This window comes from Agrobacterium sp. ST15.13.015 (assembly GCF_027871645.1).
Lineage (GTDB): Bacteria > Pseudomonadota > Alphaproteobacteria > Rhizobiales > Rhizobiaceae > Agrobacterium > Agrobacterium leguminum.
This window is the reverse complement of sequence record NZ_JAQAHF010000013.1, coordinates 1-57,671: the sequence shown is the minus strand read 5'-3', so window position 1 is coordinate 57,671 and position 57,671 is coordinate 1. Positions and strand designations below refer to the sequence as shown.

General features: G+C 53.1%; 42 protein-coding genes and 4 pseudogenes (1 of these 46 running past the window's edge). 35 read left to right on the top strand and 11 right to left on the bottom strand.

Annotation, left to right across the window (positions count from 1 at the left end):
* From PIB16_RS19750 to PIB16_RS19740, 3 genes are all read left to right on the top strand, one after another.
* A protein-coding gene (locus PIB16_RS19750; RefSeq protein WP_012476023.1) for a YiiX/YebB-like N1pC/P60 family cysteine hydrolase crosses the window boundary here: on the top strand, nucleotides 1–315 show its final stretch. Its footprint begins 954 nt before the window's first position; the window shows 315 of its 1,269 coding nt (coding positions 955–1,269); the start codon falls outside the window, past its left edge; it ends in the stop codon at nucleotides 313–315.
* A gap of 56 nt (nucleotides 316–371) precedes the next feature.
* A complete protein-coding gene (locus PIB16_RS19745) occupies nucleotides 372–671 on the top strand; it encodes a hypothetical protein (protein ID WP_077768112.1) in 300 nt (99 codons plus the stop codon).
* 522 nt (nucleotides 672–1,193) lie between these two features.
* On the top strand, nucleotides 1,194–2,135 hold the full coding sequence (locus tag PIB16_RS19740; RefSeq protein ID WP_077768177.1) for a hypothetical protein: 942 nt from the start codon (nucleotides 1,194–1,196) through the stop codon (nucleotides 2,133–2,135).
* Nucleotides 2,136–2,342: 207 nt separating this feature from the next.
* On the opposite strand, the gene PIB16_RS19735 is transcribed toward PIB16_RS19740, so the two are convergent.
* The 3 genes from PIB16_RS19735 to PIB16_RS19725 form a co-directional block, all read right to left on the bottom strand.
* Entirely contained in the window at nucleotides 2,343–3,152 is an 810-nt protein-coding gene (locus PIB16_RS19735; RefSeq protein ID WP_010900336.1) for a hypothetical protein, read from the bottom strand.
* Between the two features lie 619 nt (nucleotides 3,153–3,771).
* Entirely contained in the window at nucleotides 3,772–4,014 is a 243-nt protein-coding gene (locus PIB16_RS19730) for a hypothetical protein (protein ID WP_142843418.1), read from the bottom strand.
* A 230-nt stretch (nucleotides 4,015–4,244) separates the two neighbouring features.
* Nucleotides 4,245–6,143, bottom strand: a complete 1,899-nt coding sequence (locus PIB16_RS19725; protein ID WP_012476026.1) for a potassium transporter Kup — start codon at nucleotides 6,141–6,143, stop codon at nucleotides 4,245–4,247.
* 468 nt (nucleotides 6,144–6,611) lie between these two features.
* Between PIB16_RS19725 and PIB16_RS19720 the strand changes: the two are divergent.
* From PIB16_RS19720 to PIB16_RS19710, 3 genes and pseudogenes are all read left to right on the top strand, one after another.
* A pseudogene (locus tag PIB16_RS19720) lies at nucleotides 6,612–7,812 on the top strand (pyridoxal phosphate-dependent aminotransferase).
* A gap of 25 nt (nucleotides 7,813–7,837) precedes the next feature.
* Entirely contained in the window at nucleotides 7,838–9,094 is a 1,257-nt protein-coding gene (locus PIB16_RS19715) for a cytochrome P450 (protein ID WP_234886495.1), read from the top strand.
* A gap of 203 nt (nucleotides 9,095–9,297) precedes the next feature.
* The gene (locus PIB16_RS19710) at nucleotides 9,298–11,853 is read left to right on the top strand and encodes a two-component system VirA-like sensor kinase (protein ID WP_010900341.1); all 2,556 of its coding nucleotides are present in this window, start codon (nucleotides 9,298–9,300) and stop codon (nucleotides 11,851–11,853) included.
* Nucleotides 11,854–11,925: 72 nt separating this feature from the next.
* Here PIB16_RS19710 and PIB16_RS19705 read toward each other — a convergent pair whose 3' ends face one another.
* Nucleotides 11,926–12,168, bottom strand: a complete 243-nt coding sequence (locus tag PIB16_RS19705) for a hypothetical protein (protein ID WP_077768110.1) — start codon at nucleotides 12,166–12,168, stop codon at nucleotides 11,926–11,928.
* Nucleotides 12,169–12,624: 456 nt separating this feature from the next.
* Here PIB16_RS19705 and PIB16_RS19700 point away from each other — a divergent pair, with 456 nt between their 5' ends.
* From PIB16_RS19700 to PIB16_RS19645, 12 genes are all read left to right on the top strand, one after another.
* Nucleotides 12,625–13,347 carry a type IV secretion system lytic transglycosylase VirB1 gene (locus PIB16_RS19700; protein WP_010900342.1) on the top strand — a complete coding sequence of 241 codons (723 nt, stop codon included), beginning with the start codon at nucleotides 12,625–12,627 and terminating at the stop codon, nucleotides 13,345–13,347.
* A complete protein-coding gene (gene virB2 / locus PIB16_RS19695) occupies nucleotides 13,347–13,712 on the top strand; it encodes a pilin major subunit VirB2 (protein ID WP_010900343.1) in 366 nt (121 codons plus the stop codon). Before PIB16_RS19700 ends, virB2 begins: the two co-directional genes overlap by 1 nt.
* Complete coding sequence (locus PIB16_RS19690; RefSeq protein WP_010900344.1) at nucleotides 13,709–14,035, top strand: type IV secretion system protein VirB3; 327 nt, start codon at nucleotides 13,709–13,711, stop codon at nucleotides 14,033–14,035. The genes virB2 and PIB16_RS19690 overlap by 4 nt, the downstream gene beginning before the upstream one ends.
* Nucleotides 14,035–16,404: a VirB4 family type IV secretion/conjugal transfer ATPase gene (locus PIB16_RS19685; RefSeq protein ID WP_077768109.1), complete on the top strand. Its 2,370-nt coding sequence runs from the start codon at nucleotides 14,035–14,037 to the stop codon at nucleotides 16,402–16,404. The genes PIB16_RS19690 and PIB16_RS19685 overlap by 1 nt, the downstream gene beginning before the upstream one ends.
* A 16-nt stretch (nucleotides 16,405–16,420) precedes the next feature.
* Nucleotides 16,421–17,089 carry a pilin minor subunit VirB5 gene (virB5, locus tag PIB16_RS19680; protein ID WP_012476031.1) on the top strand — a complete coding sequence of 223 codons (669 nt, stop codon included), beginning with the start codon at nucleotides 16,421–16,423 and terminating at the stop codon, nucleotides 17,087–17,089.
* Nucleotides 17,090–17,155: 66 nt separating this feature from the next.
* Entirely contained in the window at nucleotides 17,156–18,043 is an 888-nt protein-coding gene (locus PIB16_RS19675; RefSeq protein ID WP_010900347.1) for a type IV secretion system protein, read from the top strand.
* Nucleotides 18,044–18,070: 27 nt separating this feature from the next.
* Nucleotides 18,071–18,238: a type IV secretion system lipoprotein VirB7 gene (locus PIB16_RS19670; RefSeq protein ID WP_010900348.1), complete on the top strand. Its 168-nt coding sequence runs from the start codon at nucleotides 18,071–18,073 to the stop codon at nucleotides 18,236–18,238.
* On the top strand, nucleotides 18,225–18,938 hold the full coding sequence (locus PIB16_RS19665) for a type IV secretion system protein VirB8 (protein ID WP_012476032.1): 714 nt from the start codon (nucleotides 18,225–18,227) through the stop codon (nucleotides 18,936–18,938). The genes PIB16_RS19670 and PIB16_RS19665 overlap by 14 nt, the downstream gene beginning before the upstream one ends.
* Entirely contained in the window at nucleotides 18,935–19,813 is an 879-nt protein-coding gene (virB9, locus tag PIB16_RS19660) for a P-type conjugative transfer protein VirB9 (protein ID WP_012476033.1), read from the top strand. Before PIB16_RS19665 ends, virB9 begins: the two co-directional genes overlap by 4 nt.
* Entirely contained in the window at nucleotides 19,813–20,943 is a 1,131-nt protein-coding gene (gene virB10 / locus PIB16_RS19655) for a type IV secretion system protein VirB10 (RefSeq protein ID WP_012476034.1), read from the top strand. The genes virB9 and virB10 overlap by 1 nt, the downstream gene beginning before the upstream one ends.
* 33 nt (nucleotides 20,944–20,976) lie before the next feature.
* Complete coding sequence (gene virB11, locus PIB16_RS19650; protein WP_012476035.1) at nucleotides 20,977–22,011, top strand: P-type DNA transfer ATPase VirB11; 1,035 nt, start codon at nucleotides 20,977–20,979, stop codon at nucleotides 22,009–22,011.
* Between the two features lie 235 nt (nucleotides 22,012–22,246).
* Nucleotides 22,247–22,972 (top strand): response regulator, encoded by a 726-nt coding sequence (locus PIB16_RS19645; RefSeq protein ID WP_012476036.1) that lies wholly within the window; start codon nucleotides 22,247–22,249, stop codon nucleotides 22,970–22,972.
* 106 nt (nucleotides 22,973–23,078) lie between these two features.
* Here PIB16_RS19645 and PIB16_RS19640 read toward each other — a convergent pair.
* The 3 genes and pseudogenes from PIB16_RS19640 to PIB16_RS19630 all read right to left on the bottom strand — a co-directional run bounded on the left by PIB16_RS19640 (nucleotide 23,079) and on the right by PIB16_RS19630 (nucleotide 25,243).
* Nucleotides 23,079–23,776 (bottom strand): annotated as a pseudogene (locus PIB16_RS19640) (IS5 family transposase).
* A 163-nt stretch (nucleotides 23,777–23,939) separates the two neighbouring features.
* The gene (locus tag PIB16_RS19635) at nucleotides 23,940–24,545 is read right to left on the bottom strand and encodes a conjugal transfer protein VirC2 (RefSeq protein WP_010900354.1); all 606 of its coding nucleotides are present in this window, start codon (nucleotides 24,543–24,545) and stop codon (nucleotides 23,940–23,942) included.
* A 2-nt stretch (nucleotides 24,546–24,547) separates the two neighbouring features.
* Nucleotides 24,548–25,243 (bottom strand): conjugal transfer ATPase VirC1, encoded by a 696-nt coding sequence (locus PIB16_RS19630; protein ID WP_012476039.1) that lies wholly within the window; start codon nucleotides 25,241–25,243, stop codon nucleotides 24,548–24,550.
* Between the two features lie 254 nt (nucleotides 25,244–25,497).
* Between PIB16_RS19630 and virD1 the strand changes: the two genes are divergently transcribed.
* From virD1 to PIB16_RS19590, 8 genes are all read left to right on the top strand, one after another.
* The gene (virD1, locus tag PIB16_RS19625) at nucleotides 25,498–25,944 is read left to right on the top strand and encodes a T-DNA border endonuclease subunit VirD1 (protein ID WP_012476040.1); all 447 of its coding nucleotides are present in this window, start codon (nucleotides 25,498–25,500) and stop codon (nucleotides 25,942–25,944) included.
* 25 nt (nucleotides 25,945–25,969) lie between these two features.
* Complete coding sequence (locus PIB16_RS19620) at nucleotides 25,970–27,316, top strand: T-DNA border endonuclease VirD2 (protein ID WP_012476041.1); 1,347 nt, start codon at nucleotides 25,970–25,972, stop codon at nucleotides 27,314–27,316.
* Nucleotides 27,317–27,674: 358 nt separating this feature from the next.
* Entirely contained in the window at nucleotides 27,675–30,170 is a 2,496-nt protein-coding gene (locus PIB16_RS19615) for a virA/G regulated protein (RefSeq protein WP_173992072.1), read from the top strand.
* Nucleotides 30,171–30,229: 59 nt separating this feature from the next.
* Nucleotides 30,230–32,212 carry a type IV secretion system ATPase VirD4 gene (gene virD4 / locus PIB16_RS19610; RefSeq protein WP_012476043.1) on the top strand — a complete coding sequence of 661 codons (1,983 nt, stop codon included), beginning with the start codon at nucleotides 30,230–30,232 and terminating at the stop codon, nucleotides 32,210–32,212.
* A 245-nt stretch (nucleotides 32,213–32,457) separates the two neighbouring features.
* On the top strand, nucleotides 32,458–34,827 hold the full coding sequence (locus PIB16_RS19605) for a virA/G regulated protein (protein ID WP_236771576.1): 2,370 nt from the start codon (nucleotides 32,458–32,460) through the stop codon (nucleotides 34,825–34,827).
* 231 nt (nucleotides 34,828–35,058) lie between these two features.
* Nucleotides 35,059–36,009, top strand: a complete 951-nt coding sequence (locus PIB16_RS19600) for a hypothetical protein (RefSeq protein ID WP_077768107.1) — start codon at nucleotides 35,059–35,061, stop codon at nucleotides 36,007–36,009.
* A gap of 103 nt (nucleotides 36,010–36,112) precedes the next feature.
* Entirely contained in the window at nucleotides 36,113–37,468 is a 1,356-nt protein-coding gene (locus tag PIB16_RS19595) for a hypothetical protein (RefSeq protein WP_012476046.1), read from the top strand.
* 102 nt (nucleotides 37,469–37,570) lie between these two features.
* Complete coding sequence (locus PIB16_RS19590) at nucleotides 37,571–38,026, top strand: cupin domain-containing protein (RefSeq protein ID WP_012476047.1); 456 nt, start codon at nucleotides 37,571–37,573, stop codon at nucleotides 38,024–38,026.
* Between the two features lie 79 nt (nucleotides 38,027–38,105).
* On the opposite strand, the pseudogene PIB16_RS19585 reads toward PIB16_RS19590, so the two are convergent.
* Nucleotides 38,106–38,246, bottom strand: a pseudogene (locus PIB16_RS19585) (transposase domain-containing protein); the annotation flags it as partial.
* 124 nt (nucleotides 38,247–38,370) lie between these two features.
* On the opposite strand from PIB16_RS19585, the gene PIB16_RS19580 reads away from it, so the two are divergent.
* Genes PIB16_RS19580 through PIB16_RS19570 form a run of 3 tightly spaced genes read left to right on the top strand, consistent with a single transcriptional unit; the run spans nucleotide 38,371 to nucleotide 41,530 of the window.
* Nucleotides 38,371–39,612, top strand: a complete 1,242-nt coding sequence (locus PIB16_RS19580) for a site-specific integrase (protein WP_012476048.1) — start codon at nucleotides 38,371–38,373, stop codon at nucleotides 39,610–39,612.
* Nucleotides 39,609–40,532, top strand: a complete 924-nt coding sequence (locus PIB16_RS19575; protein WP_077768106.1) for a tyrosine-type recombinase/integrase — start codon at nucleotides 39,609–39,611, stop codon at nucleotides 40,530–40,532. The genes PIB16_RS19580 and PIB16_RS19575 overlap by 4 nt, the downstream gene beginning before the upstream one ends.
* Entirely contained in the window at nucleotides 40,529–41,530 is a 1,002-nt protein-coding gene (locus PIB16_RS19570; RefSeq protein ID WP_077768105.1) for a tyrosine-type recombinase/integrase, read from the top strand. The genes PIB16_RS19575 and PIB16_RS19570 overlap by 4 nt, the downstream gene beginning before the upstream one ends.
* A gap of 140 nt (nucleotides 41,531–41,670) precedes the next feature.
* On the opposite strand, the pseudogene PIB16_RS19565 reads toward PIB16_RS19570, so the two are convergent.
* Nucleotides 41,671–42,207: pseudogene (locus tag PIB16_RS19565) on the bottom strand (IS66 family transposase); the annotation flags it as partial.
* A gap of 144 nt (nucleotides 42,208–42,351) precedes the next feature.
* On the opposite strand from PIB16_RS19565, the gene PIB16_RS19560 reads away from it, so the two are divergent.
* A complete protein-coding gene (locus PIB16_RS19560; protein ID WP_077768104.1) occupies nucleotides 42,352–43,533 on the top strand; it encodes a tyrosine-type recombinase/integrase in 1,182 nt (393 codons plus the stop codon).
* A gap of 1,328 nt (nucleotides 43,534–44,861) precedes the next feature.
* Here the strand turns inward: PIB16_RS19560 and PIB16_RS19555 are convergent.
* Nucleotides 44,862–45,686 (bottom strand): hypothetical protein, encoded by an 825-nt coding sequence (locus PIB16_RS19555; protein ID WP_010900201.1) that lies wholly within the window; start codon nucleotides 45,684–45,686, stop codon nucleotides 44,862–44,864.
* A gap of 263 nt (nucleotides 45,687–45,949) precedes the next feature.
* Here PIB16_RS19555 and PIB16_RS19550 point away from each other — a divergent pair, with 263 nt between their 5' ends.
* Complete coding sequence (locus PIB16_RS19550; protein ID WP_077768103.1) at nucleotides 45,950–47,308, top strand: hypothetical protein; 1,359 nt, start codon at nucleotides 45,950–45,952, stop codon at nucleotides 47,306–47,308.
* 356 nt (nucleotides 47,309–47,664) lie between these two features.
* Nucleotides 47,665–49,953 (top strand): FAD-dependent oxidoreductase, encoded by a 2,289-nt coding sequence (locus PIB16_RS19545; protein ID WP_161991480.1) that lies wholly within the window; start codon nucleotides 47,665–47,667, stop codon nucleotides 49,951–49,953.
* 1,531 nt (nucleotides 49,954–51,484) lie between these two features.
* Here PIB16_RS19545 and PIB16_RS19540 read toward each other — a convergent pair.
* Nucleotides 51,485–52,273, bottom strand: a complete 789-nt coding sequence (locus PIB16_RS19540) for a RolB family protein (protein WP_236771578.1) — start codon at nucleotides 52,271–52,273, stop codon at nucleotides 51,485–51,487.
* Nucleotides 52,274–53,587: 1,314 nt separating this feature from the next.
* Here PIB16_RS19540 and PIB16_RS19535 point away from each other — a divergent pair.
* The 3 genes from PIB16_RS19535 to PIB16_RS19525 all read left to right on the top strand — a co-directional run bounded on the left by PIB16_RS19535 (nucleotide 53,588) and on the right by PIB16_RS19525 (nucleotide 57,197).
* A complete protein-coding gene (locus PIB16_RS19535; protein WP_161596388.1) occupies nucleotides 53,588–53,992 on the top strand; it encodes a RolB family protein in 405 nt (134 codons plus the stop codon).
* A gap of 695 nt (nucleotides 53,993–54,687) precedes the next feature.
* A complete protein-coding gene (locus tag PIB16_RS19530; RefSeq protein ID WP_077768172.1) occupies nucleotides 54,688–55,284 on the top strand; it encodes a RolB family protein in 597 nt (198 codons plus the stop codon).
* 1,346 nt (nucleotides 55,285–56,630) lie between these two features.
* Nucleotides 56,631–57,197 carry a RolB family protein gene (locus tag PIB16_RS19525; RefSeq protein ID WP_077768171.1) on the top strand — a complete coding sequence of 189 codons (567 nt, stop codon included), beginning with the start codon at nucleotides 56,631–56,633 and terminating at the stop codon, nucleotides 57,195–57,197.
* Nucleotides 57,198–57,671 lie beyond the last annotated feature (474 nt).

The following is a 57,671-nucleotide window of genomic DNA, read 5'->3' as shown; positions in this document are numbered from 1 at the left end:
GTCGCGTGTGCGTGGCTGTTGAAGCACTATCCTGACGACCTGAAGAAACAGTTGGAGCAGATCGAGCCGCACAGCGCCTATTGGTATTCGGTCGTTGATCGCGTCGAACCGAAGCTGGCCGCGTTGTCGCGCATGGTCGTCACGGCGGAAGGAAGTTCGGAAGTCTGCTCGTCATGCGGCGACCGGCCAGCCATGTCCTACCGTCTTGCGAATGGCGCTCAGACGATGCCGGGCGTACCCTCCCTGCGCCTGTGCAGCGACTGCATCGAGATACGGCGCGGTATGGGCAACATCCTGATGCCGTTCCTGCATTGACTTGGAAAGAGAATGGGACCGCAAACGAAGGCTGTGATAAAAGAGGATGCGCTGCTTTGGGTGAGTTAGGCCGTTCAGGAAACAGTGTTCTGGACCCAGCGCAACTGCGTCGGATCGAAGCCGTGCATCGCGGCTACTTATTCCAGCACCTCTATGCAGTTCAATGTTTGTTGTCAGCCGCAACCATCGCTGCGCGGGAGATCGCTGTCGAAAGCGACGAAGATGTAGAAATCCAACTCGATGGCATCCGTATCTATGTGCAGGTGAAACATCGGAAAGATGCCCTTGCGTGGGATGATATCGAGGGCGCGATGTCACGTTTTGCGGACCTTGCCGCTGATTCGACGTTAGCCTAAGACCTATCGACCGGCTATAGCCGAAGAAAAATAGCGGGATATATGCGCCGACTCGCCGGCTGTGTTGATGAAGGCTAGCTCGCGCGATCGTGGCCGTACATGCGGAGCCTTTTAACTAGCATCGTTGAGAAGGTGGCGCGTTTGTGATCCTTAATCCCGCCTGCCGTGTTCATGAGCAGATCCGTCAACAGCGCATTCGTTTTTCTGCAATGCACTTGAAGAAGCCGATTGCCGTGATATGGCGCCGTGTCCAGTAAGATTGCCAATCTCTGCGCCGGCGGGAGGGGCCTATTCCCTCGACCATCAGCGACATTTAGATCGCGACAAGTAGCGTCACCTCGCAAAGTTGGAGAAAAAGAGGGTGGCTGTATTTGATCCGCTGGGCTGGCAGGGGCGCTAGCGTTGGCGCTCGTTCATGCAGCCAACCTGCATTTCAAGTGTTGCAAAAGTAATAGATTAGCAGTGGAGACGCCCTTTTCATCTGAGTAAGGTTAGCGTGATTGAAGAAAAATGGAGCTTCTCATGCCGTCCAGCAGCCAACGAACACCTCCCCGAGAATCTGAGTCTGCTCGGGTGAAGAGTGATCCTGCGTCACCAAACCGAAACCTACCTTCCGATGTACTTGCAAAAGTTGCTACCTACGTTCCAACCCAGGATGTGGTCGAAACCGCACGAGATCTCGGAAATCTAGAGCGAACTGGCTCCGCAGGTCGCGAAGCTTTACGTCGAGGCCCTATCGGAATTTATCACGCTCGCGTGAAAAGGATTGGTACATCGGCAAAAGCAGTCTTCGATACAATCATCCCTGGGGAGCAATTGCCTGATTGGCAGGTGAACCGGCCATCTGAAACGGCAAGAACGCGGGCGGTAGGACCACTTCTGAAGTTTCAATCTGAGGCTGGAAAAGCACGATTCACAACCAACATCCTGAACCTCCCTCAGCCTGATCAGTGCGACGCAATTCTGAGCGTGATAAAGCATCTGGACGATCTTGGGGAAGTCAATAAGACGCGCTTAATCGAACGTTCGATCGAAATCTTGCAGCTTGATCCCCCTCTTACTTGGAACCAGGGTCAGAAATGCCCCGCCGCAGACGTATTGGTCCAGGGCGAGAAGCACTTAAACGACGACCAAAAAACTCGGGTACAACACGAGAGGAACAATCGCCCGGAGCTGCTGCGCCTGTTCCGCCGGGCTGTCGCAGACTTTGAGATTGAAAAAAACATGGCGGCGCATCCCCGCAGGTATCAAGACGCGAAAGAACCGGAGGTGAAACCTATCGACGAGGTGATTGACATAATCGAAAGATATAGTCGATCGGTCGTGACGAGAGGGCCAAATGCTATCGGCCTTCTGACGGCACACGAGAGTTTCGTCAAGAACGTCGGTGATGCCTACACCCGTACGCGCGCCGAATTCGATTCATCCTCCCGCGATCGGGACAGATCGGCATTGTCACGGTAACTCTCGGCAGCCGTTCCGTGTTGGCGTGAGTGGAGGGATTACAAGGTGACTTGTCCCCGCTGTGCTCCAGGTTTCATTCGTGTTTGGTGCAGTCAATCGGCATCGGCCTCGTTGCAAGCTGTGCTGGTCCGAGGAATGAGGATTGATTGGCACCCGGAACGGCTTTTCCAAGGGGAAAACGCCAGCCGCAATCCGCAGTAGGGGCTTTCATCGTGAGATTGACATAGGACAAGGCTCGACCGGAGATGTAGAACAGGAGCGCGTGGGCGTGCTGCCCGACGCTCGGGTCGTGCGTCCCAATAGCCAGCCTTGGATTGCTATCGGAGCCGGAAAATCCAACACTTTGTTTGTGTACTTTTCTACCACAGCACTGAATGGTGTGCCGTCCTGCAGCTTCAACACGGCACGATGTTCGAGAAGAAACGGTGGCAGGACCAGTGGTCCTCTCCGGTTCGCAGTTAATTCATTTCCCATGTCCCAGCCTTCTGGTAGAGGAGACCAAAGCAGATTGGAAGATAGGTTGGTGCGGGTGAAGTTAAGAGACTGAACGGCCCTGCCGAACGCTATATCACTGGTGCTCAACGCGTTATTCATTTCCATTGTCAGTCTCGCCGGAACATACCAGTTGTCGGCTTCTGATAGTACGCGATTTCCGCAAACCAGGCGAACGCGGCGATAAGCGATAGGCTCCTCTGATCCCACGGCAAGAAGTTCTCGGATACTGCTATCGGCGGGCGTGTCTTGTACGCGCACGCGCTGGGCAACGATCTTGGAGTCTTCCGGGGCGAGTTTGTGCGCGGCACACCAGCGATCGAGCGTCAAGGTGGCGCTAGGATTTCCCAGGAGATTTGCATTCAAGGTCTGGAGAACTGCGAGCGCCTCGATCCGAGCGGTTGGTGTGTCCGGCCATGGAGAGGCGGTGGAAGATTCTTGTGCCAAGGTATTCGCGGCCAGCACGAGCGCTATAGTCGATGCGATTGCTGTTACCTGCACAGACTTTAAGCAAAAATTCGACATACTGAATTACTCCCTGGATGTGCGTGGGCGAGTTGAATGTTGATCTTGGGGAGGACTGGAAGCATCGCTGTTCGCGGAGTGGCCAGCGGGGCAGTTTGTTCCGGCTTTCGTGTCTGCTCATGCATCTTCCGCCGGCCGCCCAATCGTTCTGATTGTCCACCGTTGAGTTCAGCTCGTTTGGTGTACTGGAACTTCTAGCGTTCCTTCGAGGTTGGTTAAATGTCAATCGTGTTACAAATGTAAAGCATTGCCTTCGGACGCGTTGCCGTTGGATGTCATACCGAAAAAACTACGTTGGCTTCTCATTACTTCAGGAAATTCGAGTGCACTTTGTTTCGGATTAAGACGTAGATGTATGTACCAAACGGCTTTCCCCCGGTCAGTCGCCCACTCCCACCGCATTGACATGGCAATTTCTGCAGTCGGTTATTGTATCACGACAAGCCATACCGCTTTGAGGCGCCAAGGCGTCGTTGGAAGTCGTCATCTCTCGACATTGGCAATGGGGTGCGGGTAGCTTTGGAACATTTGATCTGAATCCGCGTCAGGCGCGGCGCATTCGTAAACGAGAACCGATTCAAGCGTCGCCGCCTTGAACTCCTTCGGCGAGTGGCCGCCATCAGTTCTCATCATCGTCTTTTGCTTTCGAAGTGAAAGCTTCATATTGCTGTAGTGGATAAAAAAATTCACATCCGTAGGCAAAGTCCAAGAGCAACTGTTGAAAAAATGATCTTTGTAGCGCAACGGTTGGTCCCTCGATCTCTGAAGCGGTTGGCAATCTTGTCGATTGCGTGCCGTCGACACCAGCCGGCTCCAGATCCGAGCGGCTGTTTGCAGTACCTGGTTTTTCGTTCAGGCTCATGGTTCAGTCTCCTTGTACAGCTTTCACCCCCTATGCAATCTGAATGTGCTAAAATGATTTGCCGTGGGAGAAGGTCAGTTTCAGCTGTAATCCAACGGGGCTGGATGAATGCGGCTCGCTCTGCATTAGAGGCAGATATTGGTCCGAACCTGCTCGCAAAGTCGGGACAATCCCTTGTTTGCCAAACACTGTCGAGAGTGGTCCTCGCCGGTCGCCGTCAGGGGCCGCGTCTAAACGATAATCTGCGATCCCAGTTCAACAACCCGGTTGGCAGGAAGGTGAAAATAGTCTGATGGGAGTGAGGCCGCATTCGCAAGGAGGATGTAGAACCGGTCCTGCCAGTAGGGCATGCCTGAATTGGCGTCCGGCACCAGCTTGCGCCGGCCGAGATAGAATGAGGTCGACATGATGTCGAACTTCAGTCCGGCCTTGCGCAGCGTCGCGAGCGCCTGTGAGACGTTCTGCGATTCCATGAAGCCGAACAGCAGTTCGACGCGCGAGAAACGCTCGGAAATCTGCTCGACCTTGTAACGGTCCTGACTCGGCACACGCGGCTTGTTGACCGTGCGGATCGTCAGGATGACGTTGCGGTCGTGCAGCACGTGATTGTGCTTGAGATTGTGCAGCAGGGCGGCGGGTGCGGATTCCGGATCGCTGGTCAGGAAGATCGCCGTGCCGGGAACCTGGGCCGGCGAATGTTCGCTCTTGCGCTCGATCGAGCTGACGAAGGAGGCGAGCGGAATATCGGTGTGGCGGGTCTTTTCCATCAGGATCGCAGTGCCGCGGCGCCAGGTCCACATGATGACGGTAAAGGCCGTGGCGATCAGGATCGGGATATAGCCGCCGTCGTGGATCTTCAAAAGATTGGCGCCGAGGAAGATCAATTCGAGTATGACCAGCGGCGCCAGCGCGATCACCGCAACCGGCAGCGACCAGTTCCAACGGGCGCGAACGAATTCGAAGGCCATGATCGAGGTGACGACCATGGCGCCGGTGACGGAGATGCCATAGGCGGTCGCCAGCGCGTCCGAGGTTTTGAAACTCAGGACCAGGAAGATGACGCCGATGAACAGCACGGCATTGACCGAGGGCACGAAAATCTGCCCGGTATTGGTTTCCGAGGTGAAGAGGATTTCCCTGCGCGGCAGGAAGCCAAGGTTGATGCCCTGGCGCACCATCGAGAAAGCGCCTGTTATAACAGCCTGGCTGGCGATGATCGTCGCCGCGGTCGCCAGGATGACAACCGGCAGCAGCGCCCATTGCGGATACATCAGGTAGAAGGGATCCGACATCGTCTCCGGCTTGCCGAGCACGAGTGCGCCCTGCCCGAGATAGTTCAGCGTCAGCGACGGGAAGACCAGCAGGAACCAGGCCCACTGGATCGGGCGACGGCCGAAATGGCCGAGATCGGCATAAAGCGCCTCCGCACCCGTCACCGTCAGGAAGACGGCGCCGAGCACGACGACGCCGTAGAAGCCCTCATGCAGCAGGAAGCTGACGGCATAGTAAGGATTGAAGGCGGCAAGAATGCCGAAATCGTCCGAGATATGCGAAATGCCGGCGGCGGCCATGACGAGGAACCAGACGGCGGTGATCGGGCCGAAGAATTTGGCGACGGCGCCGGTGCCGCGCGATTGCACGACGAAGAGCAGCGCCAGGATCACCACCGAGATCGGCACGATATATTCCGAGAGCCTGGGCGTGACGAGCTTCAGGCCTTCGACCGCCGACAGCACCGACAGCGCCGGCGTGATCATCGCGTCGCCGAGGAAAAGCGCAGCCCCCAAGAGGCCGAGCAGCATCAGGATGGCGGTATGGCCGTTGGCGGTCTTCATCAAAAGAGCAAGCAGCGACAGCGTGCCGCCCTCGCCTTCGTTGTCGGCGCGCAGCAGGAAGAGCACATATTTGATGGTGACGATGATCGTCAGCGCCCAGATCATCAGCGAGATCAGGCTGATGACCTCGAAACGGGTGAGCCCGTCATGGGCCACCGGCTTCAACGCCTCGCGAAAGGCGTAGAGCGGGCTGGTCCCGATATCGCCGTAAACGACGCCGATGGAACCCAGCGTCAGATAGAACAGCTTTTTCGGCGTCATCTGGGATTCGGTCGGATGGCTTTCTGCGGACATGATTTCAACAGGCTCTTCGGAGCCCCAGCCTCCTTTTCCCGCATCGTTTAAAACGCAACAAAGGCTTTCGCAACGGCGTTGGAAAATTGACCGGTCGAAGAATTCTTTGATGATGCAGGCGTTTCTTTGAGGCCTTATCTCATGATCTCAACAGAGCTGAAACGTCGGATCGAGCTTCATCTGTAACGCTCACAAAGTTGCAAATCCGTTCGGCAAACTGATGCGCTGATCGAGGACCACTCGGGCTCTTAAAGCGACGAGTTTCGCAGGGGCGGCTTTCAGAATTGCCGATCGCAGACGCGGCGGCATACCAAGCCGCTTTGAACGACTTCAAATCGCGCGCTTCGCTGAGGACGTCAAATTTGATTTCATTTGTAACAGGGGACCACGCGTCGATTGAAATCCGAAGCGCGTTCAACATAAAAACATCGGGAAGACTTCCTTTTGAAACGTTTGGGTCAGCCTGTCATGTTCGTGCGTTCCGATGCTCTCTCCCGTATAAAGCCTTCTGCCACTATCGTTGTCTCGCAGAAGTTTCGCGAGCTTAAAGCTGAGGGCAGGGACGTGGTCCGCCTCAATATAGGAGAGCCGGATTTCGATACGCCCGACAATATCAAGACGGCCGCCATCGACGCGATCAACCGCGGCGAAACGAAGTACACGCCGGTGTCCGGTATCCCCGAGCTGCGCAAGGCGATCGCCTCCAAGTTCAAGCGCGAAAACGGTCTGGAATATTCCTGGGAGCAGACGATCGTTGGCACCGGCGGCAAGCAGATCCTGTTCAACGCCTTCATGGCGACGCTGAACCCGGGCGATGAAGTCGTCATCCCGGCGCCTTACTGGGTGTCTTATCCCGAGATGGTGGCGCTTTGCGGCGGCACGCCGGTTTTCGTTTCGGCCACCCAGGAGCATGACTTCAAGCTTCAGCCGGCGGATCTCGAAAAGGCGATCACGCCGAAGACCAAGTGGTTCATCTTCAACTCGCCGTCCAACCCGACGGGTGCGGCCTATACGCATGCGGAGCTGAAGGCGCTGACCAACGTGCTGATGCAGCATCCCCATGTCTGGGTGCTGACCGACGACATGTACGAGCACCTGACCTATAGCGACTTCAAGTTCGTCACGCCCGTTGAAGTCGAGCCCAGCCTCTACGACCGGACGCTGACGATGAACGGCGTCTCCAAGGCCTATGCAATGACCGGCTGGCGTCGGCTATGCCGCCGGCCCGCTCCAGCTCATCAAGGCCATGGACATGATCCAGGGGCAGCAGACCTCGGGTGCGACGTCGATCGCCCAGTGGGCGGCTGTCGAAGCGCTGAACGGCACCCAGGACTTCATCCCGGCGAACAAGAAGATCTTCGAAGGCCGCCGCGACCTCGTCGTCTCCATGCTGAACCAGGCCAAGGGCATCGTCTGCCCGGTGCCGGAAGGCGCCTTCTACGTCTATCCGTCCTGCGCCGGCCTGATCGGCAAGACGGCGCCGTCGGGCAAGGTCATCGAGACGGACGAGGATTTCGTTTCCGAGCTTCTGGAATCGGAAGGCGTTGACGTCGTTCACGGCTCGGCCTTCGGCCTCGGCGCGAACTTCCGCATCTCCTATGCGACGTCGGAAGCGCTTATCGAGGAAGCCTGCCGCCGCATTCAGCAGTTTTGCTCGAATTGCTCGTAAGAGCGTATCCTCCAGAGGTTATTTTATGAATGGTAGAGTTTCTCAAAAAGTGTCGGAAGAGTCCGGGCCAATGATATCGGCGTCGATCGACCCAGACAACGTTAGTATCGCGGACTTAGATCGGTTCGGCCACGCTATTTTTAAAGAATGGCGGCCGAAGCGGCCCTTCCTCCGCAGGCAGGACGGCGTATACCTCGTACTTAGGGCGGACGATGTATTGGGCTTAAGTAGTGACCCTCGGACCCGTCAGATAGAGACGGAACTGATGCTCAATCGGGGGGTCAACGAAGGAGCGGTCTTCGACTTCGTTCGCTACAGCATGCTTTTTTCAAACAAGGAAACCCACAGCAGGCGTCGCTCTCCTTTTACTCGGACTTTCGCATTCCGGATGATTGAAAATCTACGTCCGCAAATAAGGCAATTGACGGAGATCCTTTTTCGAGATTTGAAGGAGCTTGGTTCCTTCAATTTCGTGGGGGAATATGCTTCAAAGCTCCCAGCCGTTACGATAGCCAGCCTGTTAGGCCTCCCGCCAAGCGACATTCCCTATTTTACTCAACTCGTCTATCGCGTTGCTCGCTGCCTGAGCCCTTCATGGCGGGATGCCGACTTTCCGGACATCGAAAAATCAGCGGTCGAGTTTAAGAACTACGTGCAAGCGGTAATTGACGATCGCCGAACGGATCCGCGTGATGACTTCCTCTCATCCTACATAAACGCAACGCGAGAAGCGGAGGATCTCTCGCCCGTCGAAGGCCTAACCCAGCTGATGCTTATCATCTTGGCTGGAACTGACACGACCAAAACCGGCCTCACTGCACTGACCGGACAGCTTTTGCAACATCGACAGGCATGGGACGCACTGTTGAACGATGGTACTCTCGTGGCCGCCGCCGTCGAGGAGGGACTGCGCTTTGAGCCTCCAGTCGGATCCTATCCCCGTTCAACACTGGCAGATATTGATCTTGACGGGTTCATACTACCCAAAAATAGTCTTCTCGCACTTTGCACCATGTCCGCGCTAAGAGACGAGAAACACTATGTCCACCCTCAACTTTTCGATATTCATCGCAAGCAGATGCGCTGGCATATGGTATTTGGCACCGGTGAACATCGATGCCTTGGGGAAGCGTTGGCTCGTTTGGAATTGCAAGAAGGACTTGCTACGGTGCTTAGACATGCTCCCAATCTCTCGATTGAAGGTGAATGGCAGGCGGTACAGGGTCATGGAGGTGTGCGCCGAATTGCGGAGATGAGAGTTGGCTTCAATCGAGAAAATTGAAGCGAGTTGCTTTCTCTCGTTGGCTGATGGGAAGAAAGCGCATAGGAGTCGCCGCCAAATTCTTGTCGGACCAGCTTGGTTTGTTCGGTCGGTGTTTTTCACCGTGGATGCGGAGTAATGAGAAACTGGGTCAGACCACTGGGCTCCGTTGATTCCGCGAAATCTGCTTAGTTGGATTGGCTGTCAGAAGGAGAGGTGACCGCATGATTTGGGATCATTTATCACCTTCCCGAAGGGTTCTGCTTGATATCAAATCGTGGTCTGTATTGGTACTGGTAATTGCCTCGATATCTTTTGCGGTTCTGGCCATAGGATCTTGGCAAGACAACGAAAGCAACGAAGCGATCCTGACAGAGCTGCAATCGATCGACGTGGATTGCGCGATGCTGCAGCGGAATGTGTTGCGTGCTCACGCCGGCCTTCTTCGGAATTACCATCCTCTTATCGTCCCTCTGGGGCGACTGCGCACGAGCGTCGCAGATTTACAGCAGCTTTTTAGGCGGGCGGGCCTCGACGGGGCCGGTGAATTTTCTGAATTGCTGGCGCGGGTGAAGAGCTCAGTAGATGCGACCGACGCAGCCGTTGCAGCGTTCGGTACGCAAAATGTAATGTTCCAGGATTCGTTGGCGACCTTTAACCAGTCGATAGCTTCGCTTCCGAGGTCTTTGGATACGAGGGATTTGAACTCGCTAGAAGTCGCTGAGTTGGGCTATCTGATGCTCCAGTTTTCGTCTCAGCCAAATTTCGAGTTTGCACGGGAAATCAACCAACGTCTCGACCGGCTTCAGGTTTCGGCGAACGGGGATAAGGCAGGCGTCAAGGAGATCGTTCGCAGTGGGAGGATTATCCTGACTCTACTGCCGCGATTGAAAGACACCGTTGGAGTGATCCAAACTTCTGAAACCATCGACAACACGAAGAAGTTGCAGCGAGCATACCTTGAAGCTTATAGCTTGGCCAGCGCGGGTGAACAGCGGGTACGGGTCTTCCTCGGCGCAGTTTCGGTTTTCTTTTGCTTTTGCATAATTTCCCTAGTCCATAGGTTACATCTGCGAACCAAGGTGTTGACGAGACGACTGGACTTCGAAGAAGTGATCAAAAAGATTGGGCTTTGCTTCGAAGATGCTTCAGAAGCAAAACCGTCGTTGGAATCCTCAACGAATGCCGCGTTGGGAATTATCCAATTATTCTTTGAAGCTCATCAATGCGCGCTGGGACTGGTCAACATCAATGAGAATGACGTTGGCGTCACCTTTTTTGGAAGCACTCCTGCGCCAGAGTGGAACGAACAACGGGTGCGCGAAATTGTTTCCACGGTAGGGGCCGAGGACGGCGGGCGGATTTTCCGAGCCTATCCTCAACGAAAAGCGAGCTGCTTCGGTGAGGACTCTCCATTTCTGTGGGTGCTGCTTGCGTTCAAGGTATCCGATCGAATAGTCGCTGTCTTTGGCCTGGGATTTGATCGAGAGCATCTACAGACGCCGACCGCACGTGAAATGCAGCTGATGGAACTAGCGGCTGCATGTGTTAGCCACTATGCGGTCATTCGGCGCAAGCAGTCCCAGCGAGATATTCTGGAACGTCGTTTGAAACATGCGGAACGGCTTGAAGCAGTTGGTACGCTTGCCGGCGGCATTGCGCATGAATTTAACAACATTTTGGGTGCAGTTCTGGGTTACGCGGAAATGGCACACAACGTTCTGCGCCGTCGTACTCATGCTCGAGACTACATCGATCACATCATTTCTGAAGGCAATCGAGCGCGGTTGATTGTCAACCAGATCCTTGCCCTTAGTCGAAAGCGGGATCGAACAACAAAACCATTCGATCTTTCGGAGTTAGTGACCGTGATCGCGCCGTCGTTACGTGTTGCGTTGCCTCCGGGCGTCGAGCTCGATTTCAAATATCAGAGCGCTCCAATGGTTATCGAAGGAAACTCACTTGAGGTCGAGCAAATACTGATGAATTTGTGCAAAAACTCTGCTGAAGCATGCCGAGAGTTAGGGCGTGTGGAGGTCAGCGTTAGGAGGTCTGTCGTACGGAAACACAAGGTTCTTACAAACGGTACTATTCCCACCGGCGAGTATATCCTTCTTTCAGTTGAGGATAACGGCGCAGGCATAACAGAGGCGGTATTATCGCACATTTTCGAGCCTTTTTTTACTACCCGCGCCCGCAGCGGTGGCACGGGCCTGGGATTATCCACGGTTCACGGTCACGTTAGCGCGATGGCTGGTTACATCGACGTGGTATCAACTGTCGGCAGAGGTACGCGCTTCGACGTCTACTTGCCACCTTCGTCGAAGCAGCCGGTAAATTCAGAGAGTTTTTTTGACCCTGGAAGAATCCCGCTTGGGAACGGCGAGATTGTCGCGGTGGTCGAACCCGACTTAGCCACGCTGGAAATGTACGAGGAAAAGATCGCGGCGCTGGGCTATGAGCCAGTCGGCTTTAACACGTTGGATGGTTTAATCGACTGGGTGTTGGAAGGAAAAGAACCTGATCTTGTTCTAATTGATCAACCGTCTTTGCTGGATGGAGACGGTGCAGGGTCCTTAATCTCAAAGCTGGCAAAAGCGCCCATCATCATTATTGGCGAAAACCAGAAAAATGTTCCCCTTTCTGCGGATCGCGAGGGATCTGCCCGTTTTTTGGAAAAGCCGATTTCAGCAAAGACTCTCGCCTATGTCGTTCGTGCGAATATCAGAACTGAACGAATGGTCGGCTCGAATAGCAGCGGAATCGTGATTGCGTCATAAACCGATACGCCCTCTGAACAGAAGCCGGCCGCACAACGCGATTGCTTATTAATTTAATCCCCAGTCGCGGAATCAGCCGGTCAGTCCCGACATCCGCAACAACGCAACTCCGGTTGCGGCTGCAATCACCGCCAGTGATATACAGGCAAAAAACCGGTAAACCTGCTCTTTTGATGTTAAGAGGAGATGGATCGAAGCGATCATCAGAAGGAAAATCGTCGCAAGTGCGCCATACGCCCAATACTCGTTCGAATAAAGCCATGTTCCCAAAGCCAACAGACCGCAAACAAAAAAAACGAGTTCGAGCTTTTGCAAGACAACACCTCAAAAAGATCTCGTTGTGATCCTAGGACATCGGTCTCGCAGGTCAATACTGCGATCGCGTTTCATGCAACGGACTTGATGTATCTGCCGCGCGGCACTAGGAGACGTGAGGAACGGCCCCCTGTCTAGGGTGCAGTCGGTGCCGATCTCCGCTTCGGGGGCGCTTTGCGAAATCTCCTGCGGCTGCACCATCCTCCGCGCCAGCCTGCGAAAATTTTCGAAAACCGCCGCTATGGTGAATTCGCTCTCATGGCCTAGGGATCACCGCTTGGGCCGCCGATTCCCTCGATTCAAGAAATCAAACGGCTTCGCTTCGATGCTTCAAATGAAACCGAGAGGTAAGATAATAAAATCAGAAAGTAACAGACACCTCCCATAGTCGCGACTGTTAGCGATCGAGTCATTTCATGCTGACCAAGATCATTGCGATACAGTGGGGAATAAACAATGCGGAAGACGGCAGGATCTTTCGGGATCATTTTTCTGATGGTCCAGCCAAGCAAAGCTGCGCCGCTCTCGTTCGCTGAATTTAACCAACTCGCTCGCGAATGCGCACCTTCAGTCGCTCCATCGACGCTTGGAGCGATTGCGAAGGTTGAAAGTCAGTTTGATCCGCTCGTGCTGCATGACAATACCACCGGCGAAACTTTACATGGCAAGAATCCGGCGGATGCTACGCAAAGCGTAAACAATCGCGTCGCAGCAGGGCATTCAGTCGATGTAGGCCTAATGCAAGTGAACTCGAAAAATTTCGCGAACTTGGGCTTGACTGCCGGCAATGCAATCAACCCTTGCGTGTCCCTGTCGGCGGCGGCGGACCTGCTCGTACGGCATTATAGTGGCGGCGACACGGTAGAGTCAGAACAACTTGCCATCCGGCGAGCAATTTCGGCTTACAATACCGGCAACCCGACACGCGGCTTCGCGAACGGCTATGTGCGGAGGGTCGAAGTGGCGGCTCAGCTACTCGTCCCCCCGCTGGCTCAGTCGGGGAAAAAAGGCGACCGTGATGAGCGGAGTCCAGAAGAACCCTGGAACGTCTGGGGTTCATACGACCGCTCCCACTCAGCAGTCGGTTCGTCCGCGCCGCCAGAGGCGCAGCAGCCGAATGAGCGCAAATCCCCCGAACAAGATCAAGTTTTCGAACCGAATGATGGAGATGCACCATAATGGCATGGCTTGAAGGATACCGCGCACCGTCGAAATTCCGTGGCCTCTGGCACAGAGCTGTGCGCCTGCTGGCTCCGCACGTGCCGAGCGTCACCGGCGCGATCGGCTGGAGCTTGTTTTTCTGCGAGCCAGCTGCCGCGCAGGCCGCTGGGGGCACTGACCCCGCCACCATGGTCAACAATATCTGCACGTTTATTCTCGGTCCGTTTGGTCAATCGCTCGCCGTTCTTGGTATCGTAGCCATCGGGGTATCGTGGATGTTCGGCCGAGCTTCCCTTGGTCTGGTAGCAGGTGTTGTTGGCGGGATCGTTATCATGTTTGGAGCCAGCTTTCTCGGCCAAACACTGACAGGGGGCGGGGGATGAATGCCGATCTTGAAGAAGCCACACTCTACTTGGCGGCAACGAGACCTGCATTGTTCTTTGGGGTACCGCTGACGCTTGCTGGAGTTTTCATGATGTTGGCGGGGTTTCTCATCGTTGTTGTGCAGAACCCCCTCTATGAAATTGTTCTCTTGCCGCTGTGGCTTGGAGCGCGGCTCATCGTAGAGCGGGACTATAACGCGGCAAGCGTGGTCTTGCTGTTTCTCCAGACGGCAGGGAGAAGCGTTGACGGCCATGCGTGGGGCGGCGCGAGCGTCAGTCCCAACCCCATCAGAGTGGCGTCGCGAGGAAGAGGAATGACGTAATGTTCGGAGCAAGCGGACGGACCGAGAGATCTGGGGAAATCTACCTGCCTTACGTAGGGCACCTCAGCGACCATGTCGTTCTTCTAGAGGACGGTTCCATCTTGACCATGGCGCATATCAGTGGCCTTCCCTTCGAACTGGAGGAAGTAGAGGTCCGAAATGCGCGCTGCCGTGCCTTTAACACGCTCTTTCGCAATATTGCCGATGATAACGTCTCAGTATATGCCCATCTCGTCCGTCACAACGATGTGCCAGTACCGCCGGTACGCCATTTTCGCAGCACCTTCGCGTCAAGCCTAAGCGAAACGTTCGAGCGGCGTGTTCTGTCTGGTAAACTGTTTCGAAACGACCACTTCCTCACGCTCATTGTCTCTCCTCGCACCGCTCTCGGTAAAGTGGGAAGCAGATTCACCAGGCGCTATGGGAAGAACCCAGGCGATCTTGCGCATCAGATCCGACATCTGGAGGATCTTTGGAACGTTGTCGCTGGCGCGCTTGATGGGTATGGACTTCGTCGACTTGGCATCCGAGAAAAAAATCAGGTGCTTTTCACGGAAATTGGTGAAGCCCTTCGCCTGATAATGACTTGTCGTTTTTTACCGGTGCCGGTCGTTAGCGGATCCCTCGGCGCCTCAGTTTATACCGACCGGGTCATCTGCGGCAAGCGTGCCCTCGAGATTAGAGCGCCGAAAGATCGTTACGTTGGATCTATCTTTTCATTCCGCGAGTACCCGGCAAAGACGCGGCCCGGAATGCTTAACACACTCCTGTCATCAAGTTTTCCGCTCGTTTTGAGCCAGAGTTTCTCTTTCCTCACACGTGCACAGGCTCACGCCAAGCTCAGCCTCAAATCGAACCAGATGACTAGCTCCGGTGACAAGGCGGTCACCCAGATCGGTGAACTCGCCCAAGCAGAAGATTCATTGGCCAGTAGCGAATTCGTCATGGGTTCGCATCATCTCAGCCTTTGTGTCTATGGCGATGATCTCGATACCCTTGCCGACTATGGTGCGCGAGCCCGCACGAGCTTGTCGGACGCGGGCGCGGTTATCGTGCAGGAAAGCATTGGAATGGAGGCTGCATACTGGTCTCAGCTTCCAGGAAACCACAGATGGCGTACCCGTCCCGGAGCGATCACTTCACGCAACTTTGCCGGCTTGGTTTCATTCGAGAACTTCCCTATCGGAAGGAAGTCGGGCCATTGGGGAGGTGCGGTTGCTCGTTTCCGTACAAACGGCGGGACGCCCTTCGATTATATTCCGCACGAAAACGACGTGGGCATGACCGCGATCTTCGGGCCGATTGGCAGGGGAAAAACGACACTTATGACCTTCATCCTGGCGATGCTTGAGCAGAGCGTGGTTGACCGCAGCGGGACGATCGTTTTTTTCGATAAGGATCGTGGCGGTGAACTGCTTGTGCGCGCCACCGGGGGCACGTACCTCACGTTACGACGAGGTGTCCCAAGCGGCCTTGCACCTTTGCGCGGCCTAGAGGATACGGCAGCGGCGCGGGACTTTCTCCGCGAGTGGATCGTGGCGCTGATTGAAAGCGACGGCAGGGGGGGAATTTCGCCGGAGGAAAATCGCCGCTTAGAGCGCGGTATCCAACGGCAACTTTCGTTTGAGCCTAACATGAGATCCCTTGCGGGCTTAAGGGAGTTCTTATTGCACGGGCCCTCCGAAGGTGCGGGAGCTAGATTGCAGCGGTGGTGCCGAGGCAACGCTCTTGGCTGGGCGTTTGACGGCGAATCGGACGAAGTGAAGTTAGATCCTTCGATTACGGGCTTCGATATGACCCATCTCCTCGAATATGAGGAGGTATGCGCGCCGGCCGCAGCATACCTTTTGCATCGAATAGGAGCGATGGTAGATGGCCGACGCTTCGTCATGAGCTGCGATGAGTTTCGTTCCTACCTGCTTAATCAGAAATTCGCAGCAGTCGTCGACAAGTTCCTGCTGACCGTCCGGAAGAACAACGGAATGTTAGTTCTTGCGACGCAGCAACCCGAGCACGTACTTGATTCACCATTGGGCGCAAGCCTCGTAGCACAATGTATGACCAAAATCTTCTACCCATCACCCACTGCAGACCGCTCTGCTTACATAGACGGGTTGAAGTGCACCGAGCGAGAATTTCAGGCTATTCGCGAGGAGATGGCGATTGGCAGCCGCAAATTTCTGCTGAAGCGCGAGAGCGGAAGTGTTGTGTGCGAATTCGATCTGCGCGACATGCCGGAATACGTCGCCGTACTATCCGGGCGTGCCAATACGGTGCGTTTTGCCCAGCAGTTGCGCGAGACGCATGGAGAGGAACCCTCTGCCTGGCTGGAAAAATTCATGACGCGCTACCATGAGGCACAGGATTGATCTGGAGTTCGAAGTCATGAATATTACGAAGCTCGTAATAAACGCACTTTTCATATGCCTTGTTCTGTCGGGGACTGCCAAGGCGCAGTTTGTTGTCAGCGACCCTGCAACGGAGGCCGAAACGCTGACGACAGCGATCAATACTGCGGCGAACCTCGAGCAATTGATCACGATGGTGACAATGTTGACCTCGCCCTTTGGCGTCACCGGCATGTTATCAGCGATCGACCAGAAAAACCAATATCCCTCTGCCGGCCAACTCGACAAGGAAATGTTTTCGCCGCAGATGCCTGCTTCGACAACTGCGCGTGCAATTACCTTAGATGCCGATCGCGCAGTCGTGGGCGACGACGCTGAAGGAAATCTTTTGCGACAGCAGATTGCAGGCGCCGCAAATGCTGCCGGTGTCGCGGCTGACAATCTGGATGCAATGGACAAGCGCCTTGCGGCAAATTCTGAGACATCGGGCCAGCTCTCCCGCTCACGCAATATCATGCAGGCCACCGTCACCAACGGTTTGCTTCTCAAACAGATCCATGACGCAATTATTCAAAACATTCAGGCGACCAGCCTGTTGACGATGACCACCGCACAGGCGGGGCTGCACGAGGCGGAGGAGGCGGCGACCCAACGAAAGGAACATCAGGCAACTGCGCTTATATTTGGCGCCGCTCAACTGCACTGATCCGCTACTGTTCATTCAGGGCCCTCTTTCTCCGTAGAAAATCGAAGCTAAATCCAGGTAAGGGCAATGAATTTTAGCATTCCTGCGCCTTTTACGGCGATACATACGATATTCGACCTCGCCTTCACCGTCGGGCTGGACACGTTGCTTGGGGACATTCAACGGGCAGTCAGCGCTCCTCTCGTGGCCTGCGTGACGCTATGGATCATTGTCCAGGGCATCCTCGTAATGCGTGGGGAAATGGACGCACGGGGCGGAATCACCCGGGTAATCATGGTATCGGTAGTTGTTGCTCTTATCGTTGAGCAGGCGGAATATCATGATTACGTTGTCTCGGTTTTCGAGGATACGATTCCGAATTTCATTCAACAGTTCGGTATCAGTGGGCTTCCTTTGCAGACGATTCCTGCTCAGCTCGACACGATGTTTTCACTCACGCAAGTAGCCTTTCAGAAGATTGCTTCTGAAATTGGGCCGATGAACGATCAAGACATCCTCGCCTTTCAAGGCGCACAATGGATTTTCTATGGAACGCTTTGGACTGCGTTTGGAATCTACGATGCCGTCGGAATCCTCACCAAGGTGCTATTGGCGATCGGTCCATTGATGCTCGTTGGCTATCTCTTCGATCGCACTAGAGACATGGCCGCGAAATGGATCGGCCAGCTCGTCACTTATGGCATACTTCTGCTTCTTCTAAACATAGTGGCAACTATCGTGGTTCTGACGGAAGCGACGGCACTCGTGCTAATGCTCGGGGTTATCACTTCTGCTGGCACAACGGCGGCCAAGATAATAGGCCTCTATGAACTCGACATGTTCTTTCTGACCGGCGACGCCTTGATCGTCGCTCTTCCGGCAATCGCCGGGAATATTGGAGGGAGCTATTGGAGCGGTGCGACGCAAACGGCCGGTAGCTTAAATCGCCATTTCGCCCGGACAATCCGCCGTTAGTCCCAGCTTCACAAATGGAGGATTTCCTTGAAGTACTTTCTATTGTTTTTGATCATCGGCTTGGCGTCTTGTCAGACAAGCGATCAGTTGGCGACTTGTAAGGGGCCTATTTTTCCGCTGAACGTCGGGCGATGGCAGCCTGCTCAGTCGGACCTTCAGCCTACCAACGCAGGAGAGGCTAATGAACGGCTCTGAATACGCGCTGTTAGTAGAGCGGGAAGCATTGGCGGACCACTATAAGGAAGTAGAAGCATTTCAGTCTGCACGTGCTAGATCAGCTCGGCGAATCTCTAGAGCCTTGGCTGCTTTGGCTGTCATTGCAGTCGCAGGAAACGTGGCGCAGGCCTTCGCTATCGCCGTCATGCTTCCGCTGAACAAACTTGTTCCAGTATATCTGTGGGTGCGCCCAGACGGTACAGTTGACAGTGAGGTATCTATTTCGCGGTTGCCGGCGACGCAGGAGCAAGCGGTCGTGAATGCGTCTCTATGGGAGTATGTTCGTCTGCGGGAGAGCTACTCGGCGGATACAGCCCAATACGCCTATGATCTGGTCTCGAGCTTCAGTGCCCCAACGGTGCGTCAAGATTATCAGCAGTTCTTCAATTACCCCAGTCCTAGCTCCCCCCAAACCATCATTGGTAAGCGCGGAAAGCTGGAAGCCGAGCACATCGGCTCAAACGAACTTATGACTGGCGTCCAGCAGATCCGCTACAAACGCACTCTCATCATGGAAGGGCAAGCTCCAATAGTAACCACCTGGACCGCAACGGTACATTATGAAACGGTAACTAACTTGCCCGGCCGATTGAGGCTGACAAATCCAGGCGGCTTAATCGTTACCTCCTATCAAACTTCGGAAGATACCGTTTCGAACACGACGCGGAGCCAGCAATGATCAAGAATTTGTTTCTGGGCCTGGTTTGTATCCTCTTTGTAACCAGCGGCGCGAACGCGGAAGACACGCCAGCGGCAGGCAAACTGGATCCACGTATGCGCTATCTCGCCTACAATCCCGATGAGGTTGTGCACCTTTCAACCGCTGTTGGAGCCACATTGGTCGTAACATTTGGGTCCAATGAAGCGGTGACAGCCGTCGCCGTTTCCAACAGCAAAGATCTCGCTGCGCTCCCACGCGGCAATTATCTGTTTTTCAAGGCCAGCAAAGTGCTGCAGCCGCAGCCTGTGATCGTCCTTACCGCAAGCGACGCAGGAATGCGGCGCTATGTTTTCAGCCTCGCGACCAGAACGATGTCTCGGCTCGATAAAGAGCAGCCTGACCTCTACTACAGCGTACAGTTCACTTATCCTGCCGACGTTGCCGCTGCTCGCCGAAAAGAAGCGGAGCAGAGAGATCTTGCGGATCGGATGCGGGCGCAAGCACAATATCAGCGTCGAGCCGAGGACTTGCTCGAGCGTCCGCCAGCAGGTGGCAGCACAGATGCGAAAAATTGGAGCTATGTCGCGCAAGGAGACCGCTCGCTATTACCGCTCGAGGTTTTCGACAACGGGTATTCCACGACATTTCGCTTTCCCGGAAACGTGCGTGTACCTTCAATCTACGTGATTAACCCAGATGGCAAGGAAGCCACGGCCAACTATTCAGTTAAGGGAGATTACGTTGAAGTAGCATCAGTTTCCAGGGAATGGCGTCTGCGGGACGGCCATACAGTACTTTGCATCTGGAATAAGGCATATGACGCCGTCGGACGGAAGCCGGGCACTGGCACAGTCAGACCCGATGTAGTGCGCGTGCTGAAGGAGACGAGGTGATGGAGGACGTGAATGCCCAATCCAGAGAAGGTATCGACGCGCCCGGATCCCTCGTCACCGATCCTCATGGCCGGCGCCTCTCGGGGTCGCAAAAGCTCCTTGTTGCGGGTTTAGTCCTGGTACTGTCGTTGAGCCTCATTTGGCTCGGGGCGCGTTCAAAGAAAAGGACCGAGCCGTCTCCACCAAACACAATGATCGATGCCAACACGAAGCCCTTTCGGCCGGCCCCGATTGATATTCCCGCCAAACCGGCAATGACACCGCCAGCTGCGGAAGCAACGGTTTTGCCGTCGGATCAACATCAGCGAGAACACAACGAACTGAGGCCCGAAGAAACACCGATCTTTGCCTACAGCGGAGGTGATCAGAATGGTGTCAAATCCGCCCCACACGCTGATATTCAGAACGGTGGCCAAGACAATAGAAACGCCAACTCCCTAGCCGCGTCGGAGGATTCTGCTGAGAACGATCTCTCTGTGCGCTTGAAACCGACAGTGTTGCAGCCTAGCCTCGCTATACTTTTGCCGCACCCAGATTTCACTGTTACGCAAGGAACGATCATTCCCTGCATACTGCAAACCGCCATTGATACAAATCTGGCAGGGTATGTGAAATGTGTACTTCCTCAAGACATACGCGGAGCAACCGGAAATGTTGTGCTTCTGGATCGCGGAACGACAGTTGTCGGCGAAATCCAGCGTGGACTGCAGCAGGGAGACGCCCGCGTTTTCGTTCTCTGGAATCGCGCGGAGACGCCCTCACACGCCGTCGTCTCTCTTTCCTCCCCGGGGGCCGACGAACTCGGCCGTTCCGGACTGCCGGGTACGGTCGACAATCATTTCTGGAAACGCTTTAGCGGGGCCATGCTCCTGAGTGTCGTCCAGGGCGCAGTCCAGGCGGCAAGTAGCTACGCAGGGAATTCGACCGGCGGGACCAGCTTCAATAGTTTCCAAAACAATGGCGAACAAGCGGCCGATACGGCCCTAAGGGCGGCCATAAACATTCCCCCAACCTTGAAAAAAAATCAGGGTGACACGGTCTCGATCTTCGTCGCGCGGGATTTGGATTTCTCAGGAATCTACCAGCTTCATATGACTGGTGGATCGGTGAAACGTCGGCATCTGCGCTAATGCACAGATAGCCAAAGCTGCGAGATGCATCCAATGGAAGTAAATCCGCAATTGCGCGCCCTTCTTAACCCAGTCTTGCAATGGCTCGATGACCCGAGGACTGAAGAAGTTGCCATAAACGGACCGGGAGAAGCCTTTGTACGCCAAAGTGGCGTCTTCACGAGGTTCGCCGCACCGTTCTCTTATGATGATCTCGAAGACATCGCCATTCTAGCAGGGGCATTGCGAAAACAAGATGTCGGCCCCCGCAACCCTCTTTGCGCTACCGAGCTCCCAGGTGGCGAGCGGATGCAAATCTGCTTGCCGCCAACGGTACCCTCTGGCACCGTGAGCTTGACAATTCGACGACCGAGCAATCGTGTCTCTGAATTGGGGGAAGTCTCGGCTCGCTACGATGTTCGTCGATGGAATCAGTGGCAAATCCGGACGCAGCGACGAGATCAACTAGACGAAGCGATTCTGCGCGACTACGACAATGGCGATCTGGAATCATTTTTACGTGCATGTGTTATCGGTAAGCGGACGATGTTGCTTTGTGGGCCGACCGGAAGCGGCAAGACCACGATGAGCAAGACCTTGATCAGTGCTATTCCGCGGGAAGAAAGGCTGATAACCATTGAAGATACGCTCGAACTCGTCATTCCACATGAGAACCACGTCAGACTGCTCTACTCCAAGAGTGGGGCAGGGCTAGGTGCAGTGACTGCGGAACAGCTGCTCCAGGCAAGCCTTCGGATGCGGCCTGACCGAATATTGCTCGGTGAGATGCGCGACGACGCGGCGTGGGCGTACCTGAGTGAGGTGGTCTCAGGCCACCCCGGATCGATTTCAACCATACATGGGGCGAATCCCGTCCAAGGCTTCAAAAAGCTGTTCTCACTTGTGAAGAGCAGTGTGCAGGGGGCATGCTTGGAAGATCGCACACTGATTGACATGTTGGCAACGGCAATCGATGTCATTGTTCCCTTCCGTGCTTACGGCGATGTTTACGAAGTGGGCGAAGTATGGCTCGCCGCCGATGCCCGCCGACGCGGTGAGACGATAGGGGATCTTCTAAACCAGCAATAGAGCCGCACGGAGGTCTGCTCGCGCAGATTTTAAAGCGTTACAAGTGTAGCGCGCTGCAGCAACTCCTGTCATCAATCTGAAACCTTCCGTTAGCATTTTTGTCATGCACGGCTTGGCCGAAATTTTGCCGAACTACCCTCATAGTGAGAGAAAATGATCAGGTTGAGGCTGAGACGTACATCCTCTGCTTGCACGAATCTATCGATTCTGCAGAATCCCATACGGAGGCGAACTGGTGAAACATGTTCTTGTCATCGATGACGATGCCGCGATGCGCCATCTTATTACCGAGTATTTAACGATTCATGCCTTAAGGGTCACCGCGGTATCAGATAGCCAGCAATTCAACCGGGTACTTGCATCAGAGACGGTCGATGTCGTCGTCGTGGATCTCAATTTAGGGCGTGAAGACGGACTTGAGATCGTTCGCAGTCTCGCCACAAAATCCGATGTTCCAATTATAATCATCAGCGGTGATCGCCTTGAGGAGGCGGATAAAGTGGTGGCGCTCGAGCTGGGAGCAACGGATTTTATCGCGAAACCTTTCGGAACGCGCGAGTTCCTAGCACGCATCCGTGTCGCATTACGCGTGCGACCGAATGTCATGCGAACCAAAGACCGGCGTTCATTTTGTTTCGCCGGCTGGACACTTAGTCTCAGACAGCGGCGATTGGTATCCGCACAAAATGGCGAGGTGAAGCTTACGGCAGGGGAATTCAATCTGCTCGTCGCTTTCCTGGAAAAGCCACGCGACGTGCTTTCCCGAGAACAGCTCCTCATCGCGAGCCGAGTGCGTGAGGAGGAAGTATATGACAGAAGCATTGATGTTCTCATTTTGAGGCTCCGCCGAAAGCTTGAGCAGGATGCAGCGAGCCCAAACTTGATCAAAACTGCCAGGGGTGCCGGCTATTTCTTCGACGCTGATGTGGATGTTTCCTATGGAGGTCTGATGGCGGCCTGAAGCAGCGACGCATATGCCTTTTTCGATCTGATCCTAGGACGCGGACTCGTTAATTGAAGCGATCCAGATTCTCGTCGCGGCAAGTTTGAGCCCGGCAAGGTAGTTGTCAGCACGTCTGTCGTATCGTGTTGCCAGACCACGCATCTGTTTGATGGTTGAAGAAACGCTCGATCAGATTGCGCTGGCGATAGACCCAACGGCTGAAACTGAAGGTCTGTTTTCGGTTGGCCTTGGCGGGGATGTTTGCCCAGCATTTGCGTTGCTTGGCGAAGTTACGGATCGCGTCGGTGTCATAGGCCTTGTCGGCAAGCAGTGTCGTTCCGGGCCGAATGTCACTCAGCAGCTTTTCGGCCATAGGAGCATCGGCGGCCTGACCGGCGGTCAATGCCAGTCGAACCGGCAAACCATCAGCATCGACGAGCGCGTGGATCTTTGTCGTCAGGCCGCCACGCGAACGTCCCATGCAAGGATCGGCAGATCCCCCTTTTTTTCGTTTGCACCATGCTGGTGAACGCGGACGCAGGAAGAATCGATCATGACGATCTCTCCGGCATAATGCCTTGAAACAGCGCCGGGAAGGCGATCCCAGACGCCTGCCTTGCGCCAGCGAGAGAAGCGATTGTAGAGCGTCGTGCGCGGACCATAGCGCTCCGGTACATCACGCCAGGATGAACCTGTCCGGAAACGCCATAGGATACCATTGATCACCCGGCGGTCATCCACGCGCTCAACTCCACGGCTGTTGGTCGGCAGCAAAGGGGCGATAACCGCCCATTCCTCGTCGGTCAGTTCGTGACGGCGCATAACAATCTCCTTTCCAGGAAATTGAATCACACAACGTCATCAACATGAACCCCGTTATGGGGACACAGCCTAGAGTGAGCTGGCTGTGTTGTAGCTGGGTAGGGGCTGCCTCATTGCCTGCTGTCGAATACAATACCGCCGTCAAGTGACCGGCCTCATCATATTAGCGTTCTTTTCTTATCTTCTCTTCGGCAAAGAAAGATGCAAGTGCGGCCGTAGCCAGTTTGTGGCCAAAAGCCCTGGCGGTCTCCAATCTCAATGGATCAAAGTGATTGCGTGCGACTTCTAACAGCGATACCGGGAACATGCGAGAAGTCAGGACAACGATAGGTTTTTCGACTACTTTTGAGATCGGGTAGCTTTGAGGCCCCGTGCTAAATGATCCGTCCGCCAACATGTTCTCAAAATCGGCGAGCGCACGGCGCAAGATCATCTGCAGCGCCTTGGTAGCGCTGTACTGCAGAATCAAGTTGTCATATATCTTCGATACCTCAGGAGCGGGGGGGCGTGCCGAAAGAAAGACCTGGACTTTTTCCGGCGGCGCAGTCGAACTCAAGGCGTCCGCCGTTAGCATTGATTGCCGATCGAAGTTGTCACGACGTTTGGCGGCGATAGGAGGCGCTGGTCGTTTTTCCTTTCCGGCTCTTTCAGGTAATTGCGAAGGCGCCAAGTTTTGCGAGGAAAGAGCTGGGATTGGGTGAACGATCGGTCGCGCGGCAGCAAGCCGTCTTGCTTCACCGACAGACAAAGCAGGTTTGCGGATCCCCATCTTCAATTCCCCAAGGTATCGCCAATCAATTCTGAAATTGTTACGAGTTCCTCCATCGCAATTCTGAGGTTCCGCTCAAGGAGGCGCATCGTCGGATCATTTGTCGTGTTCAGCAATGTGAGATGCAACATGCCACGCTCTTTCATTGCAGCGAACGCGTCTCGTTCATGCATTGGAGATTGTACGACAGGCAGATTCACCAGCATGTCTGACATCGCGCGTTGTGACGTGGTTAATCGGCCAACCGGGACTCGCTGGCGTAACACGGCGGTCGGAATCACTAAGTTCTCGCTCAGCAGCAGCTCGACAACATAACGATATGTCGAAAGTGCCTCATCGATATCCAGCGGCGTTAACATTGTCGGGATCAGAAGCAGGTTTGAGCTAGCGATGATTGTGTTATTGAGCTCGCTCGAACCACCATGCGTATCGGCCAGCGCATAATCAAATTCCTGAAGCTCGGCGTCCTCATAAGCCGCTTCAAGAAGCGACATTTCTTCTGCAGCGTACACCTCGCAGGATGTATCCCAGGTGTTGCTACGCATCGCGTTTTCTTTCCATCGCGTTAACGGCCGGTTCTCGTCCGCATCGAAGAGAGCCACTCTTTTGCCGTCTCTTGCAAACGCAGCGCAAAGGCCCATGAGCGCCGTGGTTTTGCCGGCGCCTCCTTTAAATGAGCAAAATGTCAGAAGTTTCATAAGTTTATCCTGGCGACGTTGTGAACGAAAGTGCGTCTGTATCATTGTTTGTATGTGTGACTGTCTGTATAGCGAAATTATCAGGAGTATATTTCAATTGCATTGAAGGATAGTTGCAAATGTAACTATATAGATCCGAATATGAACAGTATATTCTTGAATTTATTCTGTTGGCGGCTAGGCTCCCTCAGTCTCAACTGGAGAATTTCACTCCGGAACAAATCCAGATCATTCCGTTTTCTATGGAGCAAGCCATGTCGCAAAGCGAAAAATCCACTTCAAGTGACATTGTCGACCGGCGTGAAGGCCCGAAGATTGAAGGTTTCAAGGTCGTTAGCACTCGTTTGCGATCGTCGGAATATGAGAGCTTCTCTCGCCAAGCCCGTCTGCTGGGGCTCTCCGACAGCATGGCCATAAGAGTTGCGGTTCGCCGCATTGCCGGCTTTCTCGAAATCGATGCAGAGACTCGTCAGATGATGGAAGCCATTCTTCATTCAATAGGAGCACTCTCAAACAACATTGCCGCGCTGCTGTGTGCCTATGCTGAAAATCCGACAACGGATTTGGGCGCTCTGCAAGCTGAACGAAACGCTTTCGGTAAATCGTTCGCTGATCTCGACGGTTTGCTCCGTTCCATTTTGTCCGTATCACGGCGACGGATCGACGGTTGCTCCATGCTGGCGGACGCCTTGCAGCATTAACGTAGCACTTGGGGGAATCTGTTGGATGCCCGATCGGTCTCAAGTCATCATCCGCATTGTGCCGGGAGGTGGGACGAAGACCCTCCAACAGATTATCAACCAGTTGGAGTATCTATCTCGGAAGGGCAAGTTGGAGCTGCAGCGTTCGGCCCGACATCTCGATACTTTCGTACCACCGGATGAAATCCGCGAACTCGCCCTAAGCTGGGTTCAAGAAACCGGGACTTATCACGAAAGTCGGCCAGACGAGGAAAGGCAACAGGAGTTGACGACCCACATTATTGTAAGCTTCCCTGCCGGTACAAGTCAGGTAGCAGCTTATGCAGCGAGCCGGGAGTGGGCAGCCGAGATGTTTGGGTCAGGCGCAGGGGGAGGCCGATACAACTATCTTACAGCCTTTCACATCGATCGCGATCACCCACATCTGCATGTGGTCGTTAATCGTCGCGAACTTTTGGGGCACGGCTGGCTGAAAATATCCCGGCGCCACCCCCAACTGAATTATGACGCCTTGCGCATTACAATGGCCGAGATTTCACTTCGTCATGGCGTCGTCCTCGAGGCGACGAGCCGAGCTGAGCGCGGCATCTCGGAGCGGCCGATGACTTTTGCCCAGTATCGACGCCTGGAGCGGCAGCAGGCCAATCAAATTCGTTTCGAGGATATTGATTTCGAAGAATTCTCGCCTGGGGGAAACGACGGAGAACCGGATCAATCTTTTAATTCTTCGTACGGTTCGCTGCCTCAAAACGTGTCAGAAAACTTGCGACGAAACGGCGGTCTGCAATCGGTGTCTGAAGTACGTTCCCGGGCACTGATCGGATCGAACGGCAACGGTGTCACGCCCGATCGTGTATCATCTGGAAACGATTCCCGTTCTCAATCCGGCAGCGATAAAGCCTTTGTGGACGATGGCAACTTGAGGAACGGCCCTCTCACCATCGCCGGAGACGGCCAGGATCTTGAAGGCCGTTCTGGCATGCATCGTTTGGCAACCGAACCCGTCACGCACACAACAAGCGAAGATGATGTTCGGCAACGGCCTCATCGAAAACGGCCTCGCGGTGATGAGGAAGAGCAGAGCGGCGCAAAACTGACCAGGGTAGACGGAATTCGGACGGGAGTGACAATCAGCGCCGTACCGGTTGCCCAGGACGATCCGATTACATCGCCGATCCAGCCCCCTGGATCAAATCCGTTGGATGACCCGGGGCAGACCAACATCGCTACGGACGCATTGCCTCCGACAGCCGATCGCCGGCAGCAGGGAGAGCCAAATTCTAAGCGTCCTCGTGATGATGACGCCGAGCCGAGCATTCGTAAGCGGTCAAGGGACGGGCGCAGCCAAGGGGATGAGGGAAACAGAAGGTAGAAAAGGATCGATCATGGCAGATGAAGAATTTCGTCGAGACTTCAGCCGCTCCGCTACGTTGAACTCGAATAACGAAGGCGCTACAGGCGCACCAATCCCGGATACATCGGTGTCGACTGCCTTCCGACAAAACCGCAGAGAACACTTAACGACCAGTTCCTTACGGCCATTAATTACTGGTGGGGCCGGCGACCTTCCAGGCACTTCCCCCGAAAATCAACGGCCGACAACCCATGCCCCGAATACAGCAGAAATACTCCCGGTGAGATCAGCCGAAGCTCCGGCTGGCCAATCAGCGGTCTTTCCGAGGAGCAAGGGGTATTTTCGTACGGCCATGCAATACCTGCGGGAGATTGAAATGCAGTCCACTGCCAGGGCGGACCACGAGGCGACGTCGTCGTCACGTTTTGGCAAGGGGGAAAGAAAGCAGCTGCGCGAACACGAGCAAACCGGTGATCAAAGTGAATCAATGGCGAAGCGGAGTACCAGCTCGGGAATGCAGGTGGGAACTATTGCCGCGTCTTTGGCTATGAAAGATAGCTCGACCGCGACGCCGGCTTCGCAAGGGCCGCACCGGTCTGGGATGGAGCTGGATAATATCGAAGGGACTGGAGAGAGCCGTACGCAATCTCAGCACGAAATTGCGACACAACCTATTGCCACAAGCGCTTTTGGTTCAGGTCATGATGTGATCATTCCTGGAGAGGGCCAGCCTGAAGAAACATTCGACGGCGCACCATATTGGATGGTAGAAAGCGGGGATAGCGAGACCAATAGCCTTCCGTCGATCCAACAAGGCTTATCTTGGCCAGGGTTAGATGACCTTGATTTGCTCGCCGACAGCAGTTCACCGCTCAGTACTCAGGTTGTTCCTCCTGACGTAGCCGCTACGAATTTAAGCACTGAGGCAGGGTCCGCCAGCGTCGAAAGCACCCAAATCCTCGCCGACAGTGCCTATTCCGACGACGCGACCGAAACCGGTGGCCAAACAGCTTCAGGATCGATCCATGAAGGTTCAGTTCGTTCGCTTGGCTCACCGGAGGAACGCTTCGACGCCTTTCCCGAGTTGACCGACGAGGACTTGGCGCAGATTGACGCATTCTCGCGAGCCCGCTCTCCTTCGAGGCGAGATGCTGCGCACGCTATTCATGCGGTCAGCTTGGATGATGCCTTCTCACGCAAGGATCTTGCCGCGGGCCACGACGGCCGGCTTACGAATCCTGCGTTCCGTCAGGAGGCTTCTCTGCAGGAATCGAGCCCATCAGAAACGAAGTCCGACGACTTCCCGGAATTAACCGACGAGGACCTGGCACGGATCGACGCACTCTCCGAAGCCCGCTCAACTTCGAGGCTGGATGTTGCACGCACTATTCATGCGGTCAGGTTGGAGGCCTCTCGGCAGGACCCGAGCCCATCAGAAATGAAGTCCGACGACTTCCCCGAATTGACCAAAGAGGACTTAGCCCGGATCGACGCACTCTCTGGACCCCGCCCGACTACGGGGCGGGAAGGTGCGAACACTATTCAGCCAGTCAGGTTGGACGATGCTTTCTCAGCCGAAGATTATACCGTGGGCCGCGGCGGCCGGCATACGAATCCTGCGTTCCATGAGGAAGCTTCTCGGCAGGACCCGAGCCCATCAGAGATGAAGTTCGATGGCTTGCCGGAGTTGACCGACGAGGATCTGGTAAGGATTGACGCAATCTCTGAACCGCGCTCGAAGAGATCTCGCTCCGAGCAGGTTGTCGGGGGAAAATCTCATAGGCTCAAACTGAACGAGGCTATCGAGGAGGCGGGCTCGCCCACTACCGTTTCGGGAACAAGCGCCGCCAGGGCGGCACCTATCACGCTCGAAAGCGGAGTACCTAGGTTGCCGCAGGCTACCCATACGGAACTTCCTGGCTCGGACGTTGCGGGTCCACTGCGGATCGGGAAGGCGTCGTGTGCCGATATACGGCGAGATGTTTCGGATAAAGGGAAACGAAAAGTCTCGTCAGATTATCAGATTCAGCAAGGTCCTGGCGCGTCCTATGCTTACCAGCCGCGACGCATGCCGACGGAAGCGATTTTCGATGCTGAACGGCTTGGTGACGAAGTGCTCATCGGGAATGAGCCAGTTCCGCGGTGGCCTTACCCCTGGGAGCACGTTGTTCGTTTTGAAACAGGCAAGCAGCTCTTCGAAAGATTGCAGAAGTGGCCGACTGCGGAGGAGTTGGAAAACAGTGTGATCCTCGTCAAAGCGGATAGCGCGCAACGATCCTATATGCCCCGAAATCAGCTGCTCTTGCATCTCGGATCCGAAAAGTATTACGAACGAATGAAAGCGCTCGGTCTATCCGATAATACCTTCAGCGGATTGAAGTCCGATAGCAAATATTTTTATGATACACCTGCTGGACCACGGGTAAGTGAACATGATTATGAGTTCCCGCGGCAGGCAGGCGTGCATAATCCAGAGGTGATGGTTCAGCATCATAGCGGAACCTTCTTCGCGTTTTGGCCAAAACTTCTCAGGCTGGAAAAGCTTGCGACAGTAACGAATACGTATGGCGCGGAAAATGTTTGGCTCAAATCGCCAGCCAATGCTTACATGACGCCGGAAACCTATAATTCCAAGGTTGCGAACGGCGCCGAAAACCTTTTCATCGAGTTCCTACGTCCCGCTCCTGTCCACGACCACCTGCGGGAACCTGGAACTTCAAACGCAAAAACTGTTGACGGACGAAACGAAGATCGCGCGCAACAGGCCGACCGGTTAGCAGATCAGTCGATGGGCCGGAACGGGGACGGCCGTGACGCGCAGGGTGGTAAGAGAACCTTGGAACCGCGCGTGCGCGAAAGGTATGGGCTGTAGATCCAGCTGCCCGTAAAGCAAACAGCCGTCCAATAGGATAAACGGAGCGTGGTCACGTGATGAATTCAGGCAAGTACACGCCAATAGGCCTGGCTGCGAGCATAGCATGTTCATTGGCCGTGGGGTTTTGTGCGGCCAGTCTCTATGTCACATTTCGCCATGGCTTTACGGGCGAAACGATGATGACTTTCAACGTTTTTGCGTTCCTGTACGAGACACCGCCTTATTTGGGATACGCAAGTCCTACGTTCTATCGCGGACTAGCCATCATCGTTGCGACGTCAACGCTCGTGTTGCTATGCCAACTACTGTTATCGATGCGCGAGCGCGAACATCACGGCACTGCTCGCTGGGCCGGCTCCGGCGAGATGCGGCACGCCAGGTACCTCCGGCGCTACAGTCACGTCACGGGTCCCATCTTCGGCAAGACATGTGGACCACGTTGGTTTGGCAGCTACCTAAGTAACGGAGAACAACCTCACAGCCTTGTTGTCGCGCCAACTCGCGCTGGTAAGGGTGTCGGCGTCGTTATCCCGACGTTGCTAACCTTCAAGGGCTCAGTAATTGCCTTGGATGTGAAAGGCGAGCTATTTGAACTCACATCGAGGGCGCGTAAATCAAGTGGCGACGCGGTTTTCAAGTTCTCGCCCTTAGATCCAGAGCGGCGAACGCATTGTTACAATCCCGTGCTGGATATTGCCGCGTTGCCGCCCGAACGGCGCTTTACAGAAACGCGCCGCCTCGCTGCGAATCTCATCACAGCCAAAGGCAAGGGAGCCGAAGGTTTCATCGACGGGGCACGGGATCTTTTCGTAGCAGGCATATTGAGTTGCATTGAGCGCGGCACACCAACGATCGGTGCCGTTTACGATCTGTTTGCTCAGCCGGGTGAAAAGTACAAACTATTTGCGCAACTCGCGGAGGAAACACAAAACAAAGAGGCTCAGCGTATCTTCGACAATATGGCGGGGAATGACACCAAAATCCTGACATCCTACACATCGGTGCTCGGCGACGGCGGACTCAATCTTTGGGCCGATCCACTCGTTAAAGCGGCTACAAGCACCTCGGATTTTTCCGTCTACGATCTGCGGCGGAAGAGGACTTGTATTTATCTTTGTGTCAGCCCGAACGATCTCGAAGTCATAGCGCCCTTGATGCGTCTTCTCTTCCAGCAGGTTGTATCAATCCTGCAGCGATCGCTGCCACTTGGAGATGAACGGCACGAAGTTCTGTTTCTCCTCGATGAGTTCAAGCACTTGGGCAAGCTGGAAGCTGTGGAGACGGCAATTACGACGATCGCCGGCTACAAGGGCCGCTTCATGTTTATTATTCAGAGTCTTTCGGCTTTGACAGGAACTTATGATGAAGCTGGTAAGCAAAATTTTCTCAGCAATACGGGTGTGCAGGTATTCATGGCGACTGCTGATGACGAGACGCCCAACTACATTTCCAAAGCTATCGGCGACTACACATTCCAGGCTCGCTCAACGTCGTACAGCCAAGCGCGCATGTTTGATCATAACATCCAAATCTCCGACCAAGGAGCACCGCTTTTGCGCGCCGAACAAGTCCGCCTACTCGACGACGATTATGAAATAGTCCTTATCAAAGGCCAACCTCCCCTCAAACTGAGAAAAGTGCGATATTATTCGGATTTCATATTGAAGCGAATTTTCGAAAGCCAACACGGTTCCCTTCCCGAGCCCGCATCTTTGATGTTGCCGGGAGACACAAACCTCGTTGAAGGCAAGCTCGACCAGGGAACAGCCGATACAACTTCGCAAAAACCGGTGCAGATTGAAGAGAACGACCATGGGGAAGTCGTTTCCCCCCAAAACAGAACTGTGGCTGATGGAGTAATGCCAATAGAAGTTCGCCCCCGTTCAAACGAAGTTGATGACGAGCGGGAATACCAAGGCGCGGACGCCGCAACCTCTGAGAAGCTTCCGGAAATTGCTCCGGCTCTTTTGGCGCAGCGCGAACTCCTCGACCAGATCATTTCGCTCCAGCTACGAGGTAGAACAGCCTCCGGCACTTGAAGCTCGATGTGATACCGCTTCGGATCGAGTCTTGTTAGCGCCGTCAGATGTCCCGTTTCGGGAATGCATTACCAACGTTGAAGGTTGCCAATTGATGAGACATCGCCATGAAACCGTCGGGAAGCTCAAAAACTGGATACGCCGGGTCGGCTAGATCCTCGCCCCAGGTTCGCGCAGGGGTTACGCCTGTCCTTCATCCCAAAGAGCCTTGGAACCGTTTTGCTTGCTCCCCATCTGACGGCCAAATGGATCACCGGGAAAATTTATCTGCGCAATTCGCTTACGATGGAATGAGACTGGGCGCAGCCGAGCGGTCCGCGTACGAGACATGGGATAGAGCGGACCGGCCGAGTTGGAAAGACCTGATACTGAGCGCTCGCCTGAACGCGATTGACAGTTTCGCTTGGAATGTCGATGTCGGAGAAAGTACCTCTTCAACTTTTGTTTATGATGGTGTTCCTCTGGCGGAAGGGGAACGGCATGCCTACGAGGAATGGGTGGAGCCGGGACAGCCCAGTTGGCAACAACTCGTTGTGAACGCGCGTATTGAAGAGCTAAACACCTCTGCTGCAATTCCGAATGAGTGTAGTCCCCTTCAAGAGGAATTCCGATCGGAGGCGCCTAAGCGTAAGCGGACAAGCTCCATTGGTCAAAAGAACGGTTTCCCTGAACCATTCGAATTTGATGGGATGAGACTCGGCTCGCCTGAGCGCGAAGCATATGAGAATTGGAGTAAACCGCAACCGCCATCCTGGAAAGACCTGATAGTTGACGCCCGTCTTGACGCAATCGACACCTCCACCTGGCTCAACGAATCAAATGACACCTCGGTCTTCGAGTACGAAGGCGTCCCGCTTGGGGAGGGGGAACGCCTAGCATATGAAAAATGGCTCGAGCCCGCGCAACCAGGATGGGAAGACCTGGTTGTGGACGCACGCGTTGCGGAATTGCACCAGTCTGCTCCGACGTGGTGCGAACACCAACCAGGCAACGACGTTTCTTCCAACGAGTCCGGGCGCATCTCGGGCGTCCCAATTAACGCCGAGCAGGTGTCGCGTGCGTTCTTCGTGTACGATGGAGTGGCGCTCGGAGCAGCCGAGCGCGCTGCGCATGATCGTTGGAGCAGGCCGGACCGGCCCACCTGGGAAGATCTTATCATAGTCGCGCGCCAAGCTGCTATCGAAGGCGGTGCCGTTTCGAATGGGATGATCGGGAAGACATCTTCCTCAGTCTTTTTATACGAGGGAATGTTGCTTGGGGATGCGGAGCGTCAGGCGTACGGACGGTGGAGGCAGCTAGCCCAGCCGCGGTGGCAAAATCTGGTGGTGAACGCGCGCCTGGCAGAGCTCGACCCGGCGGCCTGGATTCCCGATGAACATGATCCGTCTGAGGATGGCGGGGCGACTGGTCTTCTGTCGCAAGCAAGCACGACCAATAAGTCCCGCCTCAGTTTAGGTGATCAACCGGAAGCGCGCTCGCCTAGTCTCGCACGTGAGCCAGCACAACAGCCGACTCACGTGCAAAACCTGACGTGCGCACAATTGGAAGCAAGACGTGCTCTATATTTCGGGCCCTCTGGGAGGGATGCAGACCAAACCGCCAGCATCGCCGACAGTAATCGCCTCGACGAGGTAAGCAAAGTTAAACGGCTGGGTGCCAAGAGCCGTCGAGGCGCTAAAGCAACGGCCTATGACGTAATTTCAAGTGCGGAAAGACTGTCGTCTCACGAGGGTTGTTTGACGGTTCAGTCCACTCAGCCAGAAAAAGCCGCTTGCTCGAGAAGCGACAATATCGGCACTTATGGAAGTCGAAAAAACGAACGAGCTCGGCTTGCGACCGAGACCGGGAAATACGAGTCGGAGCATATTTTCGGGTTCAAGGTTGTCCACGATACCCTGCGCTCGACCAAAGAGGGCCGGCGGCTGGAAAGGCCTATGCCCGCCTATCTCGAATGCAAGGAACTTCATCGACAACATGTTGGTACGGGAAGGGGGCGGACCCGACTGGTGGGGCGCGGCTGGCCAGATGACGCAAGTTACCGCTCGGATCAAAGGGCAACTCTATCGGACCCTGTTGCGTCCACGGAAGGTGCAACGGCGTCAAACGGGTATCAATTAAACCAGCTAGGCTACGCACACCAGCTCGCTAACGACGGGCTGCAGAGCGAAACGCCAGATGGGGTTATCATGCCGCTTCAGGTCGCGACTACTAGCTACAACTATACGGTAAGCCGCGATCCGGTACTTTCTCCGCCCAGTAAAGAGCAAGCTCCGGAATTGTTGCACCTTGGGCCACGTGGCCAGACAGAAGCTGTACTCGCTCGCGAAACAGCATTGACAGGAAGATGGCCAACACGCGAGCGTGAGCAGCAAGTCTATCGAGAGTTTTTAGCCCTTTATGACGTCAAGAAGGACCTGGAGGCCAAGACACTTGGGTTGCGGAAGAAAAAAGCTGCGCTTGTTTCCGCGTTGAACCGGACTGCCGCCTCAATAGGCACTTCACCCTTGAAAGCCCAATCGTCGAGCGCAGAAGTTGAAAAAGCAACTCACGAGTTTGATGAACGACGGGTTTATGATCCGCGCGATCGCGGTCGGGACAAAGCATTACAACGGTGACAAAGCTGGAGATGACCATCGTTAGCGGACTTTGTATCGATGCTTAAAAATGATGGTTCAGCATTTGAACCGCAGGCTGTACTGCTACTCTTTGAAATCCCCCGCAAAAAACGCGCCGTAGTGCAATCGATCGCCAGGGCCTGAATTTCAGTTGAAACACGATGTCCATTCAACGCCTTAAGCGCAGGTGTTAGACTTCGCATATCCTTGATCCGCGTTGGAGTGTGAGTTATGCTCGAAGACGGCCAGAAAATGCAGGAACGCGAGCTTTCGGTCCTCGGTGGTGATAAGACCGAAAGTGCAGCCACCTTACCGAATGACATTTTGGTGGAAGTTGCCAAACATCTGCCGACCGACGATCCAGTCGAAACGGCAGCCAACCTCACAAGCTTTAAACTTGCGAGCCCGTCGGTTCGGGCATCGGTCGATCAGAGCGATGTCGGAACGTTCCACCGAAGCGTAAATCGACTGGGTGCCTCAAGCAAGGCATTGTATGACCTGGCTGTACCCCGGAACGGCTTTGCCGAGTATCCGAACTATCCGGAACCGGACCCTGCTGGCGAGTTTGCGCTGGCGAGCCAGCGCATCAGGACAATTGGTCCAACTTTGAAGTTCCAATCGCCCGCCAGGAAAACAGCGATCGTCAATCACATTCTCAATATGTCGGAAGGCGGTGAGCAGGCGGAGGCGATTATGTCGATGACGTCCCATTTGAGTGACCTCGAGAGGGCCGACAAGAGACGCCTTATCGACAGAGCAATTGAATACTTCAAGGTAGACGGGCCTATCAACTACGACAGTCGCCATTATGCAGCCTACGCGATTGCAGCGGCGCACAACCAGTTGGAACTCGAACACAAGTCACAAATCTTCGATGCAATGGCGAAGAGACCCCAGCTTGCGAGACTCTACGCCGACGAACGCATCCATGCGCAGGAGCATTTGGGGCTTGCGTCGACATCCGAAGGTCCGCACGAGCGGAGCAATAAACAACTGGCCACGGACATTCTTCAGATCGAACAAAAAATCCGCACTGAGCTCCTTCCCGAAACTCTCAGTGCTCACGACCAGATGGTAAAAGCGGAAGGAATCGCTGGATCGATTGAGAAGGCTTACCGCGATGCTCGCGCGAACTTAACCCGGGCACCGCGAGGGAGGTCAAATTCTGATCTCAGCCGGTAGAACTTGGTCTGAATATTCGATTATTTCTCCGACGAAAGCACTTGGTTGACGAGCGAATTTTTAAACGAGCATCGATAAAGCGTGCACAGGGAAGGCCCACCTAATGGTCAGTATAAATAAAAAAGCCCCGCAGAAATCTTCTACAGCGACCACGCGCAATTCTGATGAACGCCTGGTTGATCAGTTAGGGCAGGCGTACCTTGTGGAACGCGAGGCGCAGGAAAGGCGCGCGCGACTTGAAGCGCCGCCGGCGTTGAAAAAATATGCCTCGAAACTGCAACTCCTCAATAAGCTCGATGCAGATTTCCGTGGTGTGATCGCCCACAAGCCGTTTCGCAGCGAGCAACTGCGGGTCGATAGCAATGGAGAATTGACCCATAGTCGGGGTCTCATAAAAAAGAAGAAGAAGGTTTTCATTCGAGATCAAACAACTGGCTCCCTTCGGCTTATTCACTACGAGAGGTCTGACTGGAATAGTGTCCGTCGCTATGACTACGACCAGAACGGCGTGTTGAGCGAGAAACATATCAAAAGCAAAGCCGGTGCCTTCGAAGAAAAATGGGAGCGGGACGAAAACGGTGAACTGATGCGCACCCGATACATCGATCGGCGCAGACTTACTGGACGGGCGTTGCATCCCATTTCCGAGGAAATCGGACGTCCTTATGAGAGTGGCCTGGAGAAGAGGCTTTATCGCGTTTTAACGCGTCGGGAGGGCTCCCAACAAAAGACTTTCGAACGCGATGACAAGGGTAATCTGGAGCTCATTGCAAGCAAACGGATGGGCTATTCGATGTCTTCACAAAAGGCACCGGATCGACAAACATCTAGAACAAGTATCCGCAAGCTTGGCGGAGCTTTCAGTGAATCATATAGATCCCGGCTGGATAAGGACGGCCACGAGTTAGGTCGGGATGTCTCCGCACATCGAAGCCTCCTCAACAAGCGTTCAGCCGTCTACGATGACGCTACAGGGGAGCTAAAGAGCAGCAAGCACACGTTTGGGAAGATATACAAAGCGGAAGCGACATACCTGAACGCCGAAATCAAAGAGGTCTCCAAAAAAATCCTCGGAGTTACGGTCGGTAAAGAATTGAAGACATTAAGTGGACGCGAACTCGAGGCTCAAGTATTACGTGCCGCGGAACGTGCCCTCCATAAACAGGCCTGGCAGCACCCTTCAGCTAACCCCTCGCGGTCGCAGCGGGAAAATACCAACAGTCATCTTGGAAACGAACTTGATGGGCCGCTCGAATCGGATATGACCGTCGTCCATCAAGCCGGATCCGGGTTCGTCGGCGACGATCGCCACGTTCATGATGGCGGTGGATCCAGGTTGAATGAATTGCACGAATCGCGATCGTCGAATGATAGGGAAAAGCTTAGTTCGCCGAGAGCCGAAATTTGCGACCGCTCGATGAATCGGGATCGCACCGGCTCAGGTACTTTGTCGCGATGATAGCTAAACTAGGGGGGCACACACCGAGTTGTCAAGTCGCCCCCCGGCAAATGAGCTCATCCCTGCTGCCATATTCCCAAACTACCAACGTTTCGCGTCAAAATGATCACTGAGAAATCCGTGCCATCCCCGAAAATAACTGCCACGAGTGTCTCATCGAAGCCCACCTGCCGTGTCGTGCGGCCCGGCAGCACCTATGCCGGAAAACAGGGTCTCAATTATTTCGAAGGGATTGCGGCCGAGACAGTGGGCTCGACGGGGATCTGCATGCATCTTTTAACCATACCGCCGGGCGCCCGCGCCAAGGCGCATTTGCACGCCTCGCATGAGACAGCGATCTATGCGATTTCCGGAGAGACGCATTGCTGGTTCGGCGACCAGCTGGAAGAACACGTCATCGTTCGCGAAGATGAGATGTTCTATATTCCGGCTGGCGTTCCGCATCTTCCCGCCAATCTCAGCGACCGGCCGGCGACAGCGGTCATCGCCCGCACCGACCCGAAGGAGCAGGAAAGCGTCGTCCTGTTGCCGGATTTGGAGGGGTATGTGCCGCGTTGAACGCCACCCGGCGGACCCAACCTGGTGCAATGCTACGAGTCAGTTTACTGTAGGGTAAGCATCCGGTGAAGGCCGCAGGTTAGGCTGCTTTAGCTTTCAATCCGTGCGGCTGCCAATTCCACGGAAGCAATTGCTCGAGCTTACTGATTGGCGTGTCGGCGATGCGGGCCAGGAGGTCAGCAAGCCAAGCCTGCGGATCGACGTCGTTGAGCTTGGCACTTTATGCCGACCGGCGAACTATGCCTATTAATCAAGTTTTTTCCAACGTTTCCGGCAGCATAGCGGTCGCCCAGTCGGCATAGCTTAGGGTCTCTCCGTCGCAATTGACGCGAAGGAGAGGACACATGAACACAACTGACTATTTGAATCGCAGCGCCCTATATCGGAAGCTGCTCCACGGTCCGTATCGGGAGTTTGCGCGTGTTTACGCCGCCAGCATGTCGAAAGAAGGCTTGGGTCGGCAATGCACGTGGCGCTCGCTGAGCCTGTTTCGAGACCTGATGGACTGGCATGTTGGCAATGGATATGCCCCGCAGGATTTGAGCGAAGCTTATGTCGATCGTTTTCTTGAGCATCGCTTCAAACACTGGAGTCCCGATACGGGCGACCGATCGGCACTCCGACGCGTGCTTTCAGCGTTACGGGAAGAGGGCTTAATACCAGGTGCGCTTCCGGTTGAGCGCACTGAGCACGAGCAGATCGTCGATGTATTCGGGGCATATCTCTCGAATGAGAGAGGGCTCGCCGCCTCGACGGTGGGGAGCTACAAGCTTCTGTCACTTCGATTTCTGCGGGAGGTCTGTCCTGCCGGCGCGAATGGGTTTGCAGCGCTCACCCCGGAGATTGTCATCGGGTATGTCGAACGACATGCGCTCGATGGCTCCGCCGACAGCGGCAAGGCAATGTGCGGAGTCGTGCGTGCCTTACTGCGCTACTTGCATTTGAAGGGCTTCATTTCGACGGCGTTGGCCGATTGCGTGCCATCCATCCGCCGCTGGCGACTTGCCGGCCTTCCAACCTTCCTGCCGCCAGAGAAGGTCCAGAAGGTTCTCGATGCCTGTGACCGGACGACGGCAATGGGACATCGGGACTATGCGGTTCTGATGATCTTGGCCAAGCTCGGTTTGCGCGCTAGCGAAGTTGCTACCCTCAATCTCGATGATATCGACTGGCAGTCGGGCACGATTCTCGTACACGGAAAGGGACGGCGGCAAGCGACTATGCCGCTGCGTCACGACGTCGGAACAGCTATCGTGGCTTATATCCGGCATGGGCGTCCCGCTTCGGCGTGTCGGCGAGTTTTCTTGCGAACACTTGCGCCGCACGTGGGCTTTGCCTCCGGCTGCGCCATCACGATGATCGCGAAGCAGGCACTCGAGCGGGCAGGCATTGATGGCTATGCCCATCACGGCGCCCATCTTTTCCGCCACAGCCTCGCGACCGACCTTTTACGGTCGGGTGCCAGCTTTGCCGAGATCGGCCAACTGCTCCGTCATCGAAGCATCGACAGCACAAGGATCTATGCCAAGCTCGATGTTGACAAGCTGCGTGGACTGAGCCTGCCCTGGCCGGGAGGTGTCCAATGAGCCGGCTTCGCACTGCCCTCAACCGCTATGTCGGCATGCGCCAAGGGCTGGGATACAAATATGATGGGCCGGCACGACGGTTGTCGGCATTCGTCACCTTCATGGAAGCCCGCGGCGCCGAGACCATCACGTCGGACCTGGCAATGCAGTGGGTGACGTCGATGGGCCGACAGCCGAGTTGGTCCATCCGCCTGGCTGATGTGCGCTGCTTTGCCCAGCACCTCAGTCATTTCGATCTTCTGACGGAAGTGCCACCGAGCGACGCAGTGCCGCCGGCACGGCGGACAAAGCCCTACATCTATAGCGACATTGAGATTCAGGCGCTGCTGGCGGCAGCACTGTCGCTGCCGCCAGCCAACGCCCTTCGACGCTGGACGTATCACTGCCTGTTCGGACTGATAGCGGTCGCCGGACTGCGCCATTCTGAAGCGCTCGGCCTGCTCCGGGCCGACGTCGATCTCGAGCAGGGCGTCCTCACTATCCGAGAGACAAAGTTCGGCAAGTCACGGCTGGTGCCGCTGCATGCCACGACAATCGCTGTCCTTACAAACTATGCTGCCCGACGCGATGCACACCTTGGCACGCCGCGCAGTCCCTATTTCTTCGTCGCCGAACAGGGCGGCAGATTGCTGCATCAATACGTGCACCGGGTGTTCTGGCGACTATCCCGGCAAATTGGTTTACGGCAGGAGGGGGATCGCGGTGGCCCGCGGGTTCACGATCTTCGTCACCGTTTCGCCGTCCAAACCCTGATCAACTGGCATCGCGCTGGCGAAGATGTGGAACGCGAGCTGCCGGTACTCTCGACCTTCCTCGGCCATGCCAATGTTCGCGACACCTACTGGTATCTGTCCGCCGCGCCGGAGCTGATGAATCATGCCGTTCGGCGATTGGATAAGCGGTGGGAGGTTCGGTCATGAGACGAACGAACGACTTAGCCGTGCTGATCGAGCGGTGGTTCACAGATCGGCTCATGAAGCATCGAGGTGTAAGTTCCAACACCATTGCCTCCTATCGAGACACGTTCAGGCTCCTGTTTGCGTTCGCGCAGGCGCGCCTTGGGAGGTCCCCATCTCAATTGACACTGCGGGATTTGGACGCTCCGTTCATCGGCGCATTCCTGGAAGTCCTCGAGACGCAGAGAGCCGCCTCGGTGAGGACCCGGAATCTCCGCCTCACAGCCATTCGATCTTTCTTCCGATATGCGGCGTTCGAGGAGCCGGCACATAGCGCCCACATCCAGCGCGTGCTCGCGATCCCCAGCAAGCGATGCGACAAGCGGCAGCTTCAGTTCCTAACCAGGCCCGAGATTGAATCGATCCTGGACTGCACGGATCGAAGCACGTGGCTGGGACGCCGCGATTACACTCTGCTATTGCTGGCCGCGCAAACGGGGCTGCGGGTTTCGGAAGTCATCGACCTCGACCGAGACTCGGTAATGCTCGGCCGCGGTGCGCATGTGCAATGCGTCGGTAAGGGCCGCAAAGAGCGAAGTACGCCGCTCACAAAGGTTGCACAGGAAGCCCTCCGGCGTTGGCTCAAGGAACCAGGGAAGCGAGGCGCAACGGCTCTCTTTCCGAATATGCACGGTGGCAGGCTCAGCGCCGACGGCGTGCAGGCACTGCTGAACAAATATGTCGCCAAAGCGCGCGAGCACTGCGTCTCCCTCCGCTCGAAGCGGGTGTCGCCCCACGTCTTGCGGCACAGCGCTGCCATGGAGCTACTACAGGCGGGCGTCGACTGCTCGGTCATTGCCCTGTGGCTGGGCCATGAGGCGATGGAAACGACGCTGACCTATCTTCATGCACATCTTGAACTGAAGGAATCGACACTCGCAAAGCTGAAGCCGTACGAACGCGCCAAGGCCGAGCGATTTCGACCAAACGACCGGCTTCTGGAATTCCTGAACGCCCTCTGAGCATGAGAACTATGCCGAGTGCCAACGACGGGTCTTCGACCAAAACGGCAAGAGAAGCGCGTTTCAACTGGTAAGTTGGAAGAGGTGCTCGGCATAGTTCGCCGGTCGGCATAAACCGCCTTATGCCGCGCGCGGCATAATGCTGTCATGATCAGTGTCGCCATGAAGGCGGCGCGATCGGCACCTCGATCCGATCCGGCGAAGAGCCATGACTTCCTCCCGAGAGCAAAGCCTCTCAGCGCTCGTTCGGCCGCGTTGTTCGTGAGACAAATCCTGCCCTCGTCGAGGAAAGACGTGAAGCCGTTCCAGCGCTTCAGCATGTAGTCGATCGGCTCGGCGACTGGAGAACTGCGCGACAGTTTTGCCCGTTCGGTTTGAAGCCAGCAGTGCAGTTCGCCGACAAGCGGCAGGCTGTCCTTGCGACGGCGCTCCAGGCGTTCCGCTGCGGCAAGCCCGTTGATCTGCCGCTCGATGTCGAACAGGGCATCGATCCGTTTGACGGCCTCCAACGCCATAGGCGAGATCGGTGCGGCGCGGCTGCCGCGTTTGGCATTCGTGGCGATGTCGGCCAGCACGAAGAACTTGCGCCTCGCGTGCGACCAGCAGAGCGCCTGCGTCAGCGGCCCCGGATCGCGGTCTACCTTGAACAGCGGATTGTAGCCGCCAATATGTTCTGCCGAACATATCGGGGGCTATGTTGCGGCCGTCCATATGTGGCCCTGCTGACCTATACCCTTTGTCAACTGAGTATTTGGGCCCGATTTGACGCAACATAAATCGCAAGTTTGGCAGCCGGACCTTTTCTCGTTTGGAGGTTCGACATGGATCACCCTTCCTTTTCCGACCAAGCCGCTGATGCCCTATTTACCGAAGTGCCATTTGCTGACGAGCGGAACCGCTATTTGCATCACTGCGCCACACTCGGAGCGAGACCCGAAGTTCTCAGGGTCAAACGCAACGAACTCCTGTGGATCGCGCGACATCTCGGTCCAGAGGCTGCGGCCGGCGTCGGCATGGCGGAGTTGTTGCCGATCGCGCAGGCTCGGCAGAATGTTCACGGTGCGGCTACCGCTGCACGTCGGGTCGTCGATATCGGGCGCCCCTGGCTGAAGTTCCTTGGCTGGTGGCGTGAGCCCACTGTCATATTGTCGTACCAGGCGCAACTCGACCGGTATGTTGGCTGGATGCGCGACGAACGCGGATTGACACCGTCGACGGTGGAACAATGGGGGCGCATAGCCGGCAGATTCTTGCTGTGGTGCGAACAGTCGAGCCACCGGCTCAAGGATTTGAAGGCAGAAGACATCGACAACTATATAGCGACCCAAGGGGCCGGACGCTGGGGTCGTGTCTCGATTGCATACATCGTCTCAGCCTTGCGCGGATTTCTTCGATATGCGGCAAAAGAGGCTTGGTGCTCAGACCGCCTGGTGTCGTCAATATCGCGGCCTCGGCTCTATCGACAAGAATCTCTGCCATATGCCCCAGACTGGTCGGACGTCCAAAAGATGTTGGCTGATGTCGATACCGACCGGCCCCGCGATATCCGAGACCGCGCGATCCTAATGTTGCTGGCGGTATATGGTATGCGGCGCGGCGAAGTAGCCGCGCTGCGGCTCGACCAAATCGACTGGGCGGGGCGAACGCTTCGGCTTTTCCGCTTAAAGCGCCGACAAGCCCAGATCTATCCGCTGGTGCCCTCCGTTGCGGAAGCATTGGCACGCTACGTGGACAGAGTCCGCCCGCCGTCGTCGTGCCGAGAGGTTTTCCTCCGGATGCAGGCGCCTCGACATCCCTTAGGGGCCTCCAGCATTTATAGCGTCGCCAATCGGCGATTTGTTGCGCTCAACTTTATGGACCGCCTCTTAAGGGCGGTGGAGCGTCGTGACCGGAAGAAGTTGACCGACGTGCAAGCCGTCAGCGGTTGCGCAAACGACGATGATATCCGTCTCCAGCGCAGTGTCTTGGCCCAATGCCTGATTTTATACAGCCGAGTTCAATAAGCGAAGTGGCGCACACTGTCATCAGAACTTTCCTGCCAACCGCCCGAGGTCTCCAAACGAACAAAACCGCCTTACAACGGGCCTTGCTTCAAGATATTACCGAAACGTGCTCCCTCATGAAAAGGTCGCGAATAGGTTGCGGCTATCATCGCTCTTGATCATGGCGCACCTCATAAGCGACCCAAGGCAAAGCACGATGTCGCCTTATGTGGGGTGGCAGGATATATTGTGGTGTAAACGAGCTAAGTACAAGAGCTTTGAAGCGATTTTTGAGCACGTTTTTGCTATATTACCAGATGGTGTCCGGGTATGTTTAAAAGTGATTAATACAGCCTATCTAATTACAATTTTTATTTAAGATATTAAAATAATAATAATATCCGCGCCTTTAAATAATAAAGGTGAAAATTTTATCGCCAATCGTCGTCGTGCAACAATACGTGAGCCTGCACTTATTTTCCAAATTATATAAATAGGAAATACAAGCAGATTGGAGCAATTAGAAAGGGCGCCAATAATATTCACTACTAACATTTTATAAAAAGAACAAATACATCTGTCGACTATGCCGTACGAGTTGGTCGGGCAAAGCGGAGACTCGCCACAAGTTGAAGTCGTGAGAGGCGATGGGCACATCGTCAGAGCTGAGTGCGGCATCGAGCTCGGAAAGATTGCGCCTGCCTATCTCTCCGAGAGCAGCGAGCAACGACGTTTCAGTGCATTCCTGTACTCGCTTTCCGAGATTGTACATGCCTCTGTGTTCGATGACTTGAAGAGGCAGAGTCTCTTCAAGACGTTCAAGGAGGTTCGGTACCGAGTGCCGGGCGAGACCTCATCCGCCGTGACACCATTTGGGAGATCCCATTCGAGCTTCCACTCGGGCCAACATGTGCCTTTCACGGGGAACGGTTTGCGCTGGCAAAGGATATCGTTTTCCATCGGTTTCGGAAGGCTGCCAGATAAATATGAGCTTTTCTAAAAAGGATTCTTGTAATAATTAATCCTTATCCGGCGGGAGTCTTAAGTACTTAATGATGTTGAAAGAATTTATATTAAAAATATTCTATTCTGAATTATTGATTAATTAAATAAAGTATATAAAATATAAATAATTTTCGGTGAAAAAGATTCCATAGTTATTTATTCAATAATGCAGTGGCTCATGGAGATATTATATTATTTCTGGCGTTGTGTATTGAAATAGTCGCCGGAGTGGCGGATCATAGACACTAAAATAGAAAAAACTAAGTAACAACTGAAGCAATTATGACTTCTTTCCCTTCCTACGGTGACTATGGATGTAATAGAACAGCGGCAGATCGGAGCGATCACTTGCTCAGATCGGGCAACAACACGCCGAGATCGCCAAGAATTGCAGAGAGAGCATCCTCATTCGGTATGGCGAAGACGTTGGTTCCAGTGGGCTTCGTCTCACGGGTACCGACCCAGAACGCGATACCATTCTCCTTGTTGCCAACAGCGGTCAGCATATCTTTATCGTTTTCGCCGTTGCCGCACGCTATATGTAGGCCGATCTCACGAGGGAGTAGATTGACATAAGCAAAATAGCCTTTGCGCTTGCCTGGCGTTTCCTCGGGCATAACGCAATGACCCTCGGGTACTGCGGTCGCCCGGAAAGTGCGTCCCCAGGAATGATCTACACGCGGAAGAAGCGATGAAAGCAGATCTCCGGCCGATTGGTAACGTGGATGAGAGTCCCACATCTGACAGCCATAGAAATGCTCCATCGGAATGTTGCGGATTTCTGGGTTGCCGCCAAATTCGCTCTCCATAACCGCATGAATGCGGCTCCAGTTGGGCAGGGGAACGGATTCAAAACGTTGACCTTTGAAGATTGTGACCGTTCCGTCATTCCCTTGAAAATCAATACCTGGAATGTCTTTGAAGGGCGAAGCAGCGATTTCGCCGCAGTGGCGAGCGGACGTCAGCAGTAGGTAATGTCCCTTCCGGGCGATCTTGGTCAAATTGTCGATGATATCGATGGCAGGATTAATTTCCCAGCACTGACGGTTTCGATCTTGCTTAAAGGCGGTGCCATCACCATCGAAGGCGAGCAGAACCCGGAGAGAGGGATCCGTAAGACCGCGTGCTACCCGTTCCGCGATATCCGGAATGACCTCAACAAGAGACATATTCAAAGCTGGTGTAAATACGATCTGAATGAAGCCTTAAATGTAACGCAGCGCGGCAAGCATTAGTTGACTTTTTGGTGAGAGAAATAACTCTTAGCAGGGATTAGTTGGCCAGCCATTATCAATGTGGGGCCAGGCTGACAATGTTTGCGTGCAAGGCCGGATTATGTCGATGTAGACCTGCAGACCCGTTGACTTCCTATAAACACCGCCAATCATCCACCTCTCCCTTTCCAAGGTCTTGCCTTTTTTGCCTTGCTACCATGCCAGCCAGCGACGCGATGTGCGCTGCCGCGGTCGCCTTCCCGGAGGGTAACTGGAAGAGAGAACTCGCTGCGCTGCAGATTTTGCATGATCCTGTAGATGTGATTACGGCCGCTGTCGCCAGAGGTCTTAGCGGCATATGTAATGTCGTTGCTGCAATGGATGCCGAAAAAGTGACAGGCCTCGGCGACGTCATTCGGCGGATGCCTGCTCTAAATCACCGAATTGCCGTCGCCGCCGGTGAAACTCCAGTGCGAGACCTCGGAATAGGGTACCAGTGCGCAATCTGCCACCCCGACATAGCAAGTGCTATGTTAGCCACTTCCGACGGGATCAGCCATGCTGTCCGTGAAAAGATCGAGAAAGAAGTTGCTCAGGATATTGGAGAAGGTGCCATCGTATACATCTTCATTCAGCCGAGGATGAGTTCCAGCAACTCTCCGGTTTCTGTCCATTTCACCCTCCAGTTTGCGAGTTCTGGAGCTCTCGTCGAAGCCAGAATGATAGAGAGTTACAATTTTATGAAAGGCGATGGCACAGTGACTGCAGAGAAATTGAAAAGTCATTGGAAGCAGCACGGTATTCGCAGACCAAGTCCACGTCCGCCCAGGTCCAAATTTGAACTTCTTTTCGCTCCGGTCCCCGACAACAGTAAACTTGCCGCCGCCGATTTCACCCATCTCGGCTTGGTCGAGCGGGATAGAGAATTGCTTGGCAGTACGGTCTTCGGAATTGCCGCCAATAAACCTGGGACGGTAGTTTATCAGTGTGACAAGGTTCTGTGTCTGGAAGTGGATGTCGAGTCACACCGCGCGTTGGAGGTGCTTCACCGCCTTGGGGAGCAGGTATATAGGGCTGGTTGGGGCACGAGTTTCGGTCTTCACACAGGCCCTTCATCTTGTCTTAATCTTTCCGCTGCTGCACTCGCCACCTTTTTCAAACGGACTGATCTTTGTTCCGTCCCGCTGAGTGATGTTTTTTGTCTCTTCTGCGACCATGCCAGCCGTTGCTACGCCGCCAAAGAAGACGGACTTCCACTCACCGCCTTCTCCCTCGAAAATGAAAGTCAGTTTGAACTCGTCGACCCCCAGGTTGTCAGAAAATACGTTCTCGGTCTTTTCGACGCCCCGACAATGGTTGAGCCCCGCGATATCAGCAGAGCGAGCTTCTGCAGCCAATATATAACTTTCCGGGAACCACATCCCTGTAAGGAGTTCAATGAAATTGGTGTTCTGATCCTCGATGCTGCTGCTAAAATGCTCGAAAGTTATGCCGAATTCCTGGAAGACGATGGAAGCGATGATAATGAAATTGCGAGCGTTAAAGATGTATTTGGCTTAATTGATAGGACATTATGAGCACGATACAAAACAGAAGCAGTAACGGAAGTTTCCAATGTGTTTGATATTTGTGTTGCCATTGTATGTTGAATTCCTTTTGTCAATCTTATTGCATGTTCGAAATTGCATAAATTTGGGCCGTAATTTTCCGACTTTTTTGAATTTTCGTTCATCTCTTTAATTGTTGATGTTGTCTAGGGAGACAGCTTTATTGAATTTCAATGACATGTCGCCATTTACGTGTACATCAGAATAAAAAGATAATTCCGGCAAATAGTTTCAATTTATATATATTACATCCAGATTTACATTAACAAAGCATGCCTTCTATAAACAAAAGGAAATTCTATATTCTCTCAATACTCCATATCTACATGATGGATCTTCCCTATAACCGCCCCCGTTTCCCCCCGTTTGCTATCACCGGTCTACCTAGTGCGGCCAAACTGAAACGAGCAATTTCTCGGGCCTTTGTCTGCTATGACCAGTTTTGCGATGAACTCCTACAATATCAGCAAAGGTGGACGGATTGGGTGTTCGACCACGGATTTGCAGAAGCCATAGAAGACATGGCTCTGGTGTTCCAGATTGAACCTTGCCTTCATGGTCCCCGAACAGGCACACTGGAAGTGCTGAGATCTTGTCGCACGAAGGTCTTCATTTATACGTCGTACCGCAGGTTGCGCCACTTTGTTGAGAACCAGTGCATTGCTCAACCTGGCGACGCCGTCCTTGCTTGCATGATCCCGCCCTACGTGAGTGACCTCTCACTGCAGGAAATGTCTCGAGCCCACAATAGTTTTTGTCCAGGCAGTCACACGAGCATTGCAGACGTGCAGTGCTTTATTGCCATCCAACTCAGCAGCCTATTTGTTGAGGAGGGTACATGTGATGTGCATGGGCGAAATGGATTAAAAACAACCTGCCGCTTCTTTCGTCGTCCCGCTGAGTGCTTCAGCCGTTACGACATAGTTGCAATAGGGTCTGTGCTCTTTCACAACGCATTGCATCAGCCAGCGAACTACAATGAGGATCTTTCTTGCTTCGATCTGCGGTACGACTATCAGGTTTTCCTCCATGAGCGCGATGCCAATGATGGTGTGGGGCATTATCCGGAAGGCACACCACTACCTAGTGTCGCCATCGTAGGTGGTGGGCTCTCTGGCCTTGTTGCTGCTGCAGAACTACTTGACGCTGGCGTCAGGGAAATAGCCCTTTTTACCCCAGTAGATGAGGTTCGGAGTTTGGGTGTATCGCCGATGTCAAACGGCGACGCTCGCCAGGTCTTGACGTCATTCGGTGTCATGCCCATCTCCGGCAACCAAGTTTGTCTGTCATACTATCTGGATAAGTTTAGAATTCCGTCCAGCCTTCGTTTTCCTTGTGCCGGCAACGATCACACAGCACTCTACTTCCGGAAAAAACGTTACGAATGGCCGGCTGGACAAGCTCCACCAGGTGAATTCCAGCGGATATCTGCAGGGTGGGAGAAACTACTATACCACGGGTGTGAACGGAACGGCAGGAGGCTGATCGCTCCGATGGATATCTTTTCCATGCTGAGAGGTCGGCGTTATGAAGAAGCCTCGGAAGCAAGGCGGGCTTGGCTCAGGGAGTTTGATAATTTCACTTTCCATGCCGCTCTGGTCGAGATCTTCAGCTGCGGTGTCGAGAGTCCTGGTGGGGCGGCATGGCAAACAACTGATTTTGCTGCTTTCGGGATGATGAGATTGGGCGGCGGCCGAGTTTCTTCCTGTTACACCCTACTGTTTTCGACAGTCCTGGACTGGATAATCAATGGGTACGAGGAGGACCAGTATATCTCTGTTGGAGGGGTTCATCTTTTGCAGGCTCTGATGCGCATTGAGATATTCAAGAGAAAAGTAGGATTCCATTTTGACCCCCTGCGTGGACTAGCCAAGGAGGGCGGGAAAGTGAAGGTATGCATGAAAGATGGCCGTTCGCGCGTTTTTGACCAGGTCATCATTGGCGGGCGAGGTGGGCCCGATGCAACTAATATCACTCCGGTTAGCCATGTGACCTGTGTCGGCTATGATATCGAAGCCCCCGCTGGAAACTCGTCTGCTACTGTTAACGCAGCACTTTTCATGATCACAAAGCAAAAATTCTGGCTTGATGACGATATCCCAGCTTTGATCTGGACGGATGGGCTCGTCCGTGAGCTCTGTTGTATTGACATCGAATCGCCATCGGGAGAGGGGCTTGTTATTTTTCATTATGAAATGAACGACTATCTATCCCGCCCGTTCCAGTCCGATGAGAAGAAGAGAAGGTGCTTGGATTTAGTCAGAGAACTTGCTGCTGTCTTTCCTGAATTGGCTTGTCATTTGGTTCCAGTCAACGAAGATTACGAAGAATATGTCTTCGACGGCCACTTGAAGGATGGTTTCAGGGCCTCTTTATGGAGGGAAAATTCTCTTAAAAAATGTCAGTACAGCCAAGATCCGCATATGTATGATTCTCCGTTAATGGAGCATGGGGCAGTTTGCCAGATTGACAGTAAGGACTGCGTAAACGGAGCTTTGTTCGAAGAGCAGGTTAAGACGGGCATCATAACGGCCTGCACCGTCATTCGCAGCACCGGCGGGACACTATCTTCACTCCATCCCCTGGATTGGAATAAAATATATTTTCCTGCTTAAGTATATTAATGTATTAGTGCGTATTAATCCCGTAAGCCTGTAAGCTGCAGTAGCGGCGCTCAACTTAGCTTTCCATGAATAATAATGTTTTTCCTTTATTTTTGATTGAATCCTGCTTAAAAAATATTCTTTGAGTGGGCTTAAAATGACATTAATCAGATTCCAAAAATTTCCATCTGTGACCATTAGCGCCTTGATCGATGACATTAAAGTCTTCACATCTCCAGAGAAATGCCTTCGTGATTGCTTGTCTCCACGTGCTTTCGCATCTTGACAGCTAATAGCGGGCCCCTTGACACACTAGCCGGCCACGCAATTCGAGATATTCCCACTAACCCCAATGAGGTCACTGCATTCGTCATTGGCAGCCGCCCCACTTGCATTCGCCACTGTGCCGTTTGGGGTCCACTAGCCGCTAATTAGGACTGCATATATTTTGGACGAGCTAAGGGGTCACTATCACCTTCGGTTTGAATTTCCTTTTCACAAGACTTTAATGTTGCCAATTGAGCAGGCTGAAAGAAAATCCGCAATCAACGGAGAAAGGTTAACAGCCAAACAAAAAAAGAATGCTTCATCATTGCATAGGGTCTACAACGACCATTACTTTCGGCGGTGGGCCTTCTACTATTTTTTTCTTAGTCTTCGGCCAGCCATTTGTTAACTTCCTATATAAATCGCTTCACCAGAAGAATGAATTATTTAGATCATGCTGTAATGCTTCAATGCTGTAAGTTCTAAATGTTTGTTTCGTTTTGCAAGAAATCTATTTTGCTAACAGCACTTCTTTTATTCTCAGGATGGAACTAGCCGGAATAAACGTTGTCGGAATGGCCCAGACCTTTGGAGAGGCCTCGCTCGTTGTCTCCGACCTATTTCGGCGGGCTAAGGTCAAGAAGAAGAAGGCCAAACGTGTGTCGCCGGGCGATTTCCTCCCTGACCAAATTGCAGAGCTTGATGATCTGAGCGTCACTCCTCTGGCTATAACTTCTCCTGGGCCTCCCGTGATGGTCAATGATCACGGAATTGCCACGAGGGGACGCTTTGTCGCTGGACCGGAATATTCAGACCTACGGGGTTAATACGCAGTTCTAAACAAACCTACGGGATTAATACGCACGTGGCTCTATAATTTCGATTCATCTCGCCGCCGGAGATGATGTCGGCTATTTTCTCGTTGGTACAATAAGTTGCGAGCCACCGTGCGATTGTTTTTAATTTTCTATATAGTACTTTAACGTCTCTCTATGGCGATTTGTAATGTTTGGAATATTATTGTCTGTTAAGGCGCCTTTGTAACAATATCAATGTAAAAGCATTATCAGTATTGTGTGAGATCTCTATAAATATCGAAATGATTTGCCTATTTTCTGAAAATTGGCGGCAGAAATAATGCTGTAATAATTTATTTCAACACAAGTAAAATACATCGTGGCGTACGCTACACAACTCCTAACAGGAGCATAGGGGCTACGCCGGAAAACATAGAAATCCTACCAAACTTATAGTTAAAGGTGGCCTGCAGGGGACCTCAAGTCGCCGAGGTTTCTTTCTTCAGATTTACTATAGCAGGCTTCATATCACCCTCTTCACGTTTCTGGTTGGGTCCCGAGAGCCGCAGGGTGAGGTCTGGCTCCGGTGACGGTACCGCCGGTCGTGGCATCACGCCAGCATTTTTGGTGAACTGTGTGATGCCGCAAGCAATGACGTCATAGGAGCGGTTTCCAGTGCCTTGCCGCACGAAGAAGGTGCAGGCTACCTCCCTGCCGTACACATTTGTCACTTTTAACTCCAGCAGGTGAATGAACAAGGTACTTGCAAAAATGGCGATAAAACCTTCCAGATCAGGTTCTTCCACGCGGCGGTGCGGCCAAGCAATGTTGTGAGCACGGACCATCTCCTGGAGGGCGAGGTCGCTACGATAGGGTTGCATCGTGGTCGCCAGCACGGCCTCTAATCCAAACGTGATGGATTTTTCCTCCAGTACTTTCTGCATCTTCTCGCGAGATAGATAGACAAATACATGTCGGTCGTTTTCTCTGGCCAAATCCGGTTGATCGACAAGCATGGGGGGATGATAACATACTTTGTTTTTTAGAAGATGGGCCAGTTGTTTAAGTATGACCACCGGCGGACGGTTTTCCTCCAAATCAAGCACGCCTTGGGCCCACCTTTTCTGGAAATCCATGAGAGTTTTGCTATAGACTTGGCTATAGATTAAAAATGCAAATTGGATCTCATTGAACAAGTTAAGCTGGTTCCAGGCTTTTGTGAGATCTCGTGGTTGAAAGCGTTGAAGGAATAGTAATCGAGGAGGCATTGTGATGTGAGGTTGGGGATAACTGTGGAATAACGGCAAGTTCAGTGCCATTTAAAGTACGCCGCCGGCAAGTGGCATCAATCAGCCACAGTTTCCGGTCGGGAAAGCCAGAGGCAATCTGGCAATAATCACCATCGCATCAAAATCGATGCTCGGACATGGCGGCCTTAAAACCTGGATCAAGCGAAAAATAATGCCTGCTTGATTGGTCACGAGGTCATAGTAGTGGGCTAGCATTTTTGTCTTTTTTGTTTGGCTTTAGTGAAAGTGTATCTAAAAGATACCTGAAATGGGGAGGGGTGGGGTAGAGCTTAAAGTTTGCCGAATATTGGGTTTCGTGAAAGCTGCACGGGCAACTTGTTGATGGTTGCACTCTCGATGCTATTTATAATTAAGATGTAATTATTGCCGCTACGTGTAGTTATTGCCGATAATATCATAAATTCTATTGATGTATGTGGTATATTTTGAAATTGCATATGTCTGCTCATACAAATAATTTATTTCAATTACGCAATTACTCTTATGCCAATAAAATGTGGATTATATAGCAAGTGTAATCTTAAATACAATTTGGACCTATACGACTTAATATTGCCACGCCAGGCAACCAGTCCATTCGGATCTTGCTATAAGTGCCATACTGATACAAGTTTTAGATTTGAAGCCCATCAATCGTTTTAGAGCCCAAAAATCAAAATGGGCCGAAATAGCATTTATCTAAAAGAAGGAATCGTGGCTAGTTAAGTGCTTTGAATGAGATCCCATGGAAAAGCGACACCTGTGTGGTGCAGACAGGCCTAACGTGGTGCACAGGTTGAAAAAGTAGTGCCTTTTCGCAGCATAAATAAAGGTAGGCGCGTGCGACCATAATTAAAGGAAAAAGAAAGATGCTATTGACGATGTGACACCATTATTGGACAGCAGAACCTATTCCCACTCGTGCTTTTGCAAAGATGCAAAACCCTTAAAGGCCATTTTAAGTACAGACACGTGCCGGTCTATAATTATTTTACAAATGTGAGACGTGGAACATCGATAGTCGTATAATTTATGAATATTGGGTTTTGCAGCTATACCTAACTGATATTCAACTCATATAAGCAAAAGCATCTATAAAGGGAATGGTGCTTCCAGTTCTGGGTGCACGCCACTATTGTTTCCTACTTTGCTAACATGGCGGAATTTGACCTATGTGCTCTCTTTTCCAGTCTTAAGGTAGGCGACGTATCGTCCAGCGATGAGCTAAAGAAACACATCCAGAGCGCCTCAAAGGAGCGGACCCCCCTGACGGAGCCGGGTGAGGGCCAGTCGATGGATGTTGACGAAGAGGGCGGTCGCCAAGACCCTGGGATACTGTACCTCTACGTCGATTGCCCGACGATGATGCGATGCTTTTATGGAGGGTCTTTGCCCTACAATTCCACGCACGGCGCGCTCATCACCAATCTTCCACCATACCAGAAAGATGTAAGTCTCGGTGAGGTGTGCAGGGGGCTTAGGCAGGCATCAGGATTCTTTGGATACGAGGATGTTATCCGGAGCGCCTACTTCGCCGCACTTTCTGTCCCCGGGTACTTCGTCAAGCTGGATGGGCAGATGGAACTAACTTCAACAAAGGGAAAGTCTCTGACCTTCGACCTTTATGCCAGCAACCAGCTCAGGCTCGAACCTGGTGCGTTGGTGAGGCATGGCGAATGCAAATTTGGAATGGAGTGATGGCAGTAGCTGTTCTGACGGTGCCCAGAGGCTGGAGGTGGTACCTGTTTCACGCTAGAAATATAAATGTAATAAACTCATGGATCTGGTTGATGTAACCTGCGCCATGGATGCACTTGTTCTTTTTTGGTTCCGATGGATGGGTTGTTTGCTTGAAATGAAACCTGCCTGTTCGAAATTTGGTTATCACTTTTTCCATTTATGTTTTTAATTATTTGTGTATTAAAGAAAATAGTTCACATAGCCGCAATATATGACCGAAGCTGGCCCGCAATGCCGCAATAGATGATTAATTTGTCAAACTTAGCTATCAATATCTCGATAGAAGTGCCCACATGTTTAAACTAGGCAAACTCGTTCTCCTTGAAAACTGATAATAAAGACAAGAAAATTAGCCCACTCTAAAAAGTCACATAGCAAATTCAACATAAAGAAACCAGAAGTCAGAGGAAAGACTTTTAATCCTTGATTATTTGAACGAAATAGCCGCAATACGCCAAAGTGTCGCCTTCATGATTGTTCAATAATTTCTGTAGCAAATGGAAAACGTTTTACAAACAATGTGGCCTTGGAGTAATAATCGGAAGAAAAGTTCATAAGTCAGATAATTTGCGTTGCTGACACTAGTGACCAAGCACCTTTAAATACCTCTGCTTCCCATGCATTTTTCCAAGTTAACCTAAAGTGGCAGTTGAATGGCTCGTTATTTCGGTGGTAGCTCTCAACGGCTTCATGTCGATGATTTTCGTTTGATCAAGGAGCCCACTCGACTGAAGGCTCAGCTTGTTAATGTGGTGGAAACCTACAAGGCTGCACAAACAGAGACGTTAAAGTACTATATACCATCTGCAACTGAGCGTGTGGCTCATATGGAGGCAGTCCATGTCAACAATGCAGAAATGGGGCTGCATCCGGCCGGGTTCAAGTATCCTCTGTCCTTCGTCTTTACCTCCCTGGCCGTGGCTAAAGCCTGCAAGGAGAACAAGCATCTCGTGTGCGAGGAGCATTTGGAGGGAGATCTGATATCGTGCGTCGTTCCTCCCTATCAGACAAATGTCTCACTCGCTGCTTTAAGGGAGATCCACAATTCCATTTCGGGAGGAGGGTACCGGAATCCAACAGACATGGATTATTTTGTGGCGATCTTGCCAGATGAAAATTTCGACTATCAGAGCTGTGAAATTGTCACCAAAAATGGCGGCGAAGGCCTTTGCAAGATTTATAGCAGACAACTGGAGGGGCCCTTAGCTTATGAGGCCATACTGGCAATTGGCAAGGTCCTGTTGGAATAGGCAGTGCACCGCTGATCCAACGGGAGTTTCGATTATATTTCGTATTATCTTACATGACTTAAGATCATGCATGTTTCGCTTGTTCTCCCGTGTGTCGGTTACGTTATTGTGTTAAAATAACGGGATGATGATATCAAGTGCTATTGTAAAATATGTTATATTTTGAATATCTATAATATAAGCGCTGTGTGCGCTCGATGGGTAGTTAAATGATCATGATATATATTTTTGGGTAATCAATCGCATTGCAGTGCCGTGTGCTTATTGAAGTAATATAGTGTTAAAATTATTTATTTAATATCTGATAACATATCAAAGGGTACAACGTGATAACAAAGACGGTGGATACAGCGTTTATTGGGATATCCGCTGGCCAGTTATACGTAAATAATACAGACAGAGTTTGAGAGAGCACGCAGATTGTAGCCAAGTTGAGTGACTTGCCGGTAGCACCGAAGCTAAGCTCAGGTGTTCCAAATTGACTGGCGTCGAGGTGACGAGCACGACGACCTTGCCGGACAATGCGGTCGCAGGGGGCTCAAGGCGGGTGGCTTGTAACGGACCTTGTGCTTCTTGTTGTAGCTTTCGTTGAGCATAACCATTGGGAAGGTTGCTGAACAACGGTAGCGCACCTTTTTCAAGCGAGGGTGGCAGAAGAACATATTTGCCCGTCGGCAGACGGCGGTGAGCATGACAGCTGCTAAGGGAGTTACTGGAATCGCGTGAGCGGTGAGCATGCCGTCCTGACTATCGGCGCCCAATCAACAGGACATCCTCAACATGTTTTCCAATTCCTTGAAACCTATCTTTATAGCATTGATCTCCAACCGATCTCGATTGAGGCCAAATTTAATATTCAAAAGAGAGTTTAGTGGAAATGGAATATAATCCCGTGGCGGAAGAAGAGCCTTCAAAAATGGCAGTCCACTAGGACAGTCAATAATATCCAAAAAGCATTGAAATTGGGTTGGGCACGAGAGGCTGACGCGGATGCCACTCGATTGCTAATGGAGTGGTTCCTTTTCTAGCATATCGAATCCATCGCTTCACTATATCCTTACCTGATTGGCTGAGCTGCGAGACCACCAATAACTTCCACTAATATCGAAAGTGTGGCTGCTTTGATTATGATGCTTTGTGAGAGGTTCTCTCCCCAATAAAGTCAAGTTGACAGATTCGGATACGCCCGGTTGAGATTTTATTTCATTTTTTATCTATTTCGCATCTCGAAAAGTTCACAGAAATCAACAAGGAGGAGGCCAGGTGTTTAAATAGGTTCCAGCTGCTCTAAAGTGATCAGAAGAGAATTTACAGCTGGAGGCACAAAGCACTAATCCTGCTAAAGCATGAGCATGGCAGATGAGTTGGAGCGTCAATTGGAAGGCATTTCTCTCGTTACAGTCCTGGGTCCGGATGTGAGGGCCGAGCTTGAGGCGGCGCTACGGGACTACCGCGATGATCTCGACTTCTGGAAAAGCAACGGTTACGCGGTGGCGGATCTCGATCAATCTGTGACGGTCGACAAGCTTCTTTTTATGTATATGGATGAACCAATAGCAGACTTGTGTGTAAAGAATCGCATCCTCGTTTGCAACAGCAATTCAGTCGCGAAAATTACTTCGCTTCCACCATACCTGCCTGGGGTTACAAGGGCCGAGGCGTTTGAGAAACTTAACTCCATTGTTTGTGGAGGTCCTGCATCTGGATCTCTTCAATCTGCTTGTTGCGACTATTTCGTGGCGTTCCTCCCCAGCAATTGTTTTGAGAAGACCGGTGAGATATCGGTGCGCACAGTGGACGGCGAGTGTGGCCCCTTCGATGTCTTTACCCGGCAGCGTCAGCCAGAGGATCAGAGCGATATGTTTTTTAAGTATGAAGAGATTGTATGTGCTGGAAAGAGTCTATTTTTTTGAAACTAGTGTGTTTTATCTGTGTAACATGTTATGGAGTCTGATCGTATGATGTAATAGCTAAATTTGGTATTAATAATGATTGATCGTTATATAAGAATTGTTATTAACATAATTAAGTTTAGAGTAAAGCAAGAGGGAAATAAATTAAAACACTTTATTCAGTTACAAACAATTATGAAAATACAAACATAATACAAACATAATACAAACGTCGCAGGAGAAAGATGACACCGTAGGATATTTATGAGCCAAGGATAGACTTGCCAGAAGGCGAGATCGTCCTCATAGCTTAGTCGCCTTGGGCGGGCCCTAACTGGTGGGCTCCATCTTGAGAAAAAACAGCTCCTTAGTCAGGAAGGTGGCTTCCAGAACAGCGCGACCAACCTTATAGATATCGTCGGCATACTCCGGCAGGATCTCACCGAGAACCGGTGTCGCAATATCTTCGGTGACTTCACCATACTGGACGATGAC

Bases quoted from the DNA above. Each gene is read 5' to 3' on its own strand.
- virB5 (WP_012476031.1), top strand. From the start codon at position 16,421: ATGAATATTACGAAGCTCGTAATAAACGCACTTTTCATATGCCTTGTT.
- PIB16_RS19580 (WP_012476048.1), top strand. From the start codon at position 38,371: ATGAACACAACTGACTATTTGAATCGCAGCGCCCTATATCGGAAGCTG.
- PIB16_RS19540 (WP_236771578.1), bottom strand. From the start codon at position 52,273: ATGCCTCCTCGATTACTATTCCTTCAACGCTTTCAACCACGAGATCTC.
- PIB16_RS19530 (WP_077768172.1), top strand. From the start codon at position 54,688: ATGGCTCGTTATTTCGGTGGTAGCTCTCAACGGCTTCATGTCGATGAT.
- PIB16_RS19690 (WP_010900344.1), top strand. From the start codon at position 13,709: ATGAATGCCGATCTTGAAGAAGCCACACTCTACTTGGCGGCAACGAGA.
- PIB16_RS19635 (WP_010900354.1), bottom strand. From the start codon at position 24,545: ATGGGGATCCGCAAACCTGCTTTGTCTGTCGGTGAAGCAAGACGGCTT.
- virB9 (WP_012476033.1), top strand. From the start codon at position 18,935: ATGATCAAGAATTTGTTTCTGGGCCTGGTTTGTATCCTCTTTGTAACC.
- PIB16_RS19595 (WP_012476046.1), top strand. From the start codon at position 36,113: ATGGTCAGTATAAATAAAAAAGCCCCGCAGAAATCTTCTACAGCGACC.
- PIB16_RS19675 (WP_010900347.1), top strand. From the start codon at position 17,156: ATGAATTTTAGCATTCCTGCGCCTTTTACGGCGATACATACGATATTC.
- PIB16_RS19735 (WP_010900336.1), bottom strand. From the start codon at position 3,152: ATGTCGAATTTTTGCTTAAAGTCTGTGCAGGTAACAGCAATCGCATCG.
- PIB16_RS19700 (WP_010900342.1), top strand. From the start codon at position 12,625: ATGCGGAAGACGGCAGGATCTTTCGGGATCATTTTTCTGATGGTCCAG.
- PIB16_RS19715 (WP_234886495.1), top strand. From the start codon at position 7,838: ATGAATGGTAGAGTTTCTCAAAAAGTGTCGGAAGAGTCCGGGCCAATG.
- PIB16_RS19550 (WP_077768103.1), top strand. From the start codon at position 45,950: ATGCCAGCCAGCGACGCGATGTGCGCTGCCGCGGTCGCCTTCCCGGAG.
- PIB16_RS19730 (WP_142843418.1), bottom strand. From the start codon at position 4,014: ATGAGCCTGAACGAAAAACCAGGTACTGCAAACAGCCGCTCGGATCTG.
- PIB16_RS19525 (WP_077768171.1), top strand. From the start codon at position 56,631: ATGAGCATGGCAGATGAGTTGGAGCGTCAATTGGAAGGCATTTCTCTC.
- PIB16_RS19605 (WP_236771576.1), top strand. From the start codon at position 32,458: ATGGATCACCGGGAAAATTTATCTGCGCAATTCGCTTACGATGGAATG.
- PIB16_RS19590 (WP_012476047.1), top strand. From the start codon at position 37,571: ATGATCACTGAGAAATCCGTGCCATCCCCGAAAATAACTGCCACGAGT.
- virB11 (WP_012476035.1), top strand. From the start codon at position 20,977: ATGGAAGTAAATCCGCAATTGCGCGCCCTTCTTAACCCAGTCTTGCAA.
- PIB16_RS19560 (WP_077768104.1), top strand. From the start codon at position 42,352: ATGGATCACCCTTCCTTTTCCGACCAAGCCGCTGATGCCCTATTTACC.
- PIB16_RS19570 (WP_077768105.1), top strand. From the start codon at position 40,529: ATGAGACGAACGAACGACTTAGCCGTGCTGATCGAGCGGTGGTTCACA.
- PIB16_RS19555 (WP_010900201.1), bottom strand. From the start codon at position 45,686: ATGTCTCTTGTTGAGGTCATTCCGGATATCGCGGAACGGGTAGCACGC.
- PIB16_RS19710 (WP_010900341.1), top strand. From the start codon at position 9,298: ATGATTTGGGATCATTTATCACCTTCCCGAAGGGTTCTGCTTGATATC.
- PIB16_RS19620 (WP_012476041.1), top strand. From the start codon at position 25,970: ATGCCCGATCGGTCTCAAGTCATCATCCGCATTGTGCCGGGAGGTGGG.
- virB2 (WP_010900343.1), top strand. From the start codon at position 13,347: ATGGCATGGCTTGAAGGATACCGCGCACCGTCGAAATTCCGTGGCCTC.
- PIB16_RS19725 (WP_012476026.1), bottom strand. From the start codon at position 6,143: ATGTCCGCAGAAAGCCATCCGACCGAATCCCAGATGACGCCGAAAAAG.
- virB10 (WP_012476034.1), top strand. From the start codon at position 19,813: ATGGAGGACGTGAATGCCCAATCCAGAGAAGGTATCGACGCGCCCGGA.
- PIB16_RS19665 (WP_012476032.1), top strand. From the start codon at position 18,225: ATGAACGGCTCTGAATACGCGCTGTTAGTAGAGCGGGAAGCATTGGCG.
- PIB16_RS19630 (WP_012476039.1), bottom strand. From the start codon at position 25,243: ATGAAACTTCTGACATTTTGCTCATTTAAAGGAGGCGCCGGCAAAACC.
- PIB16_RS19545 (WP_161991480.1), top strand. From the start codon at position 47,665: ATGATGGATCTTCCCTATAACCGCCCCCGTTTCCCCCCGTTTGCTATC.
- virD4 (WP_012476043.1), top strand. From the start codon at position 30,230: ATGAATTCAGGCAAGTACACGCCAATAGGCCTGGCTGCGAGCATAGCA.
- PIB16_RS19575 (WP_077768106.1), top strand. From the start codon at position 39,609: ATGAGCCGGCTTCGCACTGCCCTCAACCGCTATGTCGGCATGCGCCAA.
- PIB16_RS19685 (WP_077768109.1), top strand. From the start codon at position 14,035: ATGTTCGGAGCAAGCGGACGGACCGAGAGATCTGGGGAAATCTACCTG.
- PIB16_RS19615 (WP_173992072.1), top strand. From the start codon at position 27,675: ATGCAGTCCACTGCCAGGGCGGACCACGAGGCGACGTCGTCGTCACGT.
- virD1 (WP_012476040.1), top strand. From the start codon at position 25,498: ATGTCGCAAAGCGAAAAATCCACTTCAAGTGACATTGTCGACCGGCGT.
- PIB16_RS19535 (WP_161596388.1), top strand. From the start codon at position 53,588: ATGGATGTTGACGAAGAGGGCGGTCGCCAAGACCCTGGGATACTGTAC.
- PIB16_RS19600 (WP_077768107.1), top strand. From the start codon at position 35,059: ATGCTCGAAGACGGCCAGAAAATGCAGGAACGCGAGCTTTCGGTCCTC.
- PIB16_RS19740 (WP_077768177.1), top strand. From the start codon at position 1,194: ATGCCGTCCAGCAGCCAACGAACACCTCCCCGAGAATCTGAGTCTGCT.